This window comes from Bradyrhizobium sp. Kon69 (genome assembly GCF_055807515.1).
Map to the genome: position 1 here is coordinate 1 of NZ_JBVVOS010000001.1, position 56,160 is coordinate 56,160.

At 64.5% G+C, this 56,160-nt stretch carries 52 protein-coding genes (1 of these 52 only partly in view); 34 read left to right on the forward strand and 18 right to left on the reverse strand.

Annotated features, from left to right (window positions below; genetic code table 11):
* Nucleotides 1-790 precede the first annotated feature (790 nt).
* Together ilvD and AC0L3U_RS00010 are read left to right on the forward strand one after the other, a co-directional pair.
* Entirely contained in the window at nt 791-2,515 is a 1,725-nt protein-coding gene (gene ilvD / locus AC0L3U_RS00005; RefSeq protein WP_473360231.1) for a dihydroxy-acid dehydratase, read from the forward strand.
* Complete coding sequence (locus AC0L3U_RS00010; protein ID WP_456764191.1) at nt 2,502-3,323, forward strand: tetratricopeptide repeat protein; 822 nt, start codon at nt 2,502-2,504, stop codon at nt 3,321-3,323. Before ilvD ends, AC0L3U_RS00010 begins: the two co-directional genes overlap by 14 nt.
* Before the next feature lie 15 nt (nt 3,324-3,338).
* Here the strand turns inward: AC0L3U_RS00010 and xth are convergent, their stop codons facing one another.
* Complete coding sequence (gene xth, locus AC0L3U_RS00015) at nt 3,339-4,136, reverse strand: exodeoxyribonuclease III (RefSeq protein WP_473360232.1); 798 nt, start codon at nt 4,134-4,136, stop codon at nt 3,339-3,341.
* 133 nt (nt 4,137-4,269) lie between these two features.
* Here xth and AC0L3U_RS00020 point away from each other — a divergent pair, with 133 nt between their 5' ends.
* Nucleotides 4,270-6,600: a hybrid sensor histidine kinase/response regulator gene (locus AC0L3U_RS00020; RefSeq protein WP_473360233.1), complete on the forward strand. Its 2,331-nt coding sequence runs from the start codon at nt 4,270-4,272 to the stop codon at nt 6,598-6,600.
* Between the two features lie 7 nt (nt 6,601-6,607).
* Here the strand turns inward: AC0L3U_RS00020 and erpA are convergent, their stop codons facing one another.
* The gene (erpA, locus tag AC0L3U_RS00025; RefSeq protein ID WP_007610737.1) at nt 6,608-6,937 is read right to left on the reverse strand and encodes an iron-sulfur cluster insertion protein ErpA; all 330 of its coding nucleotides are present in this window, start codon (nt 6,935-6,937) and stop codon (nt 6,608-6,610) included.
* A gap of 134 nt (nt 6,938-7,071) precedes the next feature.
* Here erpA and AC0L3U_RS00030 point away from each other — a divergent pair, with 134 nt between their 5' ends.
* The 12 genes from AC0L3U_RS00030 to surE all read left to right on the forward strand — a co-directional run bounded on the left by AC0L3U_RS00030 (nt 7,072) and on the right by surE (nt 19,241).
* Nucleotides 7,072-8,280 carry a deoxyguanosinetriphosphate triphosphohydrolase gene (locus tag AC0L3U_RS00030; RefSeq protein ID WP_473360234.1) on the forward strand — a complete coding sequence of 403 codons (1,209 nt, stop codon included), beginning with the start codon at nt 7,072-7,074 and terminating at the stop codon, nt 8,278-8,280.
* A 9-nt stretch (nt 8,281-8,289) separates the two neighbouring features.
* Nucleotides 8,290-10,080, forward strand: a complete 1,791-nt coding sequence (gene argS, locus AC0L3U_RS00035; RefSeq protein WP_473360235.1) for an arginine--tRNA ligase — start codon at nt 8,290-8,292, stop codon at nt 10,078-10,080.
* A gap of 139 nt (nt 10,081-10,219) precedes the next feature.
* Complete coding sequence (locus tag AC0L3U_RS00040) at nt 10,220-11,806, forward strand: SPOR domain-containing protein (protein WP_473360502.1); 1,587 nt, start codon at nt 10,220-10,222, stop codon at nt 11,804-11,806.
* A gap of 45 nt (nt 11,807-11,851) precedes the next feature.
* On the forward strand, nt 11,852-12,880 hold the full coding sequence (gene nagZ, locus AC0L3U_RS00045) for a beta-N-acetylhexosaminidase (RefSeq protein ID WP_473360236.1): 1,029 nt from the start codon (nt 11,852-11,854) through the stop codon (nt 12,878-12,880).
* The gene (locus AC0L3U_RS00050) at nt 12,877-13,716 is read left to right on the forward strand and encodes a segregation and condensation protein A (RefSeq protein WP_473360237.1); all 840 of its coding nucleotides are present in this window, start codon (nt 12,877-12,879) and stop codon (nt 13,714-13,716) included. The genes nagZ and AC0L3U_RS00050 overlap by 4 nt, the downstream gene beginning before the upstream one ends.
* A 21-nt stretch (nt 13,717-13,737) precedes the next feature.
* Nucleotides 13,738-14,490 (forward strand): SMC-Scp complex subunit ScpB, encoded by a 753-nt coding sequence (gene scpB, locus AC0L3U_RS00055; RefSeq protein ID WP_473360238.1) that lies wholly within the window; start codon nt 13,738-13,740, stop codon nt 14,488-14,490.
* 166 nt (nt 14,491-14,656) lie between these two features.
* A complete protein-coding gene (locus AC0L3U_RS00060; RefSeq protein ID WP_007610722.1) occupies nt 14,657-14,893 on the forward strand; it encodes a twin-arginine translocase TatA/TatE family subunit in 237 nt (78 codons plus the stop codon).
* Nucleotides 14,894-14,979: 86 nt separating this feature from the next.
* On the forward strand, nt 14,980-15,555 hold the full coding sequence (tatB, locus tag AC0L3U_RS00065) for a Sec-independent protein translocase protein TatB (protein WP_473360239.1): 576 nt from the start codon (nt 14,980-14,982) through the stop codon (nt 15,553-15,555).
* A complete protein-coding gene (gene tatC / locus AC0L3U_RS00070) occupies nt 15,552-16,364 on the forward strand; it encodes a twin-arginine translocase subunit TatC (RefSeq protein WP_027518125.1) in 813 nt (270 codons plus the stop codon). Before tatB ends, tatC begins: the two co-directional genes overlap by 4 nt.
* Nucleotides 16,365-16,579: 215 nt before the next feature.
* Complete coding sequence (serS, locus tag AC0L3U_RS00075; RefSeq protein WP_473360240.1) at nt 16,580-17,911, forward strand: serine--tRNA ligase; 1,332 nt, start codon at nt 16,580-16,582, stop codon at nt 17,909-17,911.
* 94 nt (nt 17,912-18,005) lie between these two features.
* Complete coding sequence (locus AC0L3U_RS00080) at nt 18,006-18,368, forward strand: hypothetical protein (RefSeq protein WP_473360241.1); 363 nt, start codon at nt 18,006-18,008, stop codon at nt 18,366-18,368.
* Between the two features lie 105 nt (nt 18,369-18,473).
* Nucleotides 18,474-19,241: a 5'/3'-nucleotidase SurE gene (gene surE, locus AC0L3U_RS00085; RefSeq protein WP_007610706.1), complete on the forward strand. Its 768-nt coding sequence runs from the start codon at nt 18,474-18,476 to the stop codon at nt 19,239-19,241.
* An 18-nt stretch (nt 19,242-19,259) separates the two neighbouring features.
* Here the strand turns inward: surE and AC0L3U_RS00090 are convergent, their stop codons facing one another.
* Nucleotides 19,260-19,631, reverse strand: a complete 372-nt coding sequence (locus AC0L3U_RS00090) for a response regulator (protein WP_473360242.1) — start codon at nt 19,629-19,631, stop codon at nt 19,260-19,262.
* Between the two features lie 217 nt (nt 19,632-19,848).
* Here AC0L3U_RS00090 and AC0L3U_RS00095 point away from each other — a divergent pair, with 217 nt between their 5' ends.
* Entirely contained in the window at nt 19,849-20,499 is a 651-nt protein-coding gene (locus AC0L3U_RS00095) for a protein-L-isoaspartate(D-aspartate) O-methyltransferase (RefSeq protein WP_456764202.1), read from the forward strand.
* Nucleotides 20,500-20,608: 109 nt separating this feature from the next.
* Entirely contained in the window at nt 20,609-22,000 is a 1,392-nt protein-coding gene (locus AC0L3U_RS00100) for a peptidoglycan DD-metalloendopeptidase family protein (RefSeq protein WP_473348790.1), read from the forward strand.
* Nucleotides 22,001-22,162: 162 nt separating this feature from the next.
* Here the strand turns inward: AC0L3U_RS00100 and AC0L3U_RS00105 are convergent, their stop codons facing one another.
* Nucleotides 22,163-23,179 (reverse strand): ATP-binding protein, encoded by a 1,017-nt coding sequence (locus AC0L3U_RS00105; RefSeq protein WP_473360243.1) that lies wholly within the window; start codon nt 23,177-23,179, stop codon nt 22,163-22,165.
* 180 nt (nt 23,180-23,359) lie between these two features.
* On the opposite strand from AC0L3U_RS00105, the gene yajC reads away from it, so the two are divergent.
* The 6 genes from yajC to AC0L3U_RS00135 are packed head-to-tail and all read left to right on the forward strand — an operon-like array spanning nt 23,360 to nt 29,025.
* The gene (yajC, locus tag AC0L3U_RS00110; protein ID WP_027518118.1) at nt 23,360-23,737 is read left to right on the forward strand and encodes a preprotein translocase subunit YajC; all 378 of its coding nucleotides are present in this window, start codon (nt 23,360-23,362) and stop codon (nt 23,735-23,737) included.
* Between the two features lie 47 nt (nt 23,738-23,784).
* Nucleotides 23,785-25,389, forward strand: coding sequence for a protein translocase subunit SecD (gene secD, locus AC0L3U_RS00115; RefSeq protein ID WP_456764205.1), 1,605 nt, complete (start codon nt 23,785-23,787; stop codon nt 25,387-25,389).
* A 16-nt stretch (nt 25,390-25,405) separates the two neighbouring features.
* The gene (secF, locus tag AC0L3U_RS00120) at nt 25,406-26,431 is read left to right on the forward strand and encodes a protein translocase subunit SecF (protein ID WP_473360244.1); all 1,026 of its coding nucleotides are present in this window, start codon (nt 25,406-25,408) and stop codon (nt 26,429-26,431) included.
* A gap of 60 nt (nt 26,432-26,491) precedes the next feature.
* Entirely contained in the window at nt 26,492-26,875 is a 384-nt protein-coding gene (locus AC0L3U_RS00125) for an Mth938-like domain-containing protein (RefSeq protein WP_473360245.1), read from the forward strand.
* A complete protein-coding gene (locus AC0L3U_RS00130) occupies nt 26,872-27,735 on the forward strand; it encodes a phytoene/squalene synthase family protein (RefSeq protein WP_473360246.1) in 864 nt (287 codons plus the stop codon). Before AC0L3U_RS00125 ends, AC0L3U_RS00130 begins: the two co-directional genes overlap by 4 nt.
* 45 nt (nt 27,736-27,780) lie before the next feature.
* Nucleotides 27,781-29,025, forward strand: a complete 1,245-nt coding sequence (locus AC0L3U_RS00135; RefSeq protein ID WP_473360247.1) for a threonine ammonia-lyase — start codon at nt 27,781-27,783, stop codon at nt 29,023-29,025.
* Between the two features lie 17 nt (nt 29,026-29,042).
* On the opposite strand, the gene AC0L3U_RS00140 is transcribed toward AC0L3U_RS00135, so the two are convergent.
* From AC0L3U_RS00140 to AC0L3U_RS00160, 5 genes are all read right to left on the reverse strand, one after another.
* Nucleotides 29,043-30,221, reverse strand: a complete 1,179-nt coding sequence (locus AC0L3U_RS00140; RefSeq protein WP_473360248.1) for an aminotransferase class V-fold PLP-dependent enzyme — start codon at nt 30,219-30,221, stop codon at nt 29,043-29,045.
* A gap of 89 nt (nt 30,222-30,310) precedes the next feature.
* Entirely contained in the window at nt 30,311-30,889 is a 579-nt protein-coding gene (locus tag AC0L3U_RS00145; protein ID WP_473360249.1) for a CAP domain-containing protein, read from the reverse strand.
* 83 nt (nt 30,890-30,972) lie between these two features.
* Nucleotides 30,973-32,067 (reverse strand): serine/threonine protein kinase, encoded by a 1,095-nt coding sequence (locus tag AC0L3U_RS00150; RefSeq protein WP_473360250.1) that lies wholly within the window; start codon nt 32,065-32,067, stop codon nt 30,973-30,975.
* Nucleotides 32,068-32,074: 7 nt separating this feature from the next.
* A complete protein-coding gene (gene trmFO, locus AC0L3U_RS00155; RefSeq protein WP_473360251.1) occupies nt 32,075-33,502 on the reverse strand; it encodes a methylenetetrahydrofolate--tRNA-(uracil(54)-C(5))-methyltransferase (FADH(2)-oxidizing) TrmFO in 1,428 nt (475 codons plus the stop codon).
* Between the two features lie 126 nt (nt 33,503-33,628).
* Entirely contained in the window at nt 33,629-33,781 is a 153-nt protein-coding gene (locus tag AC0L3U_RS00160; protein ID WP_007590701.1) for a DUF1127 domain-containing protein, read from the reverse strand.
* A 632-nt stretch (nt 33,782-34,413) separates the two neighbouring features.
* Here AC0L3U_RS00160 and AC0L3U_RS00165 point away from each other — a divergent pair.
* Entirely contained in the window at nt 34,414-34,740 is a 327-nt protein-coding gene (locus tag AC0L3U_RS00165) for a hypothetical protein (RefSeq protein ID WP_354059208.1), read from the forward strand.
* Between the two features lie 66 nt (nt 34,741-34,806).
* Here the strand turns inward: AC0L3U_RS00165 and AC0L3U_RS00170 are convergent, their stop codons facing one another.
* Together AC0L3U_RS00170 and AC0L3U_RS00175 are read right to left on the reverse strand one after the other, a co-directional pair.
* Nucleotides 34,807-35,631 carry a lytic murein transglycosylase gene (locus AC0L3U_RS00170; RefSeq protein WP_473360252.1) on the reverse strand — a complete coding sequence of 275 codons (825 nt, stop codon included), beginning with the start codon at nt 35,629-35,631 and terminating at the stop codon, nt 34,807-34,809.
* 130 nt (nt 35,632-35,761) lie between these two features.
* Nucleotides 35,762-36,670 (reverse strand): DUF2189 domain-containing protein, encoded by a 909-nt coding sequence (locus tag AC0L3U_RS00175; RefSeq protein WP_473360253.1) that lies wholly within the window; start codon nt 36,668-36,670, stop codon nt 35,762-35,764.
* 333 nt (nt 36,671-37,003) lie between these two features.
* Between AC0L3U_RS00175 and AC0L3U_RS00180 the strand changes: the two genes are divergently transcribed.
* Nucleotides 37,004-37,393 (forward strand): DUF3597 domain-containing protein, encoded by a 390-nt coding sequence (locus AC0L3U_RS00180; RefSeq protein WP_027518105.1) that lies wholly within the window; start codon nt 37,004-37,006, stop codon nt 37,391-37,393.
* A gap of 53 nt (nt 37,394-37,446) precedes the next feature.
* Here AC0L3U_RS00180 and AC0L3U_RS00185 read toward each other — a convergent pair whose 3' ends face one another.
* A complete protein-coding gene (locus AC0L3U_RS00185; protein WP_018458006.1) occupies nt 37,447-37,722 on the reverse strand; it encodes a GNAT family N-acetyltransferase in 276 nt (91 codons plus the stop codon).
* A gap of 103 nt (nt 37,723-37,825) precedes the next feature.
* Between AC0L3U_RS00185 and AC0L3U_RS00190 the strand changes: the two genes are divergently transcribed.
* Nucleotides 37,826-38,755 (forward strand): tetratricopeptide repeat protein, encoded by a 930-nt coding sequence (locus tag AC0L3U_RS00190; protein WP_473360254.1) that lies wholly within the window; start codon nt 37,826-37,828, stop codon nt 38,753-38,755.
* Between the two features lie 63 nt (nt 38,756-38,818).
* Here AC0L3U_RS00190 and AC0L3U_RS00195 read toward each other — a convergent pair whose 3' ends face one another.
* Nucleotides 38,819-39,175 carry a hypothetical protein gene (locus AC0L3U_RS00195; protein ID WP_473360255.1) on the reverse strand — a complete coding sequence of 119 codons (357 nt, stop codon included), beginning with the start codon at nt 39,173-39,175 and terminating at the stop codon, nt 38,819-38,821.
* A 94-nt stretch (nt 39,176-39,269) separates the two neighbouring features.
* On the opposite strand from AC0L3U_RS00195, the gene AC0L3U_RS00200 reads away from it, so the two are divergent.
* The 3 genes from AC0L3U_RS00200 to AC0L3U_RS00210 all read left to right on the forward strand — a co-directional run bounded on the left by AC0L3U_RS00200 (nt 39,270) and on the right by AC0L3U_RS00210 (nt 42,350).
* Nucleotides 39,270-39,767: a hypothetical protein gene (locus AC0L3U_RS00200; RefSeq protein WP_473360256.1), complete on the forward strand. Its 498-nt coding sequence runs from the start codon at nt 39,270-39,272 to the stop codon at nt 39,765-39,767.
* Between the two features lie 105 nt (nt 39,768-39,872).
* Nucleotides 39,873-41,480 (forward strand): acyl-CoA synthetase, encoded by a 1,608-nt coding sequence (locus AC0L3U_RS00205; RefSeq protein WP_473360257.1) that lies wholly within the window; start codon nt 39,873-39,875, stop codon nt 41,478-41,480.
* 9 nt (nt 41,481-41,489) lie between these two features.
* Nucleotides 41,490-42,350, forward strand: a complete 861-nt coding sequence (locus tag AC0L3U_RS00210) for a PCC domain-containing protein (protein WP_473360258.1) — start codon at nt 41,490-41,492, stop codon at nt 42,348-42,350.
* 16 nt (nt 42,351-42,366) lie between these two features.
* Here AC0L3U_RS00210 and AC0L3U_RS00215 read toward each other — a convergent pair whose 3' ends face one another.
* A complete protein-coding gene (locus tag AC0L3U_RS00215) occupies nt 42,367-44,439 on the reverse strand; it encodes a DUF1217 domain-containing protein (RefSeq protein WP_473360259.1) in 2,073 nt (690 codons plus the stop codon).
* A gap of 986 nt (nt 44,440-45,425) precedes the next feature.
* Here AC0L3U_RS00215 and AC0L3U_RS00220 point away from each other — a divergent pair.
* Together AC0L3U_RS00220 and AC0L3U_RS00225 are read left to right on the forward strand one after the other, a co-directional pair.
* Nucleotides 45,426-46,007: an SRPBCC family protein gene (locus tag AC0L3U_RS00220; RefSeq protein ID WP_473360260.1), complete on the forward strand. Its 582-nt coding sequence runs from the start codon at nt 45,426-45,428 to the stop codon at nt 46,005-46,007.
* 2 nt (nt 46,008-46,009) lie between these two features.
* A complete protein-coding gene (locus AC0L3U_RS00225) occupies nt 46,010-46,963 on the forward strand; it encodes a YVTN family beta-propeller repeat protein (RefSeq protein ID WP_473360261.1) in 954 nt (317 codons plus the stop codon).
* A 48-nt stretch (nt 46,964-47,011) separates the two neighbouring features.
* Here the strand turns inward: AC0L3U_RS00225 and AC0L3U_RS00230 are convergent, their stop codons facing one another.
* Genes AC0L3U_RS00230 through uvrA form a run of 3 tightly spaced genes read right to left on the reverse strand, consistent with a single transcriptional unit; the run spans nt 47,012 to nt 51,297 of the window.
* Nucleotides 47,012-47,686 (reverse strand): HAD-IA family hydrolase, encoded by a 675-nt coding sequence (locus AC0L3U_RS00230; protein WP_473360262.1) that lies wholly within the window; start codon nt 47,684-47,686, stop codon nt 47,012-47,014.
* 18 nt (nt 47,687-47,704) lie between these two features.
* Entirely contained in the window at nt 47,705-48,268 is a 564-nt protein-coding gene (locus AC0L3U_RS00235; RefSeq protein ID WP_473360263.1) for a DinB family protein, read from the reverse strand.
* 47 nt (nt 48,269-48,315) lie between these two features.
* The gene (uvrA, locus tag AC0L3U_RS00240; protein WP_377830248.1) at nt 48,316-51,297 is read right to left on the reverse strand and encodes an excinuclease ABC subunit UvrA; all 2,982 of its coding nucleotides are present in this window, start codon (nt 51,295-51,297) and stop codon (nt 48,316-48,318) included.
* Between the two features lie 83 nt (nt 51,298-51,380).
* Between uvrA and AC0L3U_RS00245 the strand changes: the two genes are divergently transcribed.
* A complete protein-coding gene (locus tag AC0L3U_RS00245) occupies nt 51,381-51,551 on the forward strand; it encodes a hypothetical protein (RefSeq protein WP_473360264.1) in 171 nt (56 codons plus the stop codon).
* Nucleotides 51,552-51,574: 23 nt separating this feature from the next.
* Here AC0L3U_RS00245 and AC0L3U_RS00250 read toward each other — a convergent pair whose 3' ends face one another.
* Nucleotides 51,575-52,264: an outer membrane protein gene (locus AC0L3U_RS00250; RefSeq protein WP_473360265.1), complete on the reverse strand. Its 690-nt coding sequence runs from the start codon at nt 52,262-52,264 to the stop codon at nt 51,575-51,577.
* Between the two features lie 732 nt (nt 52,265-52,996).
* Between AC0L3U_RS00250 and AC0L3U_RS00255 the strand changes: the two genes are divergently transcribed.
* A complete protein-coding gene (locus AC0L3U_RS00255; protein WP_473360266.1) occupies nt 52,997-53,497 on the forward strand; it encodes a single-stranded DNA-binding protein in 501 nt (166 codons plus the stop codon).
* 370 nt (nt 53,498-53,867) lie between these two features.
* Nucleotides 53,868-56,160, forward strand: the 5' portion of a protein-coding gene (gene gyrA, locus AC0L3U_RS00260; protein WP_473348767.1) for a DNA gyrase subunit A. 455 nt of this gene lie beyond the right edge of the window; the window shows 2,293 of its 2,748 coding nt (coding positions 1-2,293); its start codon is at nt 53,868-53,870; its stop codon lies beyond the right edge, outside the window.

Consider the following 56,160-nt stretch of genomic DNA (forward strand, 5'->3'; position numbering starts at 1 on the left):
GTCCGACCATCGCGCAGGGAAGGCCGAGTGATTGGCTACACCTGTATGCTGCTGTGCGGTTTTCCTGCGTGTGCTTTCGCGCAGCGGACCGCGGGTGCCAGCCGGCACCCGGCCTTCCCTGCGCCCTCTTGGACAAGGAGGGCGGAGCGACCAGGCAAAGCTCGGGCGAAATGCGCCGCGAGGCTGCGAAGGCGTGTCTACAATTCAAGATGCGAGCTGGAAGAGTGGCGCTACTGCCTCATGCTCCGTCATTGCGAGTGCAGCGAAGCAATCCAGTCTGCCGCCGCGGGAAGATTCTGGATTGCTTCGCTCAGTTCGCAAAGACGCTTTGAGAGAGTGCGCGCCACACGCCACCCTTGCGTCTCCGGTGCGTAGCGCAGAGGCCTTTGCAGCGCGTAGGGCACGCGCGGGGAGATGATGAAGGCGGCGACTCACCCTGGCTGCGCCTCGTCGTCGCGCCGAAGTTGCGGCGCAGGCACGTACTTGAAGCCTGAAGTTGCGGATTGTCCTCCTGCCGGGGGTATCGCAGTAAGCTCCAATCGTGTCCTGCCGGCCACGATTGTGCCGTCCGTGCAACACCTGTCACGGATTTAACCATCATCTCTGTCCGTTCGCATCGACGCCGCTTTTTGGCCACACCCGGACATGAATAAAATCACTCAAATGTTTTAGCGGCAGCGGTGGTCCTGGAAGGCGACGGGAAATCCCCAAGGTCGATTCAAAAGGTCGATTAAAATCTTGGCTCTGATTTTTCGGGTCTGAAAGGGTTCGCCGGGGAAACTGGTTGGCGATGGACGCGAAGAGCAACATCAAGCAGAGGCTGCCGAGCCGTCACGTGACGGAAGGCCCTGCGCGCGCGCCCCATCGGTCCTACCTCTACGCCATGGGTCTGACTACCGACCAGATCCACCAGCCCTTCGTCGGCGTCGCCTCATGCTGGAATGAGGCCGCGCCCTGCAACATCTCCCTGATGCGCCAGGCGCAGGCGGTGAAGAAGGGCGTCGCATCCGCCGGCGGCACGCCGCGGGAATTCTGCACCATCACCGTGACCGACGGCATCGCCATGGGCCATGACGGCATGCGCTCCTCGCTGCCGTCGCGCGAATGCATCGCCGATTCCGTCGAGCTGACGATCCGCGGCCACGCCTATGACGCCCTCGTTGGCCTGGCCGGCTGCGACAAGTCGCTGCCGGGCATGATGATGGCGATGGTCCGCCTCAACGTGCCCTCGATCTTCATCTATGGCGGCTCGATTCTGCCCGGCAATTTCCGGGGCCAGCAAGTCACCGTGCAGGACATGTTCGAAGCCGTCGGCAAGCACTCGGTCGGTGCCATGTCGGACGAGGACCTCGACGAGATCGAGCGCGTGGCGTGCCCTTCGGCGGGTGCCTGCGGCGCCCAGTTCACAGCCAACACGATGGCGACCGTCTCCGAGGCGATCGGTCTGGCGCTGCCGTACTCGGCCGGTGCTCCGGCTCCCTATGAAATTCGCGACGCCTTCTGCATGACCGCGGGCGAGCAGGTCATGGAGCTGATCGCCCAAAACATCCGGCCGCGCGACATCGTCACCCTCAAGGCGCTGGAGAATGCCGCCGCCGTGGTCGCCGCGTCCGGTGGCTCGACCAATGCTGCACTGCACCTGCCGGCGATCGCGCACGAGGCCGGCATCAAGTTCGACCTGTTCGACGTCGCCGAAATCTTCAAAAAGACACCGTACGTCGCGGATTTGAAGCCGGGCGGCCGTTATGTCGCCAAAGACATGTTTGAAGTAGGTGGCATACCGCTTCTGATGAAGACGCTGCTCGACAACGGATTTCTCCACGGTGACTGCCTCACCGTCACCGGTCGAACGATCGCCGAAAACCTCAAAAGCGTGAAGTGGAATCCGCACCAGGACGTGGTGCACCCGGCAGACAAGCCCATCACCGTCACCGGCGGTGTGGTTGGTCTGAAGGGCAATCTGGCGCCAGAAGGTGCGATCGTGAAAGTCGCGGGAATGTCCAACCTCAGGTTCACCGGTCCGGCCAGGTGCTTCGACCGTGAGGAGGATGCTTTCGAGGCCGTGCAGAAGCGCACCTACCGCGAAGGCGAAGTCATCGTGATCCGCTACGAGGGGCCCAAGGGCGGTCCCGGCATGCGGGAAATGCTCCAGACCACCGCGGCGCTGACCGGCCAGGGCATGGGCGGCAAGATCGCGCTCATCACCGACGGCCGCTTCTCCGGCGCCACCCGCGGCTTCTGCATCGGCCATGTCGGGCCGGAAGCCGCCATCGGCGGCCCGATTGGGCTGCTCGAGGACGGCGATATCATCGAGATCGACGCGGTCGCCGGTGCCCTTAACGTAAAATTGAGCGACCAGGAGCTTGCCCAGCGCAAGACCAAATGGACCGCTCGCGCGACTAACCACACGACGGGCGCGCTCTGGAAATATGCTCAGCAGGTTGGACCAGCGGTCGGTGGGGCAGTGACCCATCCGGGCGGCGCGCACGAGAAACAGTGCTATGCGGACATCTAGGCGTACCATCGTTGCGTTTGTGTTGGGGGCTACCGCGCTGGCCGCGCCGGCGCTCGCCTTTGACGGCGCACCCGTCAGCCAGAAGGATGCGACCATCCCGGTGGTCACGACCTTGCCGGGCGCAGCAGGCAAGGTGCGCAATGTACCGCCAGTCGTGCCCCAGGAAACCTCGCTCAGCGCCCTGCAATATGCCGCGGAGGGTGGCCACCCCATCGCGCAGTGGAAGCTCGGCCGCATGTACGCCAATGGCGACGGCGTCGCCCAGGACGATGTGCGTGCGTTCGAGTATTTCACCCGGATCGCCAACGCGCACGCCGAGGACAGCCCGTCGGCGCCGCAGGCGCAGATCGTCGCCAACGCCTTTGTAGCGCTCGGCCGCTATTATCTCAGCGGCATCCCGAATTCGAAGGTCAAGCCGGACCAGGAGCGGGCGCGGGAGATGTTTTCCTATGCCGCGTCCTATTTCGGCAATGCGGATGCGCAATACGATCTCGCCCGCCTGTACCTGAAGACACCGGACGCTTCGCGCGAGGATTTCCGCTACGGCGCACGCTGGCTTGGGCTTGCCGCGCAGAAGGGCCAGCACGAGGCCCAGGCGCTGCTCGGCCAGATGCTGTTCAACGGTGACCGCCTGCCGCGGCAGGCCGCGCGCGGCCTGATGTGGCTGACGCTGGCGCGCGACAGCGCAGGCAGCGACGAGATCTGGATCAAGGAAAACTACAACCGCGCCTTCGCAAAGGCCTCCGACGATGATCGCGCCATGTGCCTGCAGATGCTGGAGCAGTGGGTGCAGGGCCGCCGGGAGTAAGTGGTTGAGGCGGCCTCACGCCGCCTCAAGATCGAGATCCGCCCACACCGGCACGTGGTCCGACGGCTTCTCCCAGCTGCGCACATAGCTGTCGATGCCGACATTGGCGAGCCGGTCGCTGGCCTGTGGCGACAGCAGCAGATGGTCGATCCGCAGGCCATGGTTCTTCTGCCAGGCGCCGGCCTGGTAATCCCAGAACGTGTAGAGCCCGGGCTCGTCGGTGACGGCCCGAAGCGCATCGGTCAGGCCGAGGCCGAGCAGGGACTGAAAACTCTCCCGCGTCTCGGGCTTGAACAGGGCGTCCTCGGTCCAGGCGGCGGGATTATGGACGTCCCGGGCATGCGGAATGACGTTGAAGTCGCCTGCGAGGATCAGCGGCTCTTCGGTCTTGAGGCGCTCCTTCGAATACTCAAGAAGCCGCGACATCCATCTGAGCTTATAGGGATATTTCTCGGTCCCGACCGGATTGCCGTTGGGCAGATAGAGGCATGCGATGCGCAGCACGCCGGACTTGAGCGTCACCACGCCTTCGAGGAAGCGGGCATGGGCGTCCTCGTCGTCGCCGGCAAGCCCTGACTTGGTCTCGTCGAACCGGAGCTTCGAGAGCAGGGCGACGCCGTTGAATGTCTTCTGCCCATGGGTGACCACGTTGTAGCCGAGCGCCTCGATCTCCAGCCGCGGGAAGGCCTCGTCGACGCATTTGATCTCCTGAAGGCAGACGATGTCCGGCTGGCACTCCTTCAGCCAGGTCAGCAGCAGGTCGATCCGCTGCCGGACCGAGTTCACGTTCCAGGTGGCTATTCTGATGGGCATCTTGGTGGCTCCGGGCAGGGGCCATGGTTAGAACAAAATGCAAACGCGGCCGTCAAGGACGCTGCGAAATCTCCCACAAAATTAACCCGGCTTAAGTCGGGCCTGGGCCATTGATCGTGAAAAGGTTTTTCGAATGGGACGGCCGGACAAATCCACGAAGCGAACCGAGCCCCGCGACGGCTTGATCGGCGCGTTCCTGTACTGGCTCGGCGGCTACGAGATCGAGGACGGCCTGACCGCCGGTCTCAGCGAGCGCGAGCTGAGCCGCATCCGCGCCAAGCAGATCGACGCGGTGATACGGCTGATCCCGGTGACGATGGCCGTCACCATGCTCAACGTCGCGGTCGTACTGGTCCTGTTCTGGGGCAGGGGCTGGAACGACTTTCTCGCGATCTGGGGCATGACCCTCGCGACCGCCGCCTCGCTCGCGGTGCGCGCGTGGCGGCGCTCCCACCAAAGCCCCCCGCAGGAAGCCTCGCCCCGCGCCGCGCGGCAGATGTTGCGGCAGGCGTTTTTCCTCGCCGCAATCTGGGGCACGCTGCCAGTCGCGCTGTTCAGTCGCATCGAGCCGACCAGCCAGCTCGTTCTGGCCTGCCTGATGGTCGGCATGATGTCCGGCGGTGCCTTCACGCTCTCGACCTTCCCGCGCGCAGGCCTCGTCTATCTCGCGACGACGACGATCGCCTGCGTCGCGGCGCTGCTGTTGTGCGGCACCGGGCCGTATCTCGTGACCGCGGTGTTTCTGCTGCTGTTCGCGTTCTTCATGGCGCGGAACATCGTCTCGCAAGGCAATCTGTTCCTCGGCAATCTCAAGGCCCAGCTCGAGCTCGAGCGCAAGACTGAGATCATTTCGCTGTTGCTGAAGGATTTTCAGGAGAATGCCAGCGACTGGCTGTGGCAGACCGACGCCGAGGGGCATCTGGTCGACGTGCCCGAGCGCTTCGCCGCCGTCGCACAGCTGCCGCTGCCGCTGCTGAAGGGCTCGCATTTCGCCGACGTGCTCGACATGCTGTGCCCCGAAGACAAGAGCGCGGCCTATAACGTCGTCGGCCTGATGGAGCACGCCGAACCGCTGCACGAGATGAACCTCAAGGTCGTCGCAGGCGGCGAGGCGCGGCTGTGGTCGCTCACTGCGAAGCCGGCCTACGACCGCGACGGTCAATTCCTCGGCTATCGCGGCTTCGGCCGCGACGTGACCGAGCGCTGGCGCGCGGAAAAGGCCGAGGCCGAGAGCCGTGCCAAATCGGATTTCCTCGCGGTCATGAGTCACGAGATCCGCACGCCGATGAACGGCGTGCTCGGGCTTGCCAGCATGCTGCTGGAGACAAAACTCGATCCGGAGCAGCACGAGGCCGTCACCACGATCCGCGAGTCCGGCGACAATCTCCAGCGCATTCTCAACGACATCCTGGACCTCTCCAAGCTCGAGGCCGGACGCTTCGCGTTCGAGGTGATCGACTTCGCGCCGCAGGCGCTGGTCGAGGCAGTGGCGACCGTCGTGCGCGCGAGCGCCAAGAGCAAGGGGCTGGCCGTCAAGGTCGAGCTCGATCCCAACCTGCCGCCGACCCTGCGCGGCGATGTCGCGCGTATCCGCCAGGTGCTGCTCAATCTCGCTTCCAACGCGGTGAAGTTCACCGACGAGGGCGAAGTCACGATCGCGGCCGTCTGTCAGGCCCGCCGCGATCTGCTCGCCACCGTCGAATGGAGCGTGACCGATAGCGGCATCGGCATCGCGCCCGAGAAGCTCGGCCAGCTCTTCTCCGACTTCGCCCAGGCCGACGCCTCGATCAGCCGCCGCTTCGGCGGCACCGGGCTGGGCCTAGCGATCTCCCGGCGCATCATCGAGCAGATGGGCGGCACTATCGGCGTCACCTCCACGCCGGGCGAAGGCTCGACCTTCCGCTTCACGCTGGTGCTGCCGTGGAGCCAGATGCGAACGTCCGATCACGACGCAGGCCGCGAGGAAGCCGACGATCTCAAGGCGCGCATCGCGGGCCTCGATCGACCGCTGAAGGTGCTGGTCGCCGAGGACGATGCCGTCAACCGCATGGTCGTGAGCAAGATGCTCGGCGCCTTCGAGGTCGAGTTGCGCGTCGCGACCGACGGTGTCGAGGCCGTCGCGGCCGTGTCCGAAGGCGATTTCGATATCGTGCTGATGGACGTGCGCATGCCCGAGATGGACGGCCTTGCCGCGACCCGCGCGATCCGCGCCGAGGGCGGACGCTTCGCGGCCTTGCCGATCATCGCGCTGACCGCCAATGCCTTCCCCGAGGACGTCAAGATCTGCCGCGAGGCGGGGATGTCCGACTTCCTCGCCAAACCGCTGCGCAAGCCTGCGCTGGTCACGGCGCTGCTGCGTGCGCTGGACGGACAATGGGTGTCCGAGGACGCACCGCTTCAGCCCGAGCAGATGCCGGTCGAGGCGGACTGGACGGACGAGGAAAGGCAGATCACCGGGGCTTAGCTGGACGTCAGATCGAGAAGCTGGTCCCGCAGCCGCAGGACGCCGTGGCGTTGGGATTGTTGACCCGGAACGAGGCGCCGATCAGATCGTCGACGAAATCGACCTGCGACCCCGCCAGGAACGGCTGCGAGGCGGAATCGACCAGCACCACCGCATTGTCCTGCTCGATCACGAGATCGTCGTCGGTGCGGGCACGGTCGATGTCGAACTTGTACTGAAAGCCGGAACAGCCGCCGCCCTCGACCGAGATCCGCAGCATCGCGCCAGACCCTTCGCCCTTGAGGATCTCCCCAATCCGGCGTGCGGCCTTGTCACTGATGGTCACGTCAGTCGTCATCGTTCGTCTCCGATAGGCCCGCGGTCACACCAAGGTCACCTGAGGGTCGCTTGCCCAATTCAGTTGGTATCCCGCGTCCGGCATAGTTAAGTGCCACCATACGCAGAATCAAATGGATAGGGACTAAATTCGCCGTGTCCGTCGGAATGGCTGCCCCCCACGCGCCCTATGCCTGCGATCCCAAACGCAGCCGCGGCCGGTTGGTCGCGGAACCGCCGAGCCGGACCCGCAGCCCGTTCCGGCGGGATTGCGACCGGGTCATCCATTCCACCGCGTTCCGCCGGCTGAAGTACAAGACTCAGGTGTTCGTGTTCCACGAGGGCGACCATTACCGCACCCGGCTGACCCATTCGCTGGAGGTGGCGCAGATCGCCCGCGCGCTGGCGCGGCAGCTCGGGCTGGACGAGGACCTCACGGAAACCCTGGCGCTCGCCCACGATCTTGGCCATCCGCCGTTCGGGCACGCCGGCGAGCGGGCGCTGGACGCCTGCCTGAAGGATTTCGGCGGCTTCGACCACAACGCCCAGACGCTCCGCGTCGTTGCGGCGCTGGAACACCGCTATCCCGAATTCGACGGACTCAACCTGACCTGGGAATCGCTGGAGGGCATCGTCAAGCACAACGGCCCGCTGACCGATCGCAGCGGTGCGCCGGTCGGGCGTTATCGCGAGCACGGGATTCCCGTCGGCATTGCCGACTACATCAAGACCTACGATCTCGAATTGTGGAGTTTCGCCTCGCTGGAGGCACAGGTCGCCGCGATCGCCGACGACATCGCCTATGATGCCCACGATATCGACGACGGCCTGCGCGCCGGCCTGTTTCACCTCGACGACCTCAAGGTGATGCCGCTGACCGCGGAGATCATCGCCGAGACTTCTGCGCATTACCCCGATCTCGAAGACGTCAGGCGCGGCGCCGAACTGGTGCGCGAGCTGATCTCGCACTTGATCGGTGCCGTGTTCGCCGAGGCGCAGACCAACCTTGCGGCCGTGAAACCGCAATCCGCTCAGGACGTGCGCCGGCAGAGCCGGGCATTGATCGCGTTCCCCGCCGCGGTTGCCGAGGAGGAGGCCGCCATCAAGCGCTTTCTCTATCAGCACATGTACCGCCACAAGCGGGTGATGCGGGTGATGGGCGAGGCGGAACAGATCCTGTTCGACCTGTTCGCAAAATACCTCACATCGCCCGGCGAGCTGCCGCCGGAATGGCTGGTCGGGGCGGAGGCGGACAATGAGGGCGACCGGGCCCGCCGGATCGGGAATTTCATTGCCGGAATGACCGACCGTTTCGCCCTGACCGAGCACCAGCGGCTCTTTGACTCGACCCCGGATTTGCGTTAGGCGGCGCCCATGCCCGAGACATCCTCAGCACTGCACCTGTTCGCCGACGTGCTCGCGCGCGTGCACGCCGTCTGCCACGCGCTCGCGGCGGAATCCAACTGGCCCGAGGGCATCGATTTCTCGCGCGTGGTGGTCGAGCCGCCGCGCGATGCCTCCCATGGCGACATGGCGACCAATGCGGCCATGGTGCTTGCGAAAGAGGCAAAGGCAAAGCCGCGCGACCTCGCCGAGCAGATCGCCGAACGGCTGCGCGCGGACCCGCTGATCACGAAGGTCGACGTCGCCGGTCCCGGCTTCATCAACCTGACGCTGAAGCCGGCCGCATGGACCGAGGCACTGCGGACCGTGCTGCGCGAAGGCGCCGATTACGGCCGCGCCCGCGGCGGCTCCAAGGTCAACGTCGAATATGTCTCCGCCAACCCGACCGGGCCGATGCATGTCGGCCATTGCCGCGGCGCCGTGTTCGGCGACGCGCTGGCGAGCCTGCTGGAGTTCGCAGGCCGTGACGTCACGCGCGAGTATTACATTAACGACGCCGGTGCCCAGGTCGACGTGCTCGCACGCTCCGCGTTCCTCAGGTATCGCGAGGCGCTCGGCGAGGACATCGGCGCGATCCCGGAAGGTCTTTATCCCGGCGAATATCTGAAGCCGGTCGGGCAGGCGCTGGCCAAAGAGCACGGCGACAAACTCCTCGCCATGAGCGAGGGCGCGTGGCTGCCGGCGGTACGCGCCAAGGCGATCGCGATGATGATGGACGAGATCAAGGACGATCTCGCCGCGCTCAACATCCGCCACGACGTGTTCTTCTCCGAGCGCTCGCTGCTGGACGCCGGCAACAACAAGGTCGCCGAGACCATCGATTTCCTGCGTGCCAAGGGCGACATCTACCAGGGCCGTCTGCCGCCGCCAAAGGGGGCCCCGGCCGAGGATTGGGAAGACCGCGAACAGTTGCTGTTCAAGGCGACCGCCTATGGCGACGACGTCGATCGCCCGCTGATCAAGTCGGATAATTCCTACACCTACTTCGCCGCCGACATCGCCTACCACAAGAACAAGTTCGACCGTGGCTTTGCCGAGATGATCGACGTTTGGGGCGCCGACCATGGCGGCTACATCAAGCGCATGCAGGCGGCGGTGAAGGCGACGACCTCCGGCAAGGGTACGCTCGACGTCAAGATCGTCCAGCTCGTGAAGTTGCTGCGCAACGGCGAGCCGGTGAAAATGTCCAAGCGGAGCGGGGACTTCGTCACCTTGCGTGAGGTGGTGGATGAAGTCGGCCAGGACGCCGTCCGCTTCATGATGCTCTACCGCAAGAACGACGCGGTGCTCGACTTCGACCTCGCCAAGGTCATGGAACAGTCGCGCGACAACCCGGTGTTCTATGTGCAGTACGGCCACGCCCGCGGCCATTCCATCTTCCGCAACGCCCGGGTCGAGGTGTTCCCGGAACTTCCGGAGGAAACGGAAAAGCGCATCGCCTGGCTCGGTGAGTCGGCGGTGGAACGGCTGTCGGACCCGGCTGAGCTCGACCTTCTTAAGCGGCTCGCAATTTTTCCGCGCATGCTGGAAGCGGCTGCAAGCGCCCACGAGCCGCACCGAATTGCCTTCTATCTCTATGACTTAGCGAGCGAATTTCACGCACTTTGGACGAAGGGGCGCGATTTGCCCTATTTACGCTTCATTATCAATAATGATGGAGATCTAACGAAGGCGCGGCTGGCCATGGTCCAGGGCGTCGTCTCTGTCCTGGCATCGGGCCTCGCCATCCTCGGCGTCCATGCTCCGGACGAGATGCGGTAGTTTGGGGCGAACTACTTAAGGGATTTCGGGGGTAACCGGCAGAAGCCGGATCGCTTAGACTTGGTTGAAAGCCTTGTGGGTCGAAAGCCGTGCCTTGGTCGAGGGGCGCGCGGCTTTCCCGAAGGGACGCATCATCACGATGGCCGAACGATATCAGGACAGACCGTTTCCTTCCGATGACTATGGTCGCGGTGGCGATCAGCATGGGAGCGGCGATCCCTTGGCCGAACTTGCCCGCCTGATCGGGCAAACCGATCCGTTCGCAGCGCAAGGGCGGCCGGGCGCGCACCCGCCAGCAGCACCTGCGCCTGCCCAGAGCTATCAGGACGACGGCTATCGCCAGGACGATGACCAGCAGGACTATGCCGAGCAGGCCGCACCGCCGCCGCCCGGACCACCCTCATGGATGCGGCGCGCCAATGTGCAGCCGCAGACGGCGCCAGCTGAGCCTGCCTATCCCGCTTCCGTAAACCCGGTTCATCCACTGCATCGGTATTCAGCCCAGCCGACTGCGCCCGAGCCCGAACCTGACTTTCGTCAGCCGCAGGCCTATCCGGATCAGGCCTATCAAGCTCCTGCTTATCAACCTCCTGCCTATCAGGATCAGGCCTACCAGCAGCACGATCAGGCTTACCAAGAGCAAGCCTATCAGCAGCAAGCCTATCAGCAGCCCGATCCGGCGCGCTACGACGACGCGCTCTACGGACGGCTGGAGGCGGGCGAGCAGGACTACCAGCGCGATCCCGCCTATCCTGACGATCCTTACGCGTTCCAGAGCGACTATCCCGAGGCCGATCTCGACGAGCCGAAGAAGCAGCGCGGCGGCATGATGACCGTGGCGGCGATCCTGGCGCTTGCCGTGGTCGGGACCGGCGCTGCGTTCGCCTACAAGACCTATGTGGGCTCGCCCCGCAGCGGCGAGCCGCCGATCATCAAGGCCGACAACACGCCGACCAAAATCGTTCCGGCGCCGTCGGACTCCTCGGCCAAGGTGCCGGACCGCATGGTCACTGGTGATGGCACCGAGAAGATCGTGCCGCGCGAGGAGGCGCCGGTCGACGTCAACGCCAAGGCGGGAGGTCCCCGCGTCGTGTTCCCGCCGCTTAACCAGAATGCGAACCCGCCGCCGGTCGCAAGCGTCTCGCCGTCCAGCATTCCGTTGTCGAGTGCGGGACCGAATCCGAGCAACGGCACGCTGCCGAACAATTCGCCGCGCGCGATCAGGACCGTGGCCGTGAAGGGCGATCAGACCGACGCCACGGCGTCGCAAGCCGCCGCCGTCGCGAAGCCGGCAGCTCCGCCGAAGCCCGTTGCGGCACCCGCTGCACCGCGCACGCCGCCGACCTCGGCCAATGCCAGTGCCAATCAGCCGCTCTCGCTGGCGCCGCAATCGGCGCCGGCTGCGGAGCCGCCGCAGCGGATGGCTGCGACCAATCCGACGCAAATTGCGCCCGCGAGCAGCGGTGGCGGCGGCTACGTCGTGCAGGTCTCCTCGCAGCAGACCGAGGACAGCGCTCACGCCTCCTACCGGGTGCTTCAGAGCAAGTACGGCAGCGTGCTCGGCTCCCGCGCACCGGTGGTCAAGCGGGTCGACCTGACCGACAAGGGCAAGGGAATCGTCTACCGCGCCTTCGCTGGGCCCTACGGCTCGCTCGAAGAGGCGAACCAGGCCTGCAACAGTTTGAAATCCGCGGGCCTGTCTGCCTGCTTCGTCCAGAGGAATTAACGGCCGTTTCCTTGACCCTCTCGCGGGTCGGGGTTAATCGGCCGTATGAGCACGCGGGCCTTCATTACCGGCGTTTCCGGAACGGAACTAACCGCCGCCGAGCGGGAGTTTATCCGGAGCGAACGCCCATGGGGTTTCATCCTCTTCAAGCGCAACGTCGAGACGCCAGCTCAAGTTGCTGCACTCGTTGCGGAATTGCGGGCGGCCGCGGGCTCTCCTGATGCCCCTGTCCTGATCGACCAGGAGGGCGGCCGGGTGCAGCGGCTGGGCCCGCCGCATTGGCCGGTCTATCCGCCGGGCGCTATTTTCGCGGGCCTCTACGATACTGATTCGGCGCTCGGGCTGACCGCGGCGCGCCTCAGTGCCCGGCTGATCGCGGCCGATCTCGCTGATCTCGGCATTACCGTGGATTGCTTGCCGCTGGCCGACGTGCCGGTGGCTGGCGCCAACGCCGTCATCGGGAACAGGGCTTACGGCACCGAACCGGGAAAGGTCGCCGCGATCGCCCGCGCGGTCACCGAGGGCCTGGAACAGGGGGGCGTGTTGCCGGTCCTCAAGCACATCCCCGGCCATGGCCGAGCTACGGCCGATACCCATTTCAATCTGCCGAATGTCGACACGCCGCGAGACGAGCTGGATCGCACCGACTTCGCGGCGTTCAAGCCTTTGGCGGATTTGCCGATGGCCATGACTGCACATGTTGTGTTTAGCGCGGTCGACCCCGCCCATCCGGCGACGACATCTGCGACAATGATCGCTGAGGTGATTCGCGGCACAATCGGGTTCCAGGGTTTGTTAATGAGTGATGACGTGTCGATGAATGCGCTGTCGGGCAATATCGCCGAGCGGACCCGCGCCATCTTCGCGGCGGGTTGCGACATGGCCCTGCATTGCAACGGCAAGATCGAGGAAATGCGTGAGGTCGCCGGCCAGACACCCGAACTGGCGGGCAGGGCGCTGGAGCGGGCGAATGCCGCCCTCGCGGCGCGCAAGGGACCGCAGCCGTTCGATCGCGCGGCCGCACGCGCCGAACTGGACGCATTGATCGCACGGGCAAACACGGCATCGGCATGACCGCAGAAATCCTATCGTTTGAAACCGGGCGGCCCGCAGAGCTCGCCGAGGGTGAGCCGGCGTTGGTGGTGGACGTCGAGGGTTATGAAGGTCCGCTCGACCTGCTGCTCGCGCTGGCGCGGCAGCAGAAGGTCGATCTCGCCAAGATTTCGATCCTGGCGCTGGCCGACCAATATCTCCACTTCATCGAAGCCGCGCGAAAGATCCGCCTCGAGCTTGCCGCCGACTATCTCGTGATGGCGGCATGGCTCGCCTTTCTGAAATCGCGCCTGCTGCTGCCGGAGCCGCCGAGTGCGGAAGGCCCCAGCGCCGAGCAGATGGCGATGGCGCTCGCCAACCGCCTGCGCCGGCTGGAGGCCATTCGTGAAGCCGCCAACCGGCTGATGAACCGGCAGCAATTGCTGCGCGACATCTTCCCGCGCGGCGAGCCCGAGCAGATCGCCGAGATCAAGCATCCGAAATACACCGCAACGCTTTATGACCTGCTCACCGCCTATGCCGCGCAGCGCCAGTCGCGCGTGCTGGCGAGCGTGCATCTGGCCAAGCGCACGGTGTGGTCGCTCGCCGAGGCGCGCGCCACGCTGGAGCGGCTGGTCGGCAGCATCAGCGAGCAGGACGATTGGGGCGTTCTCGACGATTTTCTGCTGCAGCACGTCGCCGATCCGACGCAGCGCGCGACGGTGCTCGCCTCGAGTTTCGCGGCTGCGCTCGAGCTGGTGCGCGAAGGTCAGCTCGAGCTGAATCAGAAAGAGGCGTTTGCGCCCATCTATTTCCGGAAGGGGCGCCCCAAGCCGGTCATGGACGCAGCTCCTGCGCCCGATGCGCCGGTCGCTTAAGTGCAACAAGGAGAATCTGCCATGGCAAGCCTGGCTGAAGTGCGGGTAGAAGAGGCCGAGCCGATGGAGAACGAGTCCCAGGCACGTCCCGAAGAATTGCGGCTGCTGGAAGCGCTGCTGTTCGCTTCGAATGAACCGCTGGACACCGCGACGCTGGCCAAGCGCATGCCCGAGGGCGTGGACGTGAAGGCTGCGCTCGAGCAGTTGCAGGCCGACTATTCCCTGCGCGGCGTGAATCTCGTGCGGGTCGCCAACAAATGGACCTTCCGCACCGCGGGCGATCTCGCCTGGCTGATGACCCGCGAGAGCACCGAGACCCGCCGCCTGTCGCGCGCCGCGATCGAAGTGCTGGCGATCATCGCCTATCACCAGCCGGTGACGCGCGCCGAGATCGAGGAGATCCGTGGCGTCGTCACTTCGAAGGGCACGCTGGACGTGCTGCTGGAAACCGGCTGGATCAAGCCGCGGGGGCGTCGCAAGACGCCGGGCCGTCCCTTGACCTTCGGAACCACCGAGGACTTCCTGTCGCAGTTCACGCTGGAACAGCTCGGCGATCTGCCGGGTCTGGAGGAGCTGAAGGGCACGGGCCTGCTGGATTCGCGCCTGCCGACCGGATTCAGCGTGCCGACGCCGTCGGATGACCCGACTTTGCGTGAGGACGAGGATCCGCTGGAGCCGGGCGAGGACCTTGATCTCGCGCTGGCGCCTGCTGTCGAGCCCGAGACGCCGTCGGAAGGCGGCCATGAGGGTGGCGAGGGCGGCAGCGAGGACTGACGTCCGGGCCTTTTAGTGGCCCCCTGCGACCAGTTAACACTAGCAAAATTACGTAGCGCCAACAGCGAATTGGCGTTGCCTTGGTCCTTGTTTTTGACACCTGCCAAGCCTAGGTTTCGGTGAAGATCGGCCGGTCCCCGGCCATGCGCGTTTGGAGGGTTGCAGGATGGGTTCACTCAGCATTTGGCACTGGGTCCTGGTGATCGCAGTGGTCCTGCTGCTGTTCGGTCGCGGCAAGATTTCGGATCTGATGGGCGACGTGGCGCAGGGCATCAAGGCGTTCAAGAAGGGCATGCAGGACGACGACAAGGTCGCCGACAAGCCCGAGCCGGCCAAGTCCATCGAGCACAACAATGCCGCGCCGACCGCGGCACGGTCCGACGTCGGCAGCAAGGCCGTCTAAGCCAGAGAGCACGCGAGACGCGGGTAGCGCCCGATCCTGCGCGCGAGGGATTGGGCCGGCTGCGGCTGGCGTGAACGGAAGACCTCATGTTCGATATCGGGTGGAGTGAACTGGTCCTGATCGGGGTCGTGGCCCTGATCGCCATCGGCCCGAAAGAGCTGCCGGGCGTGCTGCGCATGGTCGGGCAGTGGATGGGCAAGGCGCGCAAGATGGCCGCCGAATTCCAGGGCCAATTCCAGGAAGCGATGCGCGAGGCCGAAATGGCCGACCTCAAGAAGAGCTTCGACGAGGTCAAGGAAGCGGCTTCCGGCTTCGCCGGCAACAATCTGATGACCTCGCTCCAGAAGGACGTCAGCGACGCGCTCCGCCTCGATGCGCTGGACAAGTCGGCCGAGACCTCGACCACCACCGCTGTCGAACCGCCGGCGACTTCAAGCGAATTGCCGGCGACTTCAAGCGAAGCGCTGACGACGCCCACCACGCCGGAAGCGCCGACGCCCGAAACCTTCGTGGAAGCCGAGGCACATGCGGCCGTGAACGAGCCGCTCGCCATCACCCGTGAGGTCGAGCAGGCGCAGGTCGCTCAAGGTTCGGTCACGCAAGATTCGGTCATCCAGGACACTGCGCCGGCCGAGGCGATCAAGGACGCCAAAGCGTCATGAGCGCCGCCGATATCGAGGCCAGCAAAGCTCCTCTGATGGACCATTTGATCGAGCTGCGTTCGCGGCTGATCAAGGCGCTCCTTGGCTTCGGCATTGCCTTCATCTTCTGCTTCTTCTTCGCCAAGCAGATCTACAACGTGCTGGTCTGGCCGTTCGTGTGGGTCGCGGGTCCCGAGAACTCGAAATTCATCTACACCGCGCTGCTGGAATATTTCATCACCCAGCTCAAGCTCGCGCTGTTCGGCGCCGGCTTCATCTCGTTCCCGATCGTCGCGACGCAGATCTACAAGTTCGTCGCTCCGGGCCTCTACAAGCACGAGAAGCAGGCCTTTCTGCCGTATCTGGTCGCGACCCCGTTCTTCTTCGTGTTGGGTGCCGCACTGGTCTATTTCGTCGTGCTGCCGATGCTGGTCCGCTTCTCGCTCGGCATGCAGCAGGCCGGCAGTGACGAGACCGCGCAGATCCAGCTGCTGCCCAAGGTCGGCGAATATCTGTCGCTGATGATGTCGCTGATCTTCGCCTTCGGCATCGCCTTCCAGCTTCCGGTGATCCTGACGCTGCTCGGCCGCATCGGCATCGTCACGTCAAAAATGCTGCGCGAGAAGCGCCGCTATTTCATCGTCGTCGCCTTCGTCATCGCGGCCGTTCTGACCCCGCCCGACGTGCTCAGCCAGTGCTCGCTCGCGATCCCCTTGCTCGCGCTCTACGAGGGCTCGATCATCGCGGTGGGAATTGTGGAGAAGAAGGTGGCAGCGTCAAAGGCCACCACAGGCACGGACGTATCGACGCCGGCCAATCCGGCGGAATAGGGCGCCCGACTCCCCTGTCATTCCTCGTCTTGTGCGCAATTGCGCACTGGAGCGGGGAATCCAGTACGCCGCGGCCTCTCGGGGGAATCACTGACGTCTCTGGAATACTGGATCATCCGCCTTCGCGGATGATGACAGCCGTGCTAGGAGACGCGCTGATGTAAACTGACGACGTTCGCCGTTGTATGTTTACGCGCTGCCCCAGGACCTCGGCCATGCACGACATCAAATCGATCCGCGACAACCCGCAAGCCTTCGACGCCGGCCTCGCACGGCGCGGCCTGAAGCCATTGTCGGCGTCGCTGCTTGCGATCGACGAGACCCGGCGTGCGGCGATCCTGGCTTCCGAGCAGGCGCAGGCGCGGCGCAATGCGGCCTCCAAGGAAATCGGCGATGCCAAGAAGGCCAAGGACGAGGCGCGCGCGGCGAAGCTGATGGCGGAAGTTACCGAGCTCAAGACCACGATGCCGGAGCTCGAGGCGACCGCGAAGGCTGCCGACGAGGAGCTGACGAAAGAGCTGTCCGCGATTCCGAACATCCCGTTAGACGAAGTGCCCGATGGCGTCGACGAGCACGGCAACGTTCAGCACCATGTGTTCGGCAACAAGCGCAATTACGGCTTCGCGCCGAAGCTGCACGACGATCTCGGGACCGCTCTCGGCTACATGGATTTCGAGGCAGCGGCAAAACTCTCGGGTGCGCGCTTCGTCGTGCTCAAGAAAGGGTTGGCGAGACTGGAGCGCGCGCTCGGCCAGTTCATGCTCGACCTGCATACCAACGAGCACGGCTACACCGAGGTTAATCCGCCGCTGCTGGTGCGCAACGAGGTGATGTTCGGCACCGGGCAGTTGCCGAAATTCGAGGACGATCAGTTCTGGGCGATCAGGGGTGAGCTCCTGGCCGCGCCGGACCCGGAGCGGCTGATGACCGAGCGCCTCGGCCTCATCCCGACCGCCGAGGTTGCCCTCACCAACCTCGTCCGCGAATCCATCCTCGACGAGAAGCAGTTGCCGATGCGGCTCACCGCATTGACGCCGTGCTTCCGCGCCGAGGCGGGCGCCGCTGGGCGCGACACCCGCGGCATGATCCGGCAGCACCAATTCACCAAGGTCGAACTCGTCTCGATCACGACGCCCGAGACGAGCAAGGACGAGCACGAGCGCATGCTCGCCTGTGCCGAGGAAGTGTTGCGGCGGCTCGAGCTGCATTACCGCGTGATGACGCTGTGCACCGGGGATATGGGTTTCTCGTCGCAAAAAACCTATGACATCGAGGTCTGGATGCCGGGCCAGGGCGACGGCGGGGCATTCCGCGAGATCTCGAGCTGCTCGGTGTGCGGCGATTTCCAGGCCCGCCGGATGGACGCGCGCTCGCGCGGCTCCGATGGCAAGCCGCGGTTCGTGCACACGCTCAACGGCTCCGGCACCGCGCTCGGCCGCGCGCTGATCGCCGTGATGGAGACCTATCAGCAGGAGGACGGCTCGATTGCGGTCCCCAGCGTGCTCCAGCCCTATATGGGCGGGCTGAAGGTGGTCGCACGCGACTAGGCGTGCTGCCAATCTGAAACGGAGAAACGTTTGGTTGCGAAGATCGGGCGGCCGGTTATCCTGCCGGCCACCCGACAACGCGAACCCATCGTTCATGGCCTTGCACCGCGACATCTTCTGGGTCGGCAGACAATGGGCGGTGACGGGTGCCGGCATTCAGGCTGTCGATCAGCGGCTGCGCGGCGTGCTCGACATCGAGATCAAGCGGCTCTGGGACGACGATCTGGTCCGGAACCGGCGGGCCAAGCCCGGTGTGAATGCAGCCGATTTCGACCAGGCACTGACGCTGGCACGCGAACGCTTTCCGCAGGCGCCGGTGGCGGACCCGTTCGTCGCACAGCTGGAGGCGCTCGGCGTCATCGAGGCGCCGATCGTGACCCCGGTCCTGCCGGCGATGAAATTGCACGCGGAGGGCCGGCTGGCGCGCTTCCTGCCGCAATGGCGCGTCCGTCGCTAACAGGACCAGGCCGGAAACCTGCCGCCGGCCCGAACCGTCCGGTTTGCCTGATCGGCCCCGGCCGGATAAAACGGCTCAGACCCGCTTCAGGAATCGACTTTTCCCATGCGCATTCTCTGCACCAATGACGACGGCATCCACGCCCCCGGCCTCAAGGTTCTGGAGGAGATCGCGCGCGCATTGTCCGATGACGTCTGGGTTGTCGCGCCTGAGCTCGACCAGTCCGGCGTGTCGCATTCGCTGTCGCTGAACGATCCGCTGCGCCTGCGCGAGGTCGGACCGCGACACTTCGCCGTGCGCGGCACGCCGACCGACTGCGTCATCATGGGCGCCCGCCACATCCTCGGCGCCAAGCTGCCCGATGTCGTGCTGTCCGGCGTCAACAAGGGCCGCAACGTCGCCGAGGACGTGGTCTATTCCGGCACCATCGCCGGTGCGCTGGAGGGAACCATCCTGGGGCTGCCGTCTTTCGCCCTGTCGCAGGAGTTCAGCGTCGAGACCCGCGACCGGCCGCTGTGGGACACTGCGCGTAAATTCGGGCCCGACATCCTGCGCAAGGTGATCGCCGCCGGCATCCCGAAGGACACGGTGATCAACGTCAACTTCCCGGCCTGCGCGCCGGAAGATGTGCTCGGCATTCGCGTGACCCGGCAGGGCAAGCGCAATCTCGGTTTCCTCAAGATTGACGAGCGCAAGGACGGCCGTGGCAATCCCTATTTCTGGATCGGCTTCGAGCGCACCGCGATGATGGACACGCCCGCTGAAGGCACCGATCTCGCGGCGCTCCGCGAACGCTACGTCTCCGTCACGCCGCTCAGGCTCGACCGGACCAACGAGGCGTTTTCCGAGGCGCTGAGTGCGACGCTGAAGTAATTCGACCTCGAACGCGGCCTAACCGCCGCGAAGAGCGGCTTCGATGGTCTTGCCGAGGGCGTCGAGCTGAAACGGCTTCTGAAGCGCCGGCCGATCGCGGTACTGCTCGGGCAGGCCGGAGGAGCCGTATCCGGTGGCGAAGATGAACGGGCAGCCCTTCGCCTTGATGACATCGGCGACCGGCGAGATGACCTTGCCGTTGACGTTGACGTCGAGAATGGCGATGTCGAACTCGGTTGCCTGGGCGAGCCGCATGGCTTCGGTGATGTCGCCAGCCTCGGCTGCGATCTTGTAGCCAAGCTCCTCGAGCATGTCCGCGACCATCATCCTGATCATCACCTCGTCTTCGACGAGGAATACAGAGCGGCCGGTAAGCCCCGTCGGAGTCATGGTCGAGTCCTTGCCCATCGCCAAAAACGTTCGCAGATAACATGAATCGACGCAATGCGCGTTTCGACGAACGGATGCCTGAAAATGGCCATCACGGCTCGCCCGTTGCAAGCCAATTTGTGGGCCTTCCGAAGCCTATCATGGGTTCCCTGAGCCGGAACAAGAATCTCGCGCCCCAGGTTGGCGTCCCGGACCGTAAAGACAGCACAAGCAGGCAATGACCTCCCATCAGCACCCGCCGGAAAAGATGATGTTTCAGCTCACGTTGAGGCGTCGGGGCATCAGCGACCAAGCGGTCCTGCGGGCCATGGAGGAGGTGCCGCGCGATCAATTCGTGGACGACGCCGATCGCGACGGCGCGTATCGCGACAGCGCGCTGCCGATCGCCTGCGGGCAGACCATCAGCCAGCCCTTCGTCGTCGCCTACATGACCGAGCAGCTCCAGCTTCAGAAGAAGCACCGCGTGCTCGAGATCGGCGCCGGCTCGGGCTACCAGGCGGCGGTGCTGTCGCGGCTCGCCGGTCAGGTGCTGGCGGTCGAGCGTTACCGCAAGCTTGCGGATGCCGCACGTCTCAGGCTTGAAAAGCTCAACTATCACAACGTCGAGGTGATGCTGGGCGACGGACTCAATCTGCCTCCCAATATCGGCCCGTTCGACCGCATCATCGTCACGGCCGCGATGGAGCAGCTTCCGGACAACCTGGTCGAGCGGCTGGAGGTGGGCGGCATCCTGATCGCGCCCGTCGGCCCGCATCAGGGGGTGCAGACGCTGATCCGCCTGAGCCGGACCGAAGCCGGGATCGAGCGCAAGGAACTCGTCGAGGTCCGCTTCGTGCCGGCTTTGCCCGGCGTGGCGCGGGAGCTGTAGAACTCCGGATTGGCTGTGCTGCCAACATCTTATTGGGAGGGTTAAGCCGTTATTTACTCGGCGCGTGTTTACTTAAAACACCAGTTCTGTTGCGTACGAGTGAGTAACCATGTCCGTTGCCGCCGAGTTGCTTTACTCGCGCCGTGTGCCGCAGGTCGCGGTGCTGGCGCTGATCTCCTTCAGCTTCGCAGGGTGCAGCGCCGACATGTCGTCGCGCATGTCCCAGTCGAACTTCTCCAATCCCTTTACGCAGGAATCGACCGGTTCGGTGCAGCAGGCACCGCCGCCGCAGCGTGAGCTGCCGCAATATTCGCGGCCGCAGACGCAGTCCGGTTATTATCAGTCGCAGCCTTTGCCGCCGGCGGTGTCCGCGCCGCAATCCTACCCCGTTGCAGCAGGCGGCGTGTCCGGAGGCGGCCGCGGTGTTGGCTCCTACGCACCCCCGGCGCAGCCGCATCTCGAGACCACGGCCACCGTGCCGCCGCGCTCGGTTGCAGCCGCCCAGCCGGTCGGTGGAACCAAGATCATCGTCGGCACCAGCGATACGCTCGACCTGCTTGCCAAACGCTATCGCGTCACGCCGCAGGCGATCCTCGCCGCCAACGGCTATAAGGGGCCGCGCGCGCTCTCGCCCGGCCAGCAACTGATCATTCCGCACCAGGCTACAGCCGCTGCGCCCGCGCCGCTCATGGCTCCCGTTGCCGCTGCCCCCGCGCTGGCGCCCGCTGCGAGGCCGGTTGCGGCCGTTGCCGCGCCGTCGAGCACGCACTTCGTGAACCACGGCGACACGCTCGCCAGCATTGCCCGCAAGAACCATATCTCGGCGGCCGAACTGGCCCGCGCCAACGGCCTCAATCCCTCTGCAAAACTCAAGCTCGGCGCCAAGCTGGCCGTGCCCGGCGCCAAGACCGCCGCTGTCGCGGCACCGCTTGCCGCGGCCCCGGTCGGAGCCGCTCCCGTCGCGGGAACGCTGCAGCCCGTTGCGGCCGCACCTGCGCCCGCCACTAAGATGGCGGCCGTCGCCGCGCCAGTCCAGAGCGCGCGCCTGGCCCAGGCCACGGCCAATGTCGAAGACAAGGCTGCGGACGCTCCGGCGAAAGCTGCGGAGACCACCAGCGCGCTGCCGACTTTCCGCTGGCCGGTGCGCGGCAAGGTGGTCACGAGCTACGGCGCCAAGACCAATGGCAAGTCCAACGACGGCATCAATCTCGCGGTGCCCGAGGGTACGCCGGTCAAGGCGGCTGAAGACGGTGTCGTTGCCTATTCCGGCAACGAGCTGAAAGGTTATGGCAATCTCGTCCTGGTTCGGCACTCCAACGGCTACGTCACCGCATATGCCCATGCGAGTGAGCTGATGGTGAAGCGCGGCGATACCATCAAGCGCGGCCAGGTCATTGCCAAGTCGGGTCAATCCGGGGAGGTGGCGTCGCCGCAGCTCCACTTCGAGATCCGTAAGGGATCGAGCCCGGTTGACCCGCTTCAATTCCTGAACGGCGCGTGAGCTTGAAGTAGGGCGCGCCATCGCCACAAACGCGGTGTCGCCGCACGGCTTGACCGGGCGACCCAGTACTCCGCAGCGTCTCGATCGATCAAACCCGTCTCTGGAATACTGGATTCCCCGCCTGCGCGGGGAATGACAGGTCAGGGAAGTGGCGGCAGCTCGCTACGTCGCCGTCAGCTTCACGCCGAGCCGTCCCGCAAGCTCCTGCACGAACTGCCAGGCGACGCGGCCGGAGCGCGAGCCGCGCGTCGTCGACCATTCAAGTGCCTCGCGCTCCAGCGCGTCGTCGTCGACCTTGACGCCGAAATGGCTGCAATAGCCCCGCACCATGGCGAGATATTCGTCCTGGCTGCAGCGGTGGAAGCCGAGCCAGAGACCAAAGCGATCCGACAGCGAGACCTTCTCCTCGACGGCTTCGCCGGGATTGATCGCGGTCGAGCGCTCGTTCTCGATCATCTCGCGCGCCAGCAGATGGCGGCGGTTGGAGGTGGCGTAGAGGATGACGTTCTCCGGCCGACCCTCGATGCCCCCTTCGAGCACCGCCTTGAGCGATTTGTAGGACGCATCATTGCCGTCGAAGGAGAGGTCGTCGCAGAACACGATGAAGCGGAAGGACGAGGCGCGAAGCTGCTCCATGAGGGCGGGCAGGCTCTCGATGTCCTCGCGATGAATCTCGATCAGCTTCAGTCTGTCGGCCGGTTTGCGCTCCGCGTTGATGCTCGCATGCGCGGCTTTCACCAGCGACGACTTGCCCATGCCGCGCGCGCCCCAGAGCAGCGCGTTGTTGGCGGGCAATCCGTTGGCGAAACGCTCGGTGTTCTCCATCAGGATGTCGCGCATCCGGTCGACGCCCTTGAGCAGGAACAGTTCGACGCGGCTGACCCGCGGCACCGCCGCAAGGCGGCCGTCCGGGTGCCAGACGAAAGCGTCCGCCTGCTTGAACGATTCGCGTTCGGCGGCGGGCTTGCCTTGAGCGGAGAGATGCGCCGCGATCGTCTCCAGCGCGCGGACAATGCGCTCCTGGGAGACGTTTTGGTTGGGCTTGGAAGGCGCCTTGGAAATGGTCTTGGAAGCTGCCCTGAGGGCTGCCTTGGGACGTTTTGCCGCGACGCGGGCTGGCTTCGCGGCAGGGGTGCGGGGGCCTTTGCCGGCCGGGCTTTTGCTTGGTTTTTGGGGCATGACCGAAGTTCCTGAGAATGCAGCCTTATCGGGCCTGAGCGCGCGCCGCAAGGTGGCTAAAAGGGCGGTCTGGCAGCGTTGCAATTGGGGCAATGGCCGCTATAGTCCGCGCGAATTTGACCGAACCGGTCGCCATTTGGGCCTGACCGGTTTTCCCCCGTTCTCACGAGGATCGTCCGAATGCTGATTACCCCTGCGTATGCCCAGGCTGCGGGCGCCGGCGACACCAGCGGCATGTTGATGTCGCTGCTGCCGTTCGCCCTGATCTTCGTGATCATGTACTTCCTGATTCTGCGTCCGCAGCAGAAGAAGGTCCGTGACCACGCCGACCTCGTGAAGAACATTCGCCGCGGCGACACCGTCGTGACCTCGGGCGGTCTCGTCGGCAAGGTCACCAAGGTCGTCGACGACGACCAGATCGAGTTCGAGATCGCCGATGGCGTGCGCGTGCGGCAGATGCGCTCGATGGTCTCCGGCGTGCGCGCCAAGGGCGAGCCGGCCAAGGAATCCAAGGAAAGCGCCAAGGATAGCGCCAAGGACGACGCCGCGGCGAAGTGAGCGCTTCCGCGAGTCTCTGAAATCCCCTGATCTGACAGGTCCAGTCGATGTTGTATTTCACGCGGTGGAAGGCGCTCGGGATTATCCTGACGGCGCTGATCGTGTGCCTCTGCGCGGTCCCGAACTTCTTCTCCGAAGCGCAGGTCAAGACCTGGCCCGCCTGGGCGCAGCGGAAGCTCGTGCTCGGCCTCGATCTCCAGGGCGGCTCCTCTTTGCTGCTCGAGGTCGATTCCAACTATGTGAAGAAGGAAAAGCTCGATCAGATCCGCGACGACGTCCGTCGCGTGCTGCGCGAGGCCAAGATCGGCTTTACCGGCGGCGTCACCGTGCGCAACGACGCGGTCGAGGTTCGCATCACCAAGGAATCCGACCAGCAGCCGGCGCTGGCCAAGCTGCGTGATTTGGCCCAGCCGCTCGGCGGCCTGATGGGATCCAGCGGTCAGCGCGACCTCGAAGTGACTGACGCCGGGGGGGGATTGATCCGCCTGAGCATCCCGCAGGGCGCGATGCTCGACCGTTTGCGCAAGACCATCGAGCAGTCGATCCAGATCGTCGAGAAGCGCGTCAACGAGCTCGGCACCGTCGAGCCAATCATCCAGCGTCAGGGGAACGACCGCATCCTGGTGCAGGTCCCCGGCCTTCAGGATCCGACCCGCCTGAAGGAGCTGCTGGGCAAGACTGCGAAGCTGGAATTCCGCATGGTCGATCCCTCGGTGCCGCCAGACCAGGCGCAGCAGGGCACGTTGCCGCCGGACACCGAGTATCTGCCGAACGCCTCGCCGCCGCCGCCCGGCGAGGTGGTCAAGAAGCAGGTGTTGGTTGCGGGCGGCGACCTAACCGACGCCCAGGCGACCTTCGACCAGCGTAGCAATGAGCCGGTCGTCAGCTTCAAGTTCAATAGCTCGGGCGCGCGCAAGTTTGCGCAGGCCACGCAGGAGAATGTCGGGCTGCGCTTCGCGATCATTCTCGACAACAAGGTGATCTCCGCGCCGGTCATTCGCGAGCCGATCACCGGCGGCCAGGGCCAGATCTCCGGCAGTTTCACCGTGCAGTCGGCCAACGATCTCGCGATCCTGCTGCGCGCCGGCGCGCTGCCGGCGCCACTGACTGTCGTGGAGGAGCGCACCGTTGGCCCGGGCCTCGGCCAGGACTCGATCGAGAAGGGCGAGCTTGCCGCCTATGTCGGTTCGATCATGGTCGTCGTGTTCATGCTGTTGACGTATCGGCTGTTCGGCGTCTTCGCCAACATCGCCGTCTGTATCAACGTCGCCATGATCTTCGGCCTGCTGTCGCTGCTCAGCGCCACGCTGACCCTGCCGGGCATCGCCGGCATCGTGCTAACGGTCGGTATCGCGGTCGACTCCAACGTGCTGATCTATGAGCGCATCCGCGAGGAATTGCGCGGCGGGAGAAGCCCGATATCGGCGATCGACGCAGGCTTCAAACGGGCGCTTGCCACCATTCTCGACTCCAACATCACCACCTTCATCGCCGCTGCAGTGCTGTTCATGATCGGCACCGGTCCGGTGCGCGGCTTCGCAGTGACGCTCGGCATCGGCATCATCACCACCGTCTTCACCGCCTTCACAATGACCCGCCTGATCGTCGCATGGTGGGTGCAGTGGAAGCGGCCGAAGACCGTGCCGATTTGACCATTCGAGGCCGGCTGTGACCACTACTCAAATCGTTCTCATCTCCCTCGGCGTCGTCATTGCCGTGCTGACCGTGGTCAGCGTGCTCGGGCTGCTGCCGTCGCTGCGCATCGTGCCGGATGACACGCATTTCGACTTCACCCAGTTCCGCCGCATCTCGTTCCCGATCTCGGCGACGCTCTCGATCCTCGCCATTGTGCTGTTCTTCACGCACGGCCTGAATTTCGGCATCGACTTCAAGGGCGGCACCCTGATGGAGGTGCGTGCCAAGTCGGGCACGGCGGACATTGCGCAGATGCGGTCCACCCTGGGTAGTCTGGGCCTCGGCGAAGTCCAGCTGCAGCAATTCGGCGGCCCCGCCGACGTGCTGCTTCGCGTTGCCGAACAGCCGGGCGGCGACAAGGCGCAGCAGGCAGCCGTCGACAAGGTCCGCGCTGCCCTCGGCGACTCCGTGGACTATCGCCGCGTCGAGGTGGTGGGGCCGCGTGTCTCCGGCGAATTGCTGAGCTACGGCATGCTCGGCCTGATGCTGGCGATCGTCTCGATCCTGGTCTACCTCTGGTTCCGCTTCGAGTGGCAGTTCGCGCTCGGCGCCATGATCGCCAACGTGCACGACATCGTGCTGACGATCGGCTTCATGTCGATCAGTCAGGTCGATTTCGACCTGACCAGCATTGCGGCACTTCTGACCATTCTGGGCTATTCGCTCAACGACACCGTCGTCATCTACGACCGCATCCGTGAAATGCTGCGGCGCTACAAGAAGATGCCGATGCCGCAGCTTCTCAACGAATCCATCAACTCGACGCTGTCGCGCTCGATCATCACCCATTTCACCGTGACGCTGGCGCTGCTGGCGCTGCTGCTGTTCGGCGGTCATGCCATCCACAGCTTCACCGCGGTCATGATGTTCGGCGTGGTGCTGGTCGGCACCTATACCTCGATCTTCATTGCGGCCCCGATCCTGATCTATCTCGGTGTCGGCGAGCATCGCGAAGATGCGGTCGATAAGGCTACGCCGGGGAACAAAAGCAAGGCATGATCCGAACCGCATGCCCTCGCAGGAGTTTGCGAGGGCAGTAAGCTCATTCGGACGAAGCTCATGGCCGGCGATCCCAACGCACCGCATTTCCCCCGCTCGGCGCCGATCGAAGCCTATGGCAAGGGCGGCTTTGCCTTTGCCGGCATGTCGCATCGGGGATCGCTGCTTTGCCTGCCCGACGCGATCTGGGCCTGGGACATTACCGACCCCGCGAAGATCGACCGCTATTCGCTGGATCGCGTCTTCAAGTCCGCCAACAGCATCGACACGCTCCTGATCGGCACCGGAACCGGGGTCTGGCTGCCGCTGGCGGAACTGCGCCAAGCGCTCAAAGCGGCGAGGGTGGTTCTGGATACGATGCAGACCGGTCCCGCCGTGCGTACCTACAACATCATGATCGGCGAACGGCGGCGCGTCGCGGCCGCGCTGATCGCCGTGCCATGAGTGGCTCCGCGCCGGCGCCGGATTCTGCCGCGTTCTGCGCTGACCTCGTGCGCAGCCACGACTTTCCGCGCTATGCCGCGACCCTGTTCGCGCCTGCTGCCGAGCGCCGCGCGCTGCTGGCGCTCTATGCCTTCAATGTCGAGATCGTCCGCGTCCGCGACCAGGTAAGCCAGCCCTTGCCTGGTGAAATCCGCCTGCAATGGTGGACCGACATGCTGTCGGGCCAGGTCCATGGCAGCGCCGAGGGCAATCCGGTGGCGGCGGAGTTGCTCCGCGCAATCCGTGATTTCGACCTGCCGGTCGAACCGCTGTCGCTGCTCGTCGATGAGCATCAATTCGATCTCTACAACGACCCGATGCCGACCATGACGGCTCTCGAAGGTTATCTCGCCGCGACCTGCTCGGCGTTGTTTGCTCTCGCGGCGCAGATCATGGCGTCACCCTTGGACCCAGCCGAGCACCTCGCGCGGCATGCCGGATTGGCCCAAGGCATCGCGCAAGTCATCACGAACCTGCCGCGTGATGCGGCGCATCGGCAATTATTCCTGCCGCAGCAGCTGCTGACCAGCCACAATTGCAATATGGAGGACGTGTTTGCCGGCAAGGAGACGCCGAATTTGCGCGCTGTGCTGGACCAGCTCGCCGGCGAGGCCAGGCAGCATTTGACGACGGCCTTGTCGCTGTTGGCCGAGGTGCCGGTGTCGGCTCGGCCAGCGTTTCTGCCGCTGAGCCAGGTACGGGCCGACCTCAAGCGCCTGTCGCAGCCCGGGCGTAATCCGTTCAAGCCGGAGCAATCGCCGCGGCTGCGTACGTTGTGGACGCTGTGGCGGGCCTCGCGTTCCCGGGAGTTTACCAAATAGCGGTTGGCTTATCGCCTCAAACTGCCAAATGCCCTATGCTGTCCCATGGCCGAGTTGTCCCAAAGCATCGCCACCGATCTCAACGTCCTTCCGGTCTCGCTGAGCGACATCCGTGCCGCCGCCGCGACCATCCGCGGCGCCGTCGTCGAGACGCCCTGTAGCTACAGTCGCACGCTGAGCAATATCTGCGGCTGCGACATCTGGCTGAAATTCGAGAACCTCCAGTTCACGTCCTCGTTCAAGGAGCGCGGCGCGCTCAACCGCCTCACCGCGCTGACGCCGGAGGAGCGCGCGCGCGGCGTCGTCGCGATGTCGGCGGGTAACCACGCGCAGGGCGTCGCCTATCACGCCAAGCGGCTCGGCATTCCCGCCACCATCGTCATGCCGGTCGGCACGCCCATGGTGAAGGTCGAAAACACCAGGCATCACGGTGCCGAGGTGGTGGTGACGGGCGCCACGCTGGAGGAGGCGGCCGCGTATGCGCGCAGCCACGGCGAAGCCCATGGCATGATCTTCGTCCATCCCTATGACGATCCGCTTGTCATCGCGGGGCAGGGCACGGTCGGGCTGGAAATACTCAAGGCCGTGCCGGAGCTCGATACGCTGGTCGTCCCGATCGGCGGCGGTGGCCTGATCAGCGGGATCGCCATTGCCGCTAAATCGATCAAGCCGTCGCTGCGGATCCTCGGCGTCGAGGCCTGGCTCTACCCCTCGATGTACAATGCCATCCATGACGGCAATCTGCCGGCGCGTGGCGACACACTCGCCGAAGGCATCGCGGTGAAGTCGCCCGGCAAGCTCACGACCGAAATCGTCCGCCGCCTTGTCGACGACATTGCGCTCGTCAACGAAGCCGAGCTCGAGCGCGCGGTGGCAACCCTGATCTCGATCGAGAAGACGGTTGTCGAGGGCGCCGGCGCCGCCGGTCTCGCCGCGCTGATGTCCGACCCGTCCCGTTTCGCCGGCCAGAAGGTCGGGCTGGTGCTGAGCGGCGGCAATATCGACACGCGGCTGATCGCATCGGTCCTGACCCGTGAGTTGGCGCGTGAGGGGCGGCTCACCCAGCTGTCGCTCGACATCCCCGACAGGCCCGGCCAACTGGCTGCGGTCGCGGCACTGCTGGCCGAGGCCGGTGCCAACATCATCGAGGTCTCGCACCAGCGCACCTTCTCGGATCTTCCGGCCAAGGCGACGCTGCTGCAATTGGTAATCGAGACCCGCGACAGCGCCCATCTCGACGAGGTCATGGCGAAGCTTGGCGCATCGGGATTGAGTGCGCGCTGTACCTGAGCCGTGCATGCTCGCCGCTATCGCGGCGTCAAACCTGCCAAATTGGCGATCAGCCGATCGATCTCGGCTTCCGTATTGTAGTAATGCGGGGAGGCGCGCACCACCGGCGGCAACGAGCGAATTTCGGCGTCGATGCGCGTGCTCGACGGATCTGAGGCACCGATCGTGATGCCGGCGGTGGCCGCGTTGCTGACGACCGCTTCCGCATCGTACCCTTCCACCGTGAAGCTGACGATGGCCCCCGGAGCGCGTCCGAGGTCACGAATTCTGATGCCGTGAATGGACGCAAGGCCGCCCCGGAGGCGGTCGGCCAGCATGCGGCAACGCTGCTCGATGCGGCCGATCCCGATATCGAGGGCATAATCGACCGCCGCGCCCAGCCCAAGCCGGGCTGCGTAGTTGTTCTCCCAGGTCTCGAAACGGCGCGCATCGTCGCGCAGCCGATAAGCGTCCCGGGAGACCCAGGGTGCGGCGAAGTGGTCGATCATCGGCGGTTCGAGCGCCTGCAGCGTCGCGCGGCGGACGTAGAGAAAGCCGGTGCCGCGCGGACCGCGAAGGAATTTACGCCCGGTTGCGGACAGCATGTCACAGCCGATAGCCTCGACATCCACCGCCATCTGTCCGACCGCCTGGCAGGCATCGAGCAGATAGGGGATGCCGTGCGCCCGCGCGATCTTGCCGACGGCTGCAGCCGGATTGACCAGCCCGCCATTGGTCGGAACCCAGGTGATCGCAATCAGCTTCACGCGCTCGTCGATCATGCGTCCGAGCGCGTCGAGTTCGAGTTCGCCGCTGGCATCACTCGGCACGATTTCGATCGCAACGCCTGTTCGCTTGGCGACCTGAAGGAAGGCGACATAGTTGGCCGCGTATTCCGCCTCCGCGGTCAGGATCCGATCGCCGTCGCGAAACTGAAGCGCGTAGAATGCCATTTGCCAGGCAACCGTCGCGTTCTCCATGAGCGCGATCTCATCAGGCGCGGCATTCAGCAGGCGCGCCACGGAGCCGTAGACTGAATCAAGCCGGCGCGCCTCGCGGTCGGCGGCCGCATAGCCTCCGATTTCGCTCTCCAGATCGATATGCTGCTTCATGGCTTCGACGACGGGAACGGGCATGAGAGCAGCTCCCGCATTGTGCAGGTACGCCAGCCGGGAGGTAGCTGGCGTGTCGGCACGTATTCGCTCGATGTTGATCAAGTGCGCCGCCTTTGCTCTCGCGATCGTCCCGATAGATTAGACCGGCGAGGAATGCGGACAAGAGGCCGGCTGCAACATCTGATCTCACCTCAGATGCAGAGGCCAAGCAGCTTGATGTGGCAGCCGCTGGATTTCGGTTTGCTCGCCGGCGCGGCCTCGCGCTTCACGGCAACCAAAGGCTCCCCGTCTTTCTTGCCTTTGCCTTTGCCCTTCGACTCATAGTCGCCGGCGATCACCATCGCCCAATAGGTGCGCTTGCCGCTGGCGTTTTTCGCGCTTGCGATGCCGACGCGGGACGCGTTGTGCAGCAGCAGATTCTTGCGGTGTCCCGACGAGTCGATCCACTGTCCGAGGGTCTTCTCGAAATTGTCGTAGCCGTAGGCGATGTTCTCGGCGGCGCGGCCTGCGCCGGCCGGTGCGACGCGGCGGTTGAACGGGCCGAGGGCGTCGTGACTGAGGTCGTCCTTCGTCGCCATCGCGCGCGCCTGTTCCATGGCGATGCGGTCGAGGGTCGAATCGCGGAGGACGCGGACCTCTCCATGTTTGAGGCGGAAGCTGGAGATCAGTTCGGCCGGAGACTCGGCCATTGCGGACGTGGTGGCGAGCAGCAGAAGGCCGGCGGTCAGGCCGCCAGCCGCACAATGCATCATCGTCCCCCGAGTGCCCATGACCCTGCCAAGTCCCCCGCCAAGCTCGAATTATCGGATCGCTTCTCTATCGCCAATGTGGACGCTTCAAGGCGTGATCCACCCTAGCCCGCCGGCAGGTCGGCCTCGAAATTGAAGCGGTCGCGCAGGTTCTTGCGCTGCTCCAGGATGTCCTTGAGGAAAGCGCGGTCCTGGTCGCTCTTCATCATCGGCTCGATCAGGTCGAGCTGGTTCATGGCGACCAGTTGCAGGATCTCCGTGCGTGGCTTGCCGTCGGCATTGCGTGGCAGTGCGTGCACGACCTGGATGTGTTCTGGCGGCTTCGGCCCCTTGGCGGCGGTGAGCTCGTTCCGCAATTGGCCCTCGAGCGCGGCCTGATCGGCTTCGACGAAGGCATAGAGTCCGACGCCGGAGCGTCGATCGGCAAAGGCGACGATGGCGGTGTCGCGCACGGCGGGGTTCTTGCGGATCAATTCCGCCAGCACCGGCGCGTCGTTGACGAGCCGGCGGCCGCCGCCTTCACGATCGGTGAAGTTGAACAGGCCGCGGGTGATTGCCCGATAGACCTTCTTGCCGGTGGCGAGCCAGAGGCTGGCGGCGAACGACTTCTTCGCCAGGATTTTTCGCTCGCGCGGCGTCAGCGCTTCGGGCGCGTAGGAGCGCTTGTGCTTGAGCAGATGCCGGAGGTCTTCATAGGCCAGGATGCGGTAAAGCCGGCCGCGCCGGTCGAAGCACGCCGCGAGCTGGAAGTCGGTCACGTAGGCGCGACCGTCGCGGCCGACTAGCCAGTTCTGTTCCTTGGCAAGATCGTTGTGGCAGATGCCGGCGCGGCGCAGCCGTCGCAGCGCGGCCTTGGCCGAGCGAAAATAGGCGAGGTCGCCATGCGGTTTCGCCAGATGTAGCGCGACACCATCGACGAAGCTGCGCACCAGCGCGCGGCGTCCGGCCCACAGCAGCTCGGGGCCGACATCAAGTCCCTTGGCGAGTGCCAGCGCATGCTTCTCGCGGGCGAACAGATGGCGCGCCAAAAGGAATGACCACCACGGCACCTCGTCGAGGCGGCGCAGCACCGCGTCGACCTCGCCGTCATCGTCGCGGAAGCGGCCGCGCTCGACGGTCGAGAACACGTCGCGCTTGAGCAGCACGCCCTCGGTCCAGCGCGCCGAGAGTGTTGCGGCGTCGTCTTTGGGAAGGTTCATCGAAAACTCACGCCGCAGCGGCAATGCGCAGGTGATCGGCGATCCAGCGATCGAGATCGGCGAGCGCCAGCGCGCTCATCGCCTGCTTTTTGGCCACTGTCTTCTCGTTGCCGCGCAGCCGGCTTCCGTCGGGCTTCTTCGTCGGTGCGCTGGCGAGCGGCGGGAACAGGCCGAAATTGATGTTCATTGGCTGGAACGAGCGCGTGCCGGGCTCGATGGTCTCGATATGGCCGCCGGTGATGTGGCCGAGCAGGGATCCGAGCGCCGTCGTGACCGGCGGACTCGCAAGCGTCTCGCCGCGCACGTCCGCTGCCGCGTAGAGGCCGGCAATCAGGCCGACGCTGGCGGATTCCACATAGCCCTCGCAGCCCGTCATCTGGCCGGCAAAGCGCAGTCGTGGTTGTGCGCGCAGGCGCAACTGGCCGTCGAGCAGCTTTGGCGAGTTGAGAAAGGTGTTGCGATGCAGGCCGCCGAGGCGGGCAAATTCAGCTTTCTCCAGCCCCGGAATGGTGCGGAAGATGCGTTGCTGTTCGCCGTATTTCAGCTTCGTCTGGAAGCCGACGATGTTGTAGAGCGTGCCGAGCTTGTTGTCCTGGCGCAGCTGCACGATCGCATAGGCCTTGGTGGTGGGATCGTGCGGATTGGTGAGGCCGACCGGCTTCATCGGCCCGTGGCGCAAGGTCTCGGGGCCGCGTTCCGCCATGACCTCGATCGGCAGGCAGCCGTCGAAATAGGGCGTGTTGGTCTCCCATTCCTTGAATTCGGTCTTCTCGCCGGCGACCAGCTCCGCGACGAAGCCGTCATACTGCTCCTTCGTCATCGGGCAGTTGATGTAGTCGGCGCCGGTGCCGCCAGGGCCGACCTTGTCGTAGCGCGACTGGAACCAGGCCACCGACATGTCGATGGATTCGCGGTGCACGATCGGCGCGATCGCGTCGAAGAAGGCGAGGGCGTTCTCGTCGGTCAAGTCGCGGATCGCGTTGGCCAGCGGCGCCGAAGTGAGGGGGCCGGTCGCAACGATGACGTTGCTCCACTCGGCCGGCGGCAGGCCTGCGACCTCGCCGCGGGCGATCTCGATCAGCGGATGGTCGTTCAGCGCCTTGGTGACAGCCGCTGAGAAGCCGTCGCGGTCCACCGCCAGCGCGCCGCCGGCGGGCACCTGGTTGGCGTCGGCTGCGCGCATGATCAGCGAGTCGAGGCGGCGCATCTCGGCATGCAGCAGGCCGACGGCGTTGTTGGCGGCATCGTCCGAGCGGAACGAATTGGAGCAGACGAGCTCGGCAAGCCCGTCGGTGCGGTGTGCCTCGGTCATGCGGGTCGGCCGCATCTCGTGCAGCACCACGGGCACGCCGGATTTGGCCACCTGCCAGGCGGCTTCGGAGCCGGCAAGGCCTGCGCCGATCACGTGCACGGTATTTGATTGGGGTCCTGTCATGGGGCGGACAGGTAGCGCTTTTCGGCGGTCAGTGGAATCGCCGAGATCGAGTTTTCTGCCTCCGGATGCGACAACGCCCGCACGAGGCGGGCGCTATCGGTTCGTCCGGCTAAGGGCTGAACGATATCAGCCCTGATACTGACCGGCGGCAACGCGCGGAATGTCCGAGCGATCGAGGCCGATATCGGCCAATTCGCGATCGCTGAGCTGGGACAGCTCGGCAACATTGCGCTGATAGTCCCGGAAAGCCTGTATCATGCGGATGAGCGAGAGCAGCATTGGTAGTCTCCTGTAGTTCGATTCAGCTCTTGCCCGAGCCTCATCGTTGAAATGAATATAGGTGAGAGTGGTGCAGTGCGAAAGTTCCGATGTTGCGATGCAGCTAAGCGCTGGCTGCATGGCATTGGTAACGGACGATTAACCCAGCAGCACTCCCGCCCAAAGGGTGGGCGAAACAGGGAAAAGAGCGCTGAAAATGCCCGTTAATTCACGGGCTTGTCTTAGCTCGGCCGGTTCCATTCAGCGGTGAAATAGGCTGCTTTCCGGTCATCGCAAGATGATTGACTAGCTTCTATACCCAAATCTCGCATGCGCGAATCGCATGGTGGGTGGTGCATAAAAAGTGAATATATATTCATCTTCCGGCCTGCGGGACCTCTTCCACTGTGGCCAGCGATTCACCTGACGCCGGCGGATTCGATGTGACGAACGGCGGCCAAGAGACGAATCCATTCCGCATGGTCCGCTCCAACCGCCGCCTGCGCGCGGTGCACACACGCCGGACGTGCGGCGCTGATTACAAACGTGTAATGAAAATCAGAAATTTTGCATGTGGCTCTGCGTTGCGCGCAACATCACGCAATTCTCGCGGGGAATTCATTGCGTCAAGTTGCCGCGCCCGGAGGAAGGTGATGTCGCAGAATCCGGCAATGTCGCTGGCTCTGGCCCAAGAACAAGAGAAGGAAGGTAACGTCATGACGAAGTTACTCGGGGTTATCGCTATTGCCGCTGTCGCGTTCGCCGTCGCGCCGGCCCAAGCCGCCAAGCACGCCGCCGGCGGCTGCAGTTCGGCCAATCTGGAGAAGACCGAGACCGCGATCGAGAACATGGCCGATGGTGACGGCAAGTTCGTCGCGCAAAAGGAGATCGCAGCCGCGCAGGACTCGCTGCTCAACGGCAAAATGGGGGCGTGCGGCGCGCATCTGAACAAGGCGATGCACGCCACCATGGGCAAATAGGGGTAAAAACGCACAGAGAGGGCCGGTCGCGGGCGATCGGCCCTACGCGTTTTTGACGAGGGGCTGCTAAGGGGCGCGCGCGAGCTGGGTGGCGAAATGAGCGATGGTCTTCGAGTAGACCTCGCTTTTGTTCCACTGCTGCAGCACCGCGAAGTTCGGGCTGCCCGGCTGCCAATCCTTGCCCTTCTGCCAGCCATATCCGGCAAGATAGTTCGCGGTGGAGGCGAGCACGTCGGGGGCGTTGTGCAGGAGATCGCGCTTGCCATTGCCGTCGAAATCGACGGCGTATTTCATCCATGACGACGGCATGAATTGGGTCTGTCCGAGCTCGCCGGCCCAGGCGCCCTTCATGTCGGCCGGTGCGAGGTCGCCGCGCTGGACGATGCGGAGCGCATCCAACAGCTCGGCGCGAAACTGCTCGGAGCGCCGGCAGTCATAGGCCAGCGTCGCCAGCGAGCGGATGGTCGCGAACTTGCCAGTATTGACGCCGAAATCGGTCTCGAGACCCCAGATCGCGACCAGCACCTCGCCGGGCACGCCGTAGGTCTGCTCGATCCGCGACAGCACCGAGCCGTATTGCTTCATCATGTTGGAGCCGCGCGTTAGGCGCGGCGGCACCATGCGGCCGGAAAACTCCTCGAAGGTCTGGCTGAAGACCTTCTGCGAGCGGTCGCGGTTGAGCACGCCCTGATCGAGCGTCACACCGGCGAGCCCGGCGGAAATGGCCTGTTGCGAGACGCCTTTGGCCGCGGCGTCGGTTTTGAAGTCTGCAAGCCACGCGTCGAAATTGCCCGAGCCGCAGGCAACCGCGGCGAGCGCGGGCTGAGCGGATAGGATGGATGCGGTGATGGCTAAGGCTGCGAGGGCGAGACGAGAAATCGTCGGGGTCATTCGAGCAAATAAATTCCGTGAAGTGATCTGACCGGCGGGCGCAATCTCGATGGAAACCGCGGCCAAAGCAAGGCGTATGACAGTGCGCGATCCTGCCCGCTCCGGGGCAGGATCGCACGTCACGAAATCGTCAGGCGTCGGTCCGATTGCGCCAGGGGAAGAGGTTGGCGGGGAAGTCGGCGGCCGGCTTGCGTGGACGATGCGGCGGAGGCGGCACCGGACGCGCGCCCGGATCGGCCGCGATCACCTTGCGATAGAGATGCCAGGTGGCATGGCCGAGCACGGGGACGACCACGGCAAGGCCGAGGAAGGCGGGAATCGTGCCCAGCGCCAGCAGGACGGCCACGATCAGGCCCCAGGCCGCCGTCGGCACCGGGTTCTTCGCGACGACGCGCAGCGACGTCACCATTGCCTCGAACGCGCCGGCATGGCGATCGAGCATCAGCGGGAACGACACGGCGCTGATGCAGAGCGCGGCAAGGGCGAACAGGAAGCCGGTGCCGCAGCCGACCACGATCAGCCACCAGCCTTGCCGGCTCGTGAGCACGCGCGTCAGAAAATCCGAGATCCCGGACGCGCCCTCATAGCCGAAAGCGGCGACGTAGATCGCCTGCGCGGTCGCAACCCAGGTCACGAACAGGGCCAGCAGCAGCGCGCCGAGACCGAGCATGGCGCCGAAGGAGGGCGAACGCAGCACCTCCATGGCATCCCAGGCGCTGGCCTCCTCATAGCGCTCGCGCCGGCTGGAGAGCTCGTAGAGACCGAGCGCCGCGAACGGGCCGATCAGCGCGAAGCCCGCGGCCAACGGAAACAACAACGGCAGCACTGAATAGCCCATCACCACGCGGGCGAGCACGAGGCCCAGCACAGGATAGATCACGCAGAGGATGATGGCGTGGCTCGGCACCGCCTTGAAATCGTCCCAGCCGCGCTTGAGCGCATCGTGCAGATCGGAGAGTTGGATCGTTCGGATCACCGGTCCAGCCGCTTCTGCGGTCTGGGCCATGGTGGGGACATTGCCCGGGTAGAGTGTGGCCATGGTCGCTAGCTCCCTTGCCATGCGGCCGCATCTGGCGCCAGCAAACGGCGCAAGCGGCCGCTATTCTGAGTTTCGCGATCCCCAACCAGACGCGAATTCCGGATGGCATCGCGAACTGAACGTCAAGCGTACGCCCATTTGCGAGTCCTGTCCCTCACGCTTGGGTGAGATTCGATGCCGCAGCGCAACCTCGATGATGTCATTCGGTCGTCATTTCGCCGTAGATAAGCTGATGCTGCTTGCTGGTCCGCGGAACTTTGCGGGTGCAACGACGCAACTTGGTCTATAAGTGCCACTCAAGGCCCTCCAGCGGGTCCTTTTCGGGGAGCAGACATGAGCATTTTCGGGAAAATTATGGGCGCGATCTTCGGTAGCCAGCCAGCTTCCGCCGCGCCCGCAGGCAGCGCACCGTCGGGCAGCGCGCCCGCAGGGGCCGCGCCGAGCGGATCGGCGCCCGCGGCGACGGTGGACGTTGCCTCGATCGTCGACGCGGCGGCCGCTGCGCACAAGGGCGAAAAGCTGGAATGGCGCACCTCGATCGTCGATCTGATGAAGGCGCTCGACATCGATTCCAGCCTCGCTGCGCGCAAGGACCTGGCCAAGGAGCTCGGCTACAGCGGCGACACCAACGATTCCGCGACCATGAACGTCTGGCTGCACAAGCAGGTGATGTCCAAGCTCGCCGCCAATGGCGGCAAGCTGCCGCCGGAGATCAAGCACTGACCGATCGCCCGGTCGCAATCCAAGGGCCCGCGATCGCGCGGGCCCTTTTGCATTCAGGCGACGAGATCCGCATCTTCCGGATGTCTGTCGAGATAGTCGACGACGAAGCCGCAACCGGCGATCACCTTCCTGCCGTCGCGGCGGATCAATTCCAGCGCGCCCTTGACCAGCTCGGAGCCGATGCCCCGGCCGCGCAGCGCGCGCGGCGTCTCGGTGTGGGTGATGATCACCGCCGACGGCGTCAGCCGGTAATTGGCGAAGGCGATTTCGCTGCCGACATCGAGCTCGAAGCGGCTTCTGTCCTTGTTGTCCCGTACCGATGGCGCCATGGAAAATCCTTCCGACCTGCTGCTTGCCTTTGATCTAGGCGTCTGAACCGGCCCTTGCCAAGGTGCGACCAAGAGAGGTTGCCGCAGGGGAGATATCCGGAAAATGCGTGTCCCGCTCAGCCTCATCGCGCTGCTCGCCGCGCTGATCTCGCCGGCTCCGGCGTCGGCGGCAGGCGGTCCGGCCTGGGAGGCTTGCGTCGGACTGGCCAGCACGCCGGACGAACGGATCAAGGCCTGCTCGACCGTGATCGATACCAAGAGCGAGAGCGGAGCCCGGCTCGCCGGCGCTTATTGCAATCGCGGTCATGGTCTGACGGAGAAGCGCGAGCTCGACGCGGCGCTGTCCGACCTCGACGAGGCGGTCAGGCTCGAGGCCGGTTATGCCTGCGCCTACAATAATCGCGGCCGTGTCTACAGTTTCAAGCGCGACTATGATCGCGCCATTGCCGATTACGACCAGGCCATCAAGCTCGACCCGTCGCTGGCGCTGGCCTACAGCAATCGCGGCGAGTCGCGGTTCAACAAGGGCGACCTCGACGGTGCGTTCGCCGACTTTGATGCCGCGATCAAGCGCGATCCCAAATACGCCATGGCCTATGCCAATCGCGCACTGGTGTATTACCGCAGGCGCGACATGGCGCACGCCATCGCCGACTACACCGTGCGGATCAAGTTTGCGCCCGATCTGCTCGCCTATATCGACCGCGGCAACGTCTATCGCGACAGCGAGCAGCTCGATCGCGCCGCCGCCGATTATGGCGAGGCGATCCGTGTTGCGCCGACCGACGCGCGCGGCTGGCGTAATCGTGGCATGATCCGGCTCTATCAGGGCGACAGCAAGGGCAGCCTTTCCGATTACGACAAGGCGCTGCAATACGATCCCTCCGACGTGTTCTCGTGGAACAACCGCGGACAGGCCAAGCTGCGGCTCGGCGACAAACAGGGCGCGATCGCCGATTTCAGGAAGGCGCTGGAACTGAAGCCGGGCTTGGCGACGGCGCAGGAGTCATTACGGAAGCTCGGAGCGTTGTAGCTCTCGGCCGCTTCTCGCGACGACGGGGCTGCACCTCCATCAGGTCCTGGGACTCCGGATGCTTCAATCGGTCGCCTTGGCGAGCCTGGAATCCTCCGGCTGCGCCTGCGGGCGCAGGCATCCCTGGCAGATGACGAGGGAACGGTTGACCCTGGCGTCCTGTTCCGCCTCGATGCCGTCCTGCGCCTGCCACCATTCCTTCGAATAGGGCTGAAGCCCGGCTTGCGACCTGTTGCGCTCGGATCGGGCGACCCGTGTTGGCTCTGAGGCCGCGCGCGGGCGATTGGGATTTTCGCCGGCGCCGTCCCAGGCGTAACGCGCAGGCTTGAAAGCGGGATCGGAGGCGAGGTGCGCTTGTGGGCCCACGGCACATCCGGCAAGCGCCAGCGATAACAGGAGGAGGGCGGGCGCTTTGACCATGATGCGGCACTCTGTACGCGAGAACTGACGAAGGTTGCGCCGATCATGTTTAAAATTTCCTGAACGATCGCGGCTGCGCTGACGACCAATGCCAATGCGATATCTGATCCTCCTGCTCGTCCTGTTCGCAACCGCTGTGCGCGCCGACAACGCAAAGCCGTTCAATCCCGCCGACTATCCGGCCGGCGTGCAGAAGGCCGTGCGCTACGCCTACGAGGAATGCGAGAGCCAGGGCGGCGACGCGGTGACTTTTGCGGTCGATACGGTGCGCAGGATCGACCTGACCGGTGACGGTCGCGATGACTACATCGTCGATTTCCGCGACACCAAATGCGGCGATCGCGAGACGACCTATTGCGGAACCGGCGGCTGCGTCATGAACATCCTGGTCACGTTGCCGGACGGCAGTGTGCAACCCGTCTTCGATGGCCATGTCCGCAGCTACGGGATCAAGTCGAAGCCAACGAAGCGGGGTGCGGGGCGCACCATCCGCTTCGATCTGCATGGCAGCTATTGCGGCGGCTTTGGTGCGCAGGCCTGCGTCAAGGAGAAGGCCATCACGGCTACGCCGTTCGCGTTCAAGCAGCCGTAGGGCAGGCGTGCGGCCGACGGCCTTGCAGGGGTCCTGGCGATGGCGATAAATGGGCTGCAATGAGCGGGCGGCTCGCGTGCCACCCGCCGCCGAAGAGGAAGCCCGATGCAGCCCCTGCGCATGTCCCGCCGCGTCATGAATCTCGCTCACATGCTGACCCAGAATGCGCGGCGGCATGGGGCGCGTCCCGGTTTCGTTTGGGGTGACAGATCCTGGACCTGGCGCGAGATCGATGCGCAGGTCTCGGCGCTGGCGGCAGCCTTTGCGGCGCGCGGCATCGCCAAGGGCGACCGCATCCTCGTCCATTCCAAGAACGGCGACGAGATGTTCTTCTCGATGTTCGCGGCGTTCCGGCTCGGTGCCGTCTGGGTACCCACCAATTTCCGACTGATGCCGGACGAAGTGACTTATCTTGCGCAGGCCTCCGGCGCGAAGGCGTTTCTGTGCCACGTCGATTTCCCCGAGCACGCCGCGGCGGTGAAGGGTGGCGCGCTGGAATTCACCTGGAGCATCGACGGCCGGGCGCCATTTGCCGAAACGTCGGTTGCGGATGCCGTCGCGTCGCGCGCCGGCACGGTGGTCGAGAACGTCGCGGTCGAGCACGACGACCCCTGCTGGTTCTTCTTCACGTCGGGGACCACCGGCCGCTCCAAGGCTGCGGTGCTCACCCACGGCCAGATGGGTTTTGTCGTCACCAACCATCTCGCCGATCTCACGCCGGGCGTCACCGAAGCGGATGCCTCGCTGGTGGTGGCGCCGCTGTCGCATGGCGCCGGCGTGCATCAGCTGGTGCAGACCGCGCGCGGCGTCTGCACGGTGCTGCTGCCGACGGAGAAATTCGACATCGACGAGGCGTTCCGCTTGATCGAGGCGCATCGGGTCAGCAATCTCTTCGTGGTGCCGACCATTCTGAAGATGATGGTCGAGCATTCCGCCGCCGACAAATACGATCATTCCTCGCTGCGCCAGGTGATCTATGCGGGTGCGCCGATGTATCGCGAGGACCAGAAGGCTGCGCTGAGGAAGCTCGGCAAGGTCATCGTGCAGTATTTCGGCCTCGGCGAGGTGACCGGCAACATCACGGTGCTGCCGGCGGCGCTGCATGATCCCGAGGACGGGCCGCACGCGAAGATCGGCACCTGTGGCTTCGAGCGTACCGGCATGCAGGTCTCGATCCAGGACGACGAGGGCCGTGAACTCGGCGCCAACCAGAGCGGCGAGATCTGCGTGATCGGCCCCGCGGTGCTGGCCGGCTACTACGACAATCCCGAAGCCAATGCGAAGGCGTTCCGCAACGGCTGGTTTCGCACTGGCGATCTCGGCCACATGGACGAGGAGGGGTTCGTCTACATCACGGGACGAGCCTCGGACATGTACATCTTTGGCGGCTCCAACATCTACCCGCGCGAGATCGAGGAGAAGATCCTGACCCATCCTTGCGTCGGCGAGGTCGCGGTGCTCGGCGTCCCCGATGCGACCTGGGGCGAGGTCGGCGTTGCCGTCTGCGTCGTCCGCGAAGGCGCCAAGCCGGTGAGCGAAGCGGAGATGGCGGCCTTCCTCGGCCCCAAGGTGCCGCGCTACAAGATGCCGAAGCGGTTCTTCTTCTGGGAGGCATTGCCGAAATCCGGCTACGGCAAGATTCCCAAACGGATGGTTCGCGACGAGCTCGAGGCGCGCGGCCTGCTCGATCTCGACAAGACTCGGGCGGGCTGAGCGAAGGTCATGCGCAGCATCAAGCAGCCCGGCGTGCCGGTCGCCGAACCCATCCAATGGGTGGAGGCGAGGGGACGCGCTTTCTCCTTCACGCTTCAAGCAGGTCTGCCGCTGCTGGAAGCGGCGCGCCGCGGTTTTGCCGCGGAGGGATTTTCCGGCGGCGTGCTCAGCTTCGGGCGCGGCGCGCTCGGGCCGTTCGGCTATGTCATGCCGGCGCTGTCGAAGACCAGCGAGAACGCCGCGTTCTATAGCGACACATTCCGGCCAAGCGGCGTGACGCGCACCAGGCTCGGCAGCATGACGCTGGGCATGCGCGATGGCGCACCGTTCTTTCATTGCCATGGACTGTGGACGGAGGCCGATGGCCGCGACAGTGGCGGCCACATGCTGCCGGACGAGACCGATGTCGCCGAGCCCTTCGAGGTCGAGGCCTTCGGCATCGATGGTGCGATGTTTGCCGCCGAGCCCGATCCCGAGACCAACTTCAAGCTGTTCGGGCCGGTGGCGGCTGCGAGCACCGGCGCACGCACGACCAGCCGCGCTTTCGCGCTGCGGCTGCGCCCCAATCAGGATTTCGCCTTCTGTCTCGAAGACTTCTGCCGCGCGCACGGCATCGCGCGCGCGAAAATCCACGGCGGCGTCGGTTCGACCATCGGCGCCCGCTTCACCCATGGCGGCGTGACCGAGCCCTTCGCGACCGAACTTGCGGTAACAGCCGGCACGATTGCGGCCGGCTCCTCCGGCGCGCTCGAAGCCGCACTCGACGTCGCCCTGATCGACTACACCGGCGGCATGGCGGAGGGCCGGCTGATCCGTGGCGACAATCCCGTGCTGATGACCATGGAGCTGGTGCTCGAGGTGTTGGACTAGTCCCGGGGAGCGATCATCAGTGGGTGCGTAGCTTGGCAATGGCCAAGTACGTGGAGTCACTGATCCCCGAACCGGATCCCTGAAACAGGTTGAGCAGAGGGGATTGACCCTGGCCGGTGCTCTGGCTGTTTCTGATGTCATACATGGCGGAGAAACGGCTCAGCAGCTTTGTAACTTTCGCGGGATCGGACAGATCCTTGATCTTCATGAATCTGTCCACGAACTTGGCCTGCTGATCGATCGGCATCGCCGCCATCGAGTCAGGCAGATTGAAGGTGGTCCTGAACACCTCCGAAAGCGCCTTGTCGGCAAGGATGTCGTACGCGGACGTGATGTCCCCCGCCTTCCGTTGGAAATAGATCGCCAGGCGCACGCCGGGATTCGCATCCCCTTGCTGCTGCTCCAGGCTTTGTTCGACATAATTCGCCTGTGTTTCCCGAAACTGATCCCGCTTCTGCGGACCCATCATCGGAAGGCGCGCGACGTTGCCCTTGCTGTCGAAATTGAACGACGCGACGATTTCGGCAAAGCGAGGATCGTTCTCGGTGTTCGCGAAGCTCTTTGGATCGTTCAGGTCGGAGCTGAAGATCTTCTTGAGAAATTCCGTGCTGACCTTCCTGGGATCCAAGCCCTTTGCCAGGAGGATGAAATCGACCATCGGCCTGTTTGCGAGAAGATCGGAAACACTGTCGATCCCGGTGATGGCCTGCTGATATTCCGACGCATCCTTCGTGGCCTGTGCCCGAACTGCCGCCTGCTGCTGGGGAGTTGCGGTGCTTGCGCTCTTCACCGCTGCAACGACATAGTCCTTCGCGATCTGGAGGACTTCAGCCGAATCCTGAGCCACCAAGGGGGTCGTCAGATTGCCCTTTGCGTCGAAGTTGAAGGCGCGTGCCAGCTCCAGATATCGATTGTCCTTGAGGGTATAGACGTAGCTCTTGGGGTCGTTGAGGTCGCTTTCGAGCACGGCCGTGACAGTCGCCGGCGAGACGTTTCCGGGATCGAGGCCAACGGCTCCCAGCGCAAAATCATAAACGCCCGGTGTCGATACGAACGCCTGGACTGAATTGATCTTGAGAATGGCAGTTCTGAATTGCCTGATCGCAAAAGCTTCGTTCAACGGGCTTGCCGCCGAATAGACGTCGGACTTGCTGTCGTCGAACTTCTGTTTCGTGATCGTGACATTTGCAGCAGTCTGCGCCGACACACCTGACGGCAGCGATCCGTCGGAGGAAAACTCGAACGCACCGGCCAGGTCGACGAACCCGCCGATCGTCCCTATCTGGTCGCTGAGGCTGGAAATGCTGCTCGCATATGACTCCAGGTGATATTTTTCGACCAGGATCTGGACGTTCAACTGGGTCACGTTCGCGCCCGGTTGCGATAATTGGGCGGTGTAGTCGGCGATCCTTGAATTGGCCGCGGTGACATCCGATCGGGCCTGAGCAAGGTCGGCGTTGAGGCCATTCAACTGAGAGGCGAAGGTGGTGTTGACGTAGCTGTTGGGATCGGACGGATCGCTGCGCAAGACCTGGCTTATCGTGTCACGCGACCACTTGCCTTGATCGATCCCGTACGCCGAATAGACATAGTTGCGAAGGCGGTCGTTGTTCAGGAGCTGGTCTGCACTGCTGATGTTGCCTATTTCGGCGCTGTAGTAATTGGAGTCGCTGGCAAGTGCATCGACCTGGCTCTTCCTGGTCGCCGTGTACAGGCCGATCATCTCATCGGTCTGGTTCTCCGATTGCGCAACCGGCGTGGCACTGCCATTGAAGGAAAATGCGGCGGCGAACTCGCGGTAGCGCTTGTCGACCAGCTTGTTGACGAAGCTGTTTGCGTCGGAGAGGTCGCTCTCCAGCACCTTCTTCATGAAGGCCTTGGCGTAGGCCATGTCTTCCAGGCCATACGCCTTCGTTGCATAGTGATAAAGGCGGTAGTCTTTCATGAAGTCGTCGACGGACTTCACCTTGCCGATGTGGGCTTTGTAGTAGGCGGCCTCTCGCGCCACGTCCTGTTGCTGTTCGACCCGCGTGAGGGACTGCTTGAGATTGCGCGTGATGTAGCTGTAACTGAAATAGGTCGATACCATCGCGCACTCCTCGCGGCTCTTACGGTCCCGGACGTCCGTCAATCATTGCGGGGTCGCGAGGTGGGGACTGGCCTCATGGCAGCAAACTGTCTCAGAGCCAGCTTCTCCAAGGCGATTTCGGACCGCAATCCCAGATGCCATTTTGCCCTCGCCACGTGTGTCGGGGTTTGTTGCTGCATGTTTCTCAGATGCAGCTTTCGCGAGGGTTGCGTTCCGGATATGTCCCGACAGCGAGATCGATTCATTTGGCAGTGCTATTCCCGTGATACGCGCGGTTTCGCATTCTCGCGGCCTCTGCGGCCCGAGCTTTGCGGTATTCTCCGCCCTCAAAAATGCCGAGGGCGCAGGGAAGGCCGGGTACCGGCTGGCACCCACGGTCCACTGTGCGAAGGTTGCGCTACAAGAGGCTGCACAGCGGCATACAGGTGAAGCCCAACACACGGCCTTCCCTGCGCAGTGGTTTTACGGCTTATGTCGCGCTCTCCCCGGGGAGCGATGCACTATTGCCCCCGTCGCCTTGCGGATGGCTGACGCGGACGCCCGGTCGGGCCGCCACATCACCGCAACACTTGGCGCACAGACCCCGGGCGCCAGGACCACACGATTTTGCCGTACGCAGGCTGCACCGGTCGTGTGCGCGATACTTTCGCTCACGGTTGCCCGCCCTGCGAAGCCTTCGCGCCGGTGTGGCCCACGTCCACCACGTCCCATCCCGCGTTCGTGACCATCGCGATCCGCCCCTCGGCCGGGTTGGGATGGCTCTCTATATGATAATCCGAAATGCGGATAAAGAGAAATATTTTTGCGCGCCGTGATTGACCCTCTGCTTGGGTGTTTTGCCCGCCGGGCGGCAAGGGGTTGTGGGGCACGCGGACACCCGCCGCAACGCGGCCACGAACGGGTCTCCCCCCGGCCGCAAAATGCGCTACCATGATCCCAGCGCGCTTCAAGTCGCGCATGATCAACGAGACGCATGAGGAAACGAGATGAGGGTGACGATTGGACGGCGCACGGTGCTGGCCGCGGTGCTGACTGCCGCGGGCGCGGCGGCTTTGACGGCGGCGTTTGGCCCGGCTTCGACATCGGCCTGGGCCCACGGCCCGACCCGGCAGAAGGTGCGCGAATCCATCGAGATCAACGCTGCCCCGGCCAAAGTGTGGGCCGCAATGGGCAATTTCCAGGACATGAGCTGGCTGCCGCCGGTCACCAAGACCGAGGGCGAGAAGGGCAACGAGATCGGCGCGACGCGGAAGCTGACGCTGACGGGAGGCGCGACCGTCGACGAGGAACTCTACAAGTTCGACGCTGCCGCGATGAGCTATTCCTACCGGATCACCAATGTGGACGTGAAGGTGCTGCCGGTCACCAATTATTCCTCGACGCTCACGGTGACGCCGAGTGCCGACGGCAAGGGCTCGACGCTGGAATGGGCCGGCGCGTTCTATCGTGGCTTTCCCAACAACGAGCCGCCGCCGGAGCTGAGCGACGAGGCGGCGGTCAAGGCGGTGAAGGGGCTATACCAGGCGGGTCTCGAGGCACTCAAGAAGAAGATCGAGAGCGGAAGCTGACGGTGCGGGCGCTGGTCCTGGCGGCGCTCGCCGCCAGCCTTTGCCTTGCCGGCATCGCGCATGCGTCCGCTGAAGAGGCGTTCGTCACCAACCAGCTCAGCGACGATCTGATGGTGGTGGATCTCGCCGCGGCGCGCAGCGTTGCGACGATCCCGATTGGCGGCAAGCCGGCCGGCGTCGCCGTCAGTGCGGACGGACGCTTCGCCTATGTCACGAGCCCGGATGCCAAGGCCGTGACGGTGGTGGACGCAGCAACGCGGCAGATTACGGGACGGATCGAGGTCGGCGGCGGACCGCTTGGCATCGCCGTCGCGCCCGATGGCAAGACCGTCTATGTCGCGGATTGGTATGCGGCGGCGGTGCGGGTGATCGATGCAGCCTCGCGCAGCGTCACGGCCAGCATCGCGGTCGGCGCCTCGCCGTCGGGCCTGGCAGTGACGCCGGATGGCAAGCTGCTGCTCTCGGCCGACCGCGACGACGACAACGTCTCGGTGGTGGACACCGCGACGCGCCAGCGCAGGGCGACCATCAAGGTCGGAACGCGTCCGTTCGGCGTCACCATCGATGCCGAGGGCAAGCGCGCCTACACCGCCAATGTCGGCTCCAACGACGTCTCCGTGATCGATGTCGCCGCGGGTAACGAGATCGGCCGCGTGCCGGTCGGGATGCGTCCCTATGCCGTGGCGCTGGCGCAGGGCCGCGGTTTCGTCACCGATCAGTATGGCGGCACCGTCAGCGTGTTCGATCTGGCGACCTTGAAGCCGGTCAAGCGCATCAATGTCGGCGATTATCCCGAAGGCATCGCCGCGACCGCTGACGGCAAGCGCATCGTCGTCGCCTGCTGGGAGAGCAACACGCTCGACATCATCGACGCGATCGAGCTGAAGGTGATCGGCGAGGTCAAGACCGGCGACGGCCCGCGCGCGTTCGGGGCGTTCTTGCGCAGGACGGAGTAGGGGCGTGTAGCCCGCATGAGCGGAGCGACATGCGGGACAGGGCTCTTCTCATCCACCGGCGTTCCCGGATATCGCTTCGCTCATCCGGGCTACTGCACCGGGGCACAGCGTCGATGCGATCTCATCCATCTGCTCGAACATGTGATCCGGTGCCAGCGCCCGCAACGCCGCCGGGGCCGCATAACCCCAGCCCACCGCTCCGCAGGCGATCCCCACGGTTCGCGCCGCCTCGATGTCGCGCACCTCATCGCCGATCGCGATGACCTTGCCCGGCGCCACGCCGGCGCGCCGCATGACCCGTCGGAATTTCGCGGGCTTGCCGAACAGCGAGGCCGCGCAATCGAAATGGGCGAACAGCGCTGCGCAATCACCGAGCTTCTCGCGCGCATTGGCTTCGCTGTCCGAGGTCACCAGCGCGAGCTGCACGCCGTTCTCCGCCAGCGTCCGCAGCATCGCCTCGACGCCCGCAAACAGCGAAATCTCCGCCGCCGCCTCTCCCTTCAGCCGCCGCGCATGCCGCGCGATCGCCGGCAGCTTCCACAGGGGCACCTCGAGCCGGCTAAGAATCTCGCGCGACGAAGCATGCCGCAGCCCCTCGACATCCTCATCGGCGACGCGGCAGAAGCCGAAGCGATCGGCGACGTCGTTGATGGTGCGCAGGAACCACGGAAAGCTGTCGGCCAGCGTGCCGTCGAGATCGAAGATGGCGAGGGAATAGGGCATGGGGACGAAGCTACACCGCTAGGCTTTCCACACCGTTTCCTCGGTCCATCCGAGTTGGTCGAATTCGGTGCCCCTGAGCGGCGCCTCTCCCTCGGCAAAGAACTCGTCCAGCTGGGGCGGGGGAACGTGCGTTTCGGACAGCATCGCATGCGCCTGTCCGCGATGATGGATCTGGTGCTGGAACAGATGCATAAGCAGCCGGTCGCGACGTTCGGTCTGCACGCGGGTGTCGCGGTTGATCCGCACGAGACCGTCGAGCAGCTCGGGCGTCGGCGCATCGCAGACGGCAATCAAGCGCTTGTCGATCGCGGATTGCGCGGGCTTCAGCGTGGCAAGGGAAGGGTGGGGCACCTCGTTCTTCCAAGCCGCCGGTCCCAGCCATCCGCCTTCAAGCGCATCGACATAGAAGAGATCAATGACATAGATGTGGTTCAGCGTGCGCTGCAGGCTTGGAAAGAAGCCGGTTCGTGCGGCTTCGAAGTCAGCCTGAGACAGCGCGGCGCAAGCGGTGAGCAGCCGGTGGTTTGCCCAAGCATTATTGTGGGCGAACGCACGATAGGTTTGCACAAGTCCGGCAGGCAAACTCAGTCTCCCTCAGACAATGTGTCGGCACGCTCCCGCGGCGTAACCTACTCCGCCGCCTCGCTCGCCGCGCGTCTCCGCTTCGGCTTCCGTGCCTTTGCCAGCACCGGGGCCAGGAACTTGCCCGTGTAGCTCCGCGGCGCTTTCGCGATGTCTTCCGGGGGGCCCCAGGCGACGATCTCGCCGCCGCCGTCGCCGCCTTCGGGGCCGAGGTCGATGACCCAGTCGGCGGTCTTGATGACTTCGAGATTGTGCTCGATGACGACGACGGTGTTGCCCTGCGCGACCAGCTCGTGCAGCACCTCCAGGAGTTTCTTGACGTCGTGGAAATGCAGGCCGGTTGTCGGCTCGTCCAGAATGTAGAGCGTGCGGCCGGTGGCGCGCTTGGACAGCTCCTTCGCCAGCTTGACCCGCTGGGCTTCGCCGCCGGACAGCGTCGTGGCCTGCTGGCCGACATGGATGTAATCGAGGCCGACGCGATGCAGCGTCTGGAAGGTCTCGCGCACGCGCGGGACCGCCTTGAAGAACTCGGCGGCTTCCTCGACGGTCATGTCGAGCACGTCGGCGATGCTCTTGCCCTTGAACAGCACCTCGAGCGTCTCGCGGTTGTAGCGCTTGCCCTTGCAGACGTCGCAGGTGACGTAGACGTCGGGCAGAAAGTGCATCTCGATCTTGATGACGCCGTCGCCCTGGCAGGCCTCGCAGCGGCCGCCCTTGACGTTGAAGGAGAAGCGGCCGGGCTCGTAGCCGCGCGCCTTGGACTCGGGCAAGCCGGCGAACCATTCGCGGATCGGCGTAAAGGCGCCGGTGTAGGTCGCGGGGTTGGAGCGCGGCGTGCGGCCGATCGGCGACTGATCGATGTCGATGATCTTGTCGATGTGCTCGAGGCCCTCGATGCGGTCGTGCGGCGCCGCGCCTTCGCTGGCATTGTTCAGCTTGCGGGCGATCGCCTTGTAGAGCGTGTCGATCAGCAGCGTCGACTTGCCGCCGCCGGAGACGCCGGTGACACAGGTGAACAGGCCGAGCGGGATTTCGGCCGTGACGTTCTTGAGATTGTTGCCGCGCGCGTTGACCACCTTGATGGTGCGGCGATGGTTTGGCGGACGCCGCTCCGGCACCTCGACCTCGAGCTCGCCGGTCAGATATTTGCCGGTGAGCGAGTTGGGGTTGCGCATGATCTCGGCGGGCGTGCCCTCGGCGATGATGTTGCCGCCATGCATGCCGGCACCGGGGCCGATGTCGAGCACGTGGTCGGCGAGCAGGATCGCGTCCTCGTCGTGCTCGACCACGATCACGGTGTTGCCGAGGTCACGAAGTCTCTTGAGCGTGTCGAGCAGGCGCGCGTTGTCGCGCTGGTGCAAGCCGATCGAGGGCTCGTCGAGCACATAGAGCACGCCTGTTAGCCCCGAGCCGATCTGCGAGGCCAGGCGGATGCGCTGGCTCTCGCCGCCGGACAGCGTGCCGGAGGAGCGGGAGAGCGTGAGATAGTTGAGGCCGACGTCGAGCAGGAAGGTGAGGCGCTCGCGGATCTCCTTGAGGATGCGGCCGGCGATCTCGTTCTGCTGGGTGTTCAGCGCCTCCGGCACGGTCTCGAACCACGCGCCGGCGCCCTTCACCGACATCTCGGAGATGTCGCCGATATGCTTGCCGCCGATCTTGACGCAGAGCGCCTCGGGCTTGAGCCGAAAACCGTGGCACGCCTCGCAGGGCACGTCGTGGAAATACTTCGCCAGCTCCTCGCGCGCCCACTCGCTCTCGGTCTCGCGATAGCGGCGGTTGATGTTGGTGATGACGCCCTCGAACGGCTTCTTGGTGTCGTAGGAGCGGACGCCGTCCTCGTAAGAGAACTTGATCTCGTCCTCGCCGGAGCCATGGAGGATCGCGTTCTGCGTCTTCTTGGGCAGATCCTTCCATTTGGTGGTCAGCGTGAACTTGTAGTGCTTGCCGAGCGCAGTCAGCGTCTGAATGTAATAGGGCGACGAGGATTTGGCCCAGGGCGCGATCGCGCCCTTGCCGATGGCGAGCTCCTTGTCGGGGATGACGAGGTCTTCGTCGACATGCTGCTCGACGCCGAGGCCGCCGCAGGCGGGGCAGGCGCCATAGGGATTGTTGAACGAGAACAGCCGGGGCTCGATCTCGGGGATGGTGAAGCCGGAGACCGGGCAGGCGAATTTTTCCGAGAACAGCATGCGCTCGGGTCCGCTCTTGTCGTGGATCTTCGCCGTCTTCTTTTTCTCTTCCGCGGGTGCTGCTGCAGCCGGCGCATCCGCGAATTCGATCACGGCGAGGCCCTCGGCGAGCTTCAGCGCGGTCTCGAAACTTTCGGCAAGGCGTTGGCCGATGTCCGGGCGCACCACGATGCGATCGACCACGACGTCGATATCGTGCGGGAATTTCTTGTCGAGAACAGGGGCTTCCGCGAGCTCATGGAAGGCGCCGTCGATCTTGACGCGCTGAAAGCCCTTCTTGAGCCATTCGGCGAGCTCTTTGCGGTACTCGCCCTTGCGGCCACGCACGACCGGCGCGAGCAGATAGAGGCGCGAGCCCTCGGGCAGCGCCAGCACGCGATCGACCATCTGCGAGACGGTCTGGCTCTCGATCGGCAGGCCGGTGGCGGGCGAATAGGGCACGCCGACGCGCGCCCACAGCAGGCGCATGTAGTCGTAGATTTCGGTCACCGTGCCGACGGTGGAGCGCGGGTTCTTCGACGTCGTCTTCTGCTCGATCGAGATCGCCGGCGACAGGCCGTCGATCTGGTCGACGTCTGGCTTCTGCATCATCTCCAGGAACTGGCGGGCATAGGCCGACAGCGATTCGACGTAGCGGCGCTGGCCCTCGGCGTAGATGGTGTCGAACGCGAGCGAGGACTTGCCGGAGCCCGACAGCCCCGTGAACACCACCAGCTTGTCGCGCGGAATCTCGACGTCGACGTTCTTGAGGTTGTGCTCGCGCGCGCCACGGATCGTAATTGCGCGCAGGTTTGATCCCACGTTCTGTTGTTGGCGCTTCGCCTTGATCACTTCATCCATCCTGGTGGTCCTCAGGGAATCCAAAAGCGCGCGATCGCGCCAACTGAACAGGCGCGCTTCGCCCGGAACCGGGATCGGCGCCGATGGGTATGCCAGTGAACGTAGGAAGAACGGGGACGGATTTCCAGTGGGACTTGCGAATCGTCAACCGATTGTTGGCGCGCTGGCGGCATCTGGCAGGAGCAGGGCGGGTGGAACTGCGCAGTAACGTGCTCGGCAAACAAAAAGGCCGGCGCGAGGCCGGCCTTTCGTAACACGATGGTGTCGATAGCGAAGATCAGTACTTCGCGACGATCGGGCCCCCGAAGTGATAGTTCACGCCGACCTGCACGGTGTGAAACTCGAGCGTGCCGGTGGGCAGGGCGCCCGAGAAGTAGGTCTCGCCGCCGAGGCTGCGAAAGAGGTACTCGCCCTTGACCGACCACTGCGGAGCGAAGAACGCTTCGACGCCCGCACCGACGGTCCAGCCGGAGTGCCACTTGCTGTCGGAAACGGTCACGCCGAGCGCGCTGATGCTGAGCTTGTTGTCGATCCAGGCGTAACCACCGGTGCCGTAGAACAGGACGTTGTTGACGGCGTAGCCGATGCGGCCGCGCACGGTGCCCATCGCATCGGTCTTCGAGCTGAGGGTGGTGCTGACGAGGCCGAAGCCTGGGACGGCAACGGGGCCGGTGACCGACGCGCTGACGTCAGCCCAGGCGCCATCGGCCTCGATGCCGAACACGACATTGCCGGTCTGCCAGTTGTAGCCGGCGGTACCGCCGACGAAGCCGCCCTTCATCTTCGGGTCGGTCGAGGAATTTTCCCAGGCGCCGCCACCGACGATACCGAGGTAGAAGCCGGTCCAGTTGTAGACCGAAGCCATGGCCACCGGAGCCTTGGTGTAGGGGCGCGCCGCCAGATCAGCGGCCGAGGCCGGGGCAGCGAGAGCGAACAAACAGGCCGAAGCCAACCAAATCTTTTTCATTTTCAACTAATCCCAGTCCCAGTTTCTGATTGTGCCTTCCACGATAGGGAAGGGCATCGGACTCACTTGCCCAACTGAGGCCGTACTTACACCATTGAAGCCGCAAGTTGTGTCACTGGAAAGCCACAGCGGCCTGAAAATGGTGCAATTACCGACCTTTGGTTCCCCATGGGAACAGCAACGAAAAAGGCCGGCGCGAGTCCGGCCTTGCATTGATGGATGTCAGTTCGATCAGTATTTCGCAATCACCGGACCGCCCTAGCGATAGTTCAAGCGGACGAGGCCCATGTCGCATCCTGGCGAATCCGGTCGCTGCCGAATGCCGCCCCCTCGGGCGTTGTGAAGCCGATCGTGCGGTCGCCGAGGAAGATGCGGCGGCAAAATCCGTCCTCCGAAATGCAACAAGAACGTGGGCAGGGCGAGTATCCATAACTTATTGAATGTTAAGTTCTTTCCATCGTTTCGGGAGCCTACAAAGGTTCCAGTCGCTGCGCGCATTCCCGCACTACATTGGCCGATCGACGCCACACATCGATGCGGTCGTTTCGCTAAGAACAAATCTGGAACGAACGGGAGGTCGATGCTATATGTGGGGATAACCGGAGGGGTGACGGACTGATCGTCGTCCGCAAGCGTTCGGCGAGCGTATAGGGTCGCCTCAACAGGCACGGCGGAACGCGGGGAGCGGACCGGCCTTCTTGAATTCAGTGGCATTCGGAGCGGAGAGCGGAGATGGCGGGAAGCGTCAACAAGGTCATTCTGGTTGGAAATCTCGGCAAGGATCCTGAAATCCGCCGCACCCAGGACGGGCGGCCGATCGCCAATCTGAGCGTCGCGACCTCGGAGACGTGGCGCGACAAGGCCACCGGCGAGCGCAAGGAAAAGACCGAGTGGCACCGCGTCGTGATCTTCAATGAAGGGCTCTGCAAGGTCGCCGAACAGTATCTGAAGAAGGGCGCCAAGATTTACGTCGAGGGTGCGCTCCAGACCCGCAAATGGACCGACCAGAGCGGCGTCGAGAAGTACTCGACCGAAGTGGTGCTGCAGGGCTTCAACTCGACCCTGACGATGCTGGACGGTCGTAGCGGCGGCGGTGGGGGAGGCGGCAGCTTCGGCGACGAGCCGGGCGGCGATTTCGGCTCCTCCGGTCCGGTCAGCAGCGCACCGCGCCGTCCCGTTGCCGCCGGCGGCGGTGGCCGCAACAGCGACATGGACGACGATATCCCGTTCTGAGCGATTCCGTTCTAAGAGCGGGCGTTTCGATGCGGACGCGCCGGCCGGATGGCGGTGCTTCTCATCTCGTGTCAGAAAATCGCACTAATCGGCAGGACGGGCTCGGGATTTCCGGGCCCGCTTCATGTTTGGGGTGAGCTCCGATTGCGGCTTGGCAAGCGCGCTGACGGGGCGAACTCGCCGCGCGATTTTCCACGCGTGAGCGGCGATTTTGCAAGGCCGATGCAGGGGCTGTCCGAGACACCGCTCGCAAGGGCTTAAGTTGTTGGAAAAATAGGCGGAAAAAGCGCTTCCCAGATCGCCGCGAGGGTGGTTATCAGAGGCTCGATGCGCTATATGATTCCCAGATAAAACCTCACCGGATTTCCCCTTGGCTGACGACGACGACAAGCCCGGCGACCAGCCGGCGCAACCCTCGGATATTCGCCCCGTCTCCATCTTCGAGGAGATGAAGAAGTCCTATCTCGACTACGCCATGAGCGTGATCGTGGCGCGGGCGCTGCCTGACGCCCGCGACGGTCTGAAGCCGGTGCATCGCCGCATCCTGTACTCGATGAACGAGCAGGGGCACACGCCGGACAAGAAGTACGTCAAGTCCGCCCGCGTGGTCGGTGACGTCATCGGTAAATATCATCCGCATGGCGACCAGTCGATCTACGACGCCATGGTCCGGATGGCGCAGGACTTCTCCATGCGCGTGCCGCTGATCGACGGCCAGGGCAATTTCGGCTCGGTCGACGGCGATCCTCCGGCTGCCTATCGTTATACCGAAGCCCGATTGACGAAGGTGGCGCTGGCTCTGCTGGCCGACATCGACAAGGACACCGTCGACTTCCAGCCGAACTACGACAACAACGAGACCGAACCGTCGGTCTTGCCCGCCAAGTTCCCGAACCTGCTCGTCAACGGCGCCGGCGGCATCGCTGTCGGCATGGCGACCAACATCCCGCCGCACAATCTCGGCGAGGTCATCGATGCCTGCGTCGCGCTGATCGACAACCCCGCGCTCACCATCGACGAGCTCATCAACATCGTGCCGGGACCGGATTTCCCGACCGGCGGCGTCATCCTCGGACGGCAGGGCATCCGCGCCGCCTATCACCTCGGCCGCGGCTCGGTCATGATGCGCGGCAAGGTCGCGATCGAGACCATCCGCAAGGAGCGCGAGGCGATCATCATCAGCGAGATTCCCTACCAGGTGAACAAGGCGACGATGGTCGAGCGCATCGCCGAACTGGTCAAGGAAAAGAAAATCGAGGGCATCGGCGACCTGCGCGATGAATCCGATCGCGACGGCTACCGCGTCGTCATCGAATTGAAGCGCGACGCGGTGCCGGATGTGGTGCTCAATCAGCTCTACAGGTTCACGCCGCTGCAGACGAGCTTCGGCGTCAACATGGTGGCGCTCGACAGCGGCCGTCCGCGGATCATGCATCTGAAGGACCTGCTGGCGATCTTCGTCGACTTCCGCGAGCGGGTCGTCACGCGGCGCACCAAGTTCCTGCTCGCCAAGGCCCGCGATCGCGCCCATATCCTGGTCGGTCTGGCGATCGCGGTCGCCAATATCGATGAGATGATCCGCGTCATCCGGACCTCGCCCGACCCGACGACCGCGCGCGACACCCTGATGTCGCGCGACTGGCCCGCCCGGGACGTCGAGGACATGCTGACGCTGATCGACGATCCGCGCCACCGCATCAGCGAGAACGGCACGATCCGGCTGTCGATGGAGCAGGCGAGGGCCATTCTCGATTTGCGCCTGCAACGCCTCACCGCACTCGGCCGTGACGAAATCCGCGAGGAGCTCGACAAGCTCGCCGGCGAGATCGCCGACTATCTCGACATCCTGCGCTCGCGCGACCGCGTGCTTGAAATCATCAAGTCCGAGCTCGCCGAAGTGAAGGCCGAGTTCGCGACCCCGCGCCGCACCGTCATCATCGAGCAGGAAGGCGAGGTCGAGGACGAGGACCTGATCCAGCGCGAGGACATGGTCGTCACCGTCTCGCACGCCGGTTACGTCAAGCGCGTGCCGCTGTCGGCCTACCGGGCCCAGCGCCGCGGCGGCAAGGGCCGCGCCGGCATGCAGACCCGCGACGAGGATTTTGTCAGCCGGCTGTTCGTGGCGTCCACGCATACTCCGATGCTGTTCTTCTCCTCGCGCGGACAGGTCTACAAGATCAAGGTCTGGCGCCTGCCGATGGCCGCGCCGAATGCGCGCGGCAAGGCGCTGATCAACATCCTGCCGCTGGAGCAGGGCGAGCGCATCACCACCATCATGCCGCTGCCGGAGGACGAGTCCACCTGGGGCAATCTCGACGTGATGTTCGCCACGACAGGCGGCAACGTCCGGCGCAACAAGCTGTCCGACTTCGTCGACGTCCGCCGCTCCGGCATCATCGCGATGAAGCTCGACGACAACGAAGCTATCGTCGACGTGCAGATCTGCACCGAGCACGACGACGTGCTTTTGACCGGCGCCGGCGGCCAGTGCATCCGCTTCCCCGTCACCGACGTGCGCGTGTTCACCGGGCGCACCTCGATGGGCGTGCGCGGCATTGCGCTTGCCGAGGGCGACAAGGTGATCTCGCTGGCGATCCTGCGCCACGTCGAGACGACGTCCGACGAGCGCTCGGCGTATCTGAAGATGCGTCGTGCGGTCGCCG

Bases quoted from the DNA above. Each gene is read 5' to 3' on its own strand.
- ilvD (WP_473360231.1), top strand. From the start codon at position 791: ATGGACGCGAAGAGCAACATCAAGCAGAGGCTGCCGAGCCGTCACGTG.
- AC0L3U_RS00010 (WP_456764191.1), top strand. From the start codon at position 2,502: ATGCGGACATCTAGGCGTACCATCGTTGCGTTTGTGTTGGGGGCTACC.
- xth (WP_473360232.1), bottom strand. From the start codon at position 4,136: ATGCCCATCAGAATAGCCACCTGGAACGTGAACTCGGTCCGGCAGCGG.
- AC0L3U_RS00020 (WP_473360233.1), top strand. From the start codon at position 4,270: ATGGGACGGCCGGACAAATCCACGAAGCGAACCGAGCCCCGCGACGGC.
- erpA (WP_007610737.1), bottom strand. From the start codon at position 6,937: ATGACGACTGACGTGACCATCAGTGACAAGGCCGCACGCCGGATTGGG.
- argS (WP_473360235.1), top strand. From the start codon at position 8,290: ATGCCCGAGACATCCTCAGCACTGCACCTGTTCGCCGACGTGCTCGCG.
- AC0L3U_RS00040 (WP_473360502.1), top strand. From the start codon at position 10,220: ATGGCCGAACGATATCAGGACAGACCGTTTCCTTCCGATGACTATGGT.
- nagZ (WP_473360236.1), top strand. From the start codon at position 11,852: ATGAGCACGCGGGCCTTCATTACCGGCGTTTCCGGAACGGAACTAACC.
- AC0L3U_RS00050 (WP_473360237.1), top strand. From the start codon at position 12,877: ATGACCGCAGAAATCCTATCGTTTGAAACCGGGCGGCCCGCAGAGCTC.
- scpB (WP_473360238.1), top strand. From the start codon at position 13,738: ATGGCAAGCCTGGCTGAAGTGCGGGTAGAAGAGGCCGAGCCGATGGAG.
- AC0L3U_RS00060 (WP_007610722.1), top strand. From the start codon at position 14,657: ATGGGTTCACTCAGCATTTGGCACTGGGTCCTGGTGATCGCAGTGGTC.
- tatB (WP_473360239.1), top strand. From the start codon at position 14,980: ATGTTCGATATCGGGTGGAGTGAACTGGTCCTGATCGGGGTCGTGGCC.
- tatC (WP_027518125.1), top strand. From the start codon at position 15,552: ATGAGCGCCGCCGATATCGAGGCCAGCAAAGCTCCTCTGATGGACCAT.
- serS (WP_473360240.1), top strand. From the start codon at position 16,580: ATGCACGACATCAAATCGATCCGCGACAACCCGCAAGCCTTCGACGCC.
- AC0L3U_RS00080 (WP_473360241.1), top strand. From the start codon at position 18,006: ATGGCCTTGCACCGCGACATCTTCTGGGTCGGCAGACAATGGGCGGTG.
- surE (WP_007610706.1), top strand. From the start codon at position 18,474: ATGCGCATTCTCTGCACCAATGACGACGGCATCCACGCCCCCGGCCTC.
- AC0L3U_RS00090 (WP_473360242.1), bottom strand. From the start codon at position 19,631: ATGACTCCGACGGGGCTTACCGGCCGCTCTGTATTCCTCGTCGAAGAC.
- AC0L3U_RS00095 (WP_456764202.1), top strand. From the start codon at position 19,849: ATGACCTCCCATCAGCACCCGCCGGAAAAGATGATGTTTCAGCTCACG.
- AC0L3U_RS00100 (WP_473348790.1), top strand. From the start codon at position 20,609: ATGTCCGTTGCCGCCGAGTTGCTTTACTCGCGCCGTGTGCCGCAGGTC.
- AC0L3U_RS00105 (WP_473360243.1), bottom strand. From the start codon at position 23,179: ATGCCCCAAAAACCAAGCAAAAGCCCGGCCGGCAAAGGCCCCCGCACC.
- yajC (WP_027518118.1), top strand. From the start codon at position 23,360: ATGCTGATTACCCCTGCGTATGCCCAGGCTGCGGGCGCCGGCGACACC.
- secD (WP_456764205.1), top strand. From the start codon at position 23,785: ATGTTGTATTTCACGCGGTGGAAGGCGCTCGGGATTATCCTGACGGCG.
- AC0L3U_RS00125 (WP_473360245.1), top strand. From the start codon at position 26,492: ATGGCCGGCGATCCCAACGCACCGCATTTCCCCCGCTCGGCGCCGATC.
- AC0L3U_RS00130 (WP_473360246.1), top strand. From the start codon at position 26,872: ATGAGTGGCTCCGCGCCGGCGCCGGATTCTGCCGCGTTCTGCGCTGAC.
- AC0L3U_RS00135 (WP_473360247.1), top strand. From the start codon at position 27,781: ATGGCCGAGTTGTCCCAAAGCATCGCCACCGATCTCAACGTCCTTCCG.
- AC0L3U_RS00145 (WP_473360249.1), bottom strand. From the start codon at position 30,889: ATGGGCACTCGGGGGACGATGATGCATTGTGCGGCTGGCGGCCTGACC.
- AC0L3U_RS00150 (WP_473360250.1), bottom strand. From the start codon at position 32,067: ATGAACCTTCCCAAAGACGACGCCGCAACACTCTCGGCGCGCTGGACC.
- trmFO (WP_473360251.1), bottom strand. From the start codon at position 33,502: ATGACAGGACCCCAATCAAATACCGTGCACGTGATCGGCGCAGGCCTT.
- AC0L3U_RS00160 (WP_007590701.1), bottom strand. From the start codon at position 33,781: ATGCTGCTCTCGCTCATCCGCATGATACAGGCTTTCCGGGACTATCAG.
- AC0L3U_RS00165 (WP_354059208.1), top strand. From the start codon at position 34,414: ATGTCGCAGAATCCGGCAATGTCGCTGGCTCTGGCCCAAGAACAAGAG.
- AC0L3U_RS00170 (WP_473360252.1), bottom strand. From the start codon at position 35,631: ATGACCCCGACGATTTCTCGTCTCGCCCTCGCAGCCTTAGCCATCACC.
- AC0L3U_RS00175 (WP_473360253.1), bottom strand. From the start codon at position 36,670: ATGGCCACACTCTACCCGGGCAATGTCCCCACCATGGCCCAGACCGCA.
- AC0L3U_RS00180 (WP_027518105.1), top strand. From the start codon at position 37,004: ATGAGCATTTTCGGGAAAATTATGGGCGCGATCTTCGGTAGCCAGCCA.
- AC0L3U_RS00185 (WP_018458006.1), bottom strand. From the start codon at position 37,722: ATGGCGCCATCGGTACGGGACAACAAGGACAGAAGCCGCTTCGAGCTC.
- AC0L3U_RS00190 (WP_473360254.1), top strand. From the start codon at position 37,826: ATGCGTGTCCCGCTCAGCCTCATCGCGCTGCTCGCCGCGCTGATCTCG.
- AC0L3U_RS00195 (WP_473360255.1), bottom strand. From the start codon at position 39,175: ATGGTCAAAGCGCCCGCCCTCCTCCTGTTATCGCTGGCGCTTGCCGGA.
- AC0L3U_RS00200 (WP_473360256.1), top strand. From the start codon at position 39,270: ATGCGATATCTGATCCTCCTGCTCGTCCTGTTCGCAACCGCTGTGCGC.
- AC0L3U_RS00205 (WP_473360257.1), top strand. From the start codon at position 39,873: ATGCAGCCCCTGCGCATGTCCCGCCGCGTCATGAATCTCGCTCACATG.
- AC0L3U_RS00210 (WP_473360258.1), top strand. From the start codon at position 41,490: ATGCGCAGCATCAAGCAGCCCGGCGTGCCGGTCGCCGAACCCATCCAA.
- AC0L3U_RS00215 (WP_473360259.1), bottom strand. From the start codon at position 44,439: ATGGTATCGACCTATTTCAGTTACAGCTACATCACGCGCAATCTCAAG.
- AC0L3U_RS00220 (WP_473360260.1), top strand. From the start codon at position 45,426: ATGAGGGTGACGATTGGACGGCGCACGGTGCTGGCCGCGGTGCTGACT.
- AC0L3U_RS00230 (WP_473360262.1), bottom strand. From the start codon at position 47,686: ATGCCCTATTCCCTCGCCATCTTCGATCTCGACGGCACGCTGGCCGAC.
- uvrA (WP_377830248.1), bottom strand. From the start codon at position 51,297: ATGGATGAAGTGATCAAGGCGAAGCGCCAACAACAGAACGTGGGATCA.
- AC0L3U_RS00245 (WP_473360264.1), top strand. From the start codon at position 51,381: ATGGGTATGCCAGTGAACGTAGGAAGAACGGGGACGGATTTCCAGTGG.
- AC0L3U_RS00250 (WP_473360265.1), bottom strand. From the start codon at position 52,264: ATGAAAAAGATTTGGTTGGCTTCGGCCTGTTTGTTCGCTCTCGCTGCC.
- AC0L3U_RS00255 (WP_473360266.1), top strand. From the start codon at position 52,997: ATGGCGGGAAGCGTCAACAAGGTCATTCTGGTTGGAAATCTCGGCAAG.